This window comes from Polaribacter sp., from assembly GCF_051251875.1.
Taxonomy (GTDB): Bacteria; Bacteroidota; Bacteroidia; order Flavobacteriales; family Flavobacteriaceae; genus Polaribacter.
Genome location: NZ_JBPOGL010000008.1, coordinates 1 through 57671 on the forward strand (window position 1 = coordinate 1; position 57671 = coordinate 57671).

Genomic DNA, 57671 nt, shown 5'->3' on the forward strand with positions numbered 1-57671 from the left:
GATCCAATGTCTTTTTTTATCACAAAGATCTAATTATTTTTACGCTTCACACACAACTTTTGAGATTGATCCATTTTGTCCTTTAAATATATTCATAAAAAGAATGTATTCATTGACTTAAAAAATATGATTTTGATTACTGACATGTAAAAATTTATATTCTATTTTCAAACATAGATTTATGTAACAAAAACATAATTAAAAGAATATAAGAAACTTACACTTCTTTTTTAGATAATCTAGTGTTAGTAACAGGTAATATTTAGCAAGAATTAACTGAACTTATACTTTAATTTTATAATCAGAAATAACTAATAAATTAATTACCATAAACCTTTTATTATGAAAAAAAAATACGTTAAAATTTTATTGATGGCTGTTGTACTTTTTACAGCAGTAGCTATGTCCGCTCAACAAGGGCCAACACTTTACCAGTTTACCGCAGATGCAGAGTCTTGGGTTAAAGGTTATGGAAATGGAACTGTTGGTTGGGATGATGGAACTTCTACACCTGCTTCTGATGGTGCACTAACACTTGACAGAACAGACCCTACTAATGGCACAAACAACAATGCCAATATTAGAAGAGGACAAGGTGGCGTAGATAGTTTTATTGTTTTAGATGCAGATGTTTACAACTATATTAAAGTTAGAGTTTTTAACCAAACTGAAGCCGTAAATATTCAAGTTCAAGGCCAATCTAGACCCGCAGGAACTACAGATACACCTGTTAGTTTTGACGCTCAAAATAACAATGGTGTCTTAATAGCAAAAGAACCTGGAGGATTTCAAACCGCTTATCTTGATATATCTGCACTTACAGGAGAAATAACGCGTTTGGATTTGTTGTTTAAAGCGAACAGTGCTTTAACAGACCCAACAGGAGCTAAAGTATTTATTGATGAAATTGAATTTTTAACAGATGTACCTGCATCTACTTATTCAGAATTTATTAAAAACCCTAGTTTTGATGACGCTGTAGGAAGTTATACTTTTAAAGGGAATACAAATCAATTAGGAAGAGAATTAACTTTTGATTTTGCAAAAGATGGAAGCAAAAGTTTTAAAAGTACTTTTGCAAAAGATCAAGATGCTCAATTTTGGTATTTTAATGATTACTCAAAGGCTTATGATGCTGGAGTTATAACGGATACTAAACAAGCTAAAGTTACCATGTGGGTAAGATCTGCTAGAACAGAACCAATAGGAATTATCGTAAGATTAAAAACTACAAACGCAGCCGGAGATAACCTTCAAATAGCTGGTTTTCCATCTAAATTTGTTAACACAAGTGGTACCCCAAATGTGTGGGAAGAATTAACTTTTGAAATTCCACTTCCTTTTGATCATACAGATGTTGCAACGGAAGTACGAAACATTGAAATGTGGCTTGGTTATGATTTTGATGCAGAAAATGCTGCTTTAAATGGCGCTAATGGAGATGTAATATACTTTGATCAAATGACCGCAGTTATTGAAGATGCACCCACTGCAAAAGTTAATTCACAACAATTAGAAGATGTAAAAATGTATCCAAATCCTGTAGAAAATCAATTATTTTTTAACGCGAAAGAAACTCTAAATAAAGTTGAAATCTTTAATTTATTAGGTAAAAAAGTACTTTCTACTACCAATACAAATTCAATAGATGTTTCTTCTTTAAGCAAATCTGTTTATTTAGTAAAAATATCTTCAGACAAAGGAACCTCTACAAAGAAATTAGTCAAAAACTAAATGTAATTACACCAAAAATTACCAATTTTATAAAAGCTAGCAATTAAAGATTGCTAGCTTTTTTTTGTTTATCAATGAACAGAAGAAACCAAATAGTAGCACTCATATTGTATTTTTTTTTCTTATTTGGTTTCTACTAAAAAAGGTATAAGTTACAGTTTTATTGTCCATATATTTTTCTCTTTATAAACAAAAAGAGAAATTACAAGGAGTATTAATTATATTCTACTATCACTTTTACTTGACTTCCATTCCCTAAAGCATATAGATTTCAATTGCGAATAACCTTTCAACTAGAGTAATTATATTAAATATTATAAACTTAATCTGATTCATTAATTTGAAAGCAAAAGAAAACCCTGTAACTTTTCAGTTGCAGGGTTTTCTAATTTCTAATATGTTTTACTTAACTTTTCAGTTGCGCTGTAATATCTTTAAAAGTATTCATTATTAAACCAACATCTACTGCATAAGAAATATATTGTACTCCAATATCTTTCCACATTTTTGCTTTTTCTGCAGATTCTGTAAAAGTACCTACAAACTTACCGTATTTTTTTGCAGTTGCTACAGCTCCTTTCATAGCATCTACTACTTTAGGGTTGTTAACATCACCCGGAACTCCACAAGATTGAGATAAATCATAAGGACCTAAAAAGATTACATCAATACCATCTACTTGTACAATTTCTTCTAAGTTATTAATACCTTCCATTCCTTCTATATGAATAATGGTAGTAATATCATTATTAGCTTTACCAAAATGATTTACGGCACTAATATTAGTATACTCTGCTGCTCTTACGTAACGGCACATACCTCTTTCTCCCTTCGGATAAAACTTGGTAGACTTTACCAGTCTATCTGCGTCTGCTTTTGTACATATTTGAGGAACCTGAATACATTTTGCACCAATATCTAAAGTTCTTAAAATTAAAGTTTCAGAATTTTCGGTAACTCTAACAACTGGTGTAATACCTCTAGCTTCTGCAGCCCTAATCATATTCTGAAGAGACTCTATGCTATAAGGACCATGTTCCATATCTATAATAACAAAATCAAAACCACTTAAGGCCGCAATTTCAACAATTGCTGGATCTTGTATTTTACAAAAAGGACCATATAACGTTTCTCCTTCTTTTAAACTATTTTGCAATAAATTTTTTGTCATAACTATAATGCTGATGTTATACGTTTTTTAACTAAATAATCATGTAACGCAAGGTGAGAACAATCGTGACCTATTCCACTATTCTTAAATCCACCATGTGGCAAATATATAGCATATTTTACACCATTTATCTGAATTTCTCCAAAATCTAGGTCTTCTGTAAATCTTTCTATTCTTTTGTTATTATTTGTAAAAATGTAAGAAGCTAATCCAAATTCTGTATCATTTGCTAATTCTAAAACTTCATCATCTGTATCAAAAGACATAATACCTGCTACCGGACCAAAAGTTTCTTCTCTAAACAATTTCATCTCTGTTGTAATCCCAGAAACAACTGTTGGTTGCATCCAATATCCACCTTCCGGAAAACCTTCAGGAATTTTACCTCCATATTCTAAAGTTGCTCCTTTGCTAACAGCATCTTCTATTAACTCAAACATTCTGTCTCTAGATTCACTAGAAGCCAAAGGTCCCATAAAAACATCTTCGTTTTCTTTAATTCCAAAACCTATTTTTAGTTCTGAAGCTCTTTTTACATAAGCCTTTAAAAATTTATCATAAATATTTTTGTGCACAAATATTCTATTAGCTGCTACACAAATTTGACCTGTATTATGGAATCTTAAGATGATTGCTAAATTTAAAGCTGTTTCAAAATCAGCATCTTCAAAAACAATAAATGGCGCGTTTCCGCCCAATTCCATTCCTAATTTTTTGATAGAAGTTGTACTGTCTGCAATTATTCTTTGACCTGTTTGTGTAGAGCCAATCATTGTAATAACAGCAGGAATTTTACTTGTAGTCATTGGTGTTGCCACCTCTCTACTAGAACCTGCTAAAATATTTACAACGCCTGCAGGAAAATTAATACTGTGTAAAATTTCACCAACCATATACGTTGATAATGGTGATAATGTTGATGGTTTAATGATTAAAGAACAACCAGATGCCAATGCTGGCCCTATCTTATAACCAACATTTAATAATGGAAAATTCCATGCTAAGTACGCAATTGCCACTCCTGCTGGTTTAGAAATCATTTTATGAGTATGTGTACCCTCATAATCTGGAATTTGTTCTTCTCTTAAATTTTTCATGGCATTAGGATACCACTCTAACGCTTCTGTAAGTCTATCTATGTCTTCTTGCGAACCAGCATAGGTTTTCCCCATTTCATGCACCATTGCATTTCTTAATTCGTCTTCTTTTTCTAAAATAGCCAAACGCAATTTATTCATCCAAACGGTTCTTTCTTCTAAAGAAAGTTTAGACCAATATTTAAATCCTTTTTGTGATGATATTAAAGCTTTTTCTGCATCTGCTTTACCCGCTTTTGCAACCTGAGCAATTACTTCTCCGGTTGCCGGACAAATAACATCTTCTCTCTCTCCACTATCTGCATCGACTAATTTACCGTCGATGTATAACTTTTTGTATCCGAAGTTTTTAGTCTTCATATATTTTTTTATTTATTTAATAATTTTTCAACTCTTTTTTCAGTAGAAATATTGTTCACAGAATACTTACGTAACATATCCTCATCTACATCTATACCTAAACCAGGTCTGACTGGTACTTCTAACATACCGTTTTTCATTTCTAATTTTGGGAATGTTAAATTGTCTCTAAGTCCGTTTTCTGTTTGATCAAATTCCATTAAGTAATTTGCTTGATACATTCTACCAGGAATTGCTTCTAAATTTGAAATAAAATGTAAGCCAACATGTAAACCAATAGATGTTCCCCAAGTATGCGGTATTAAATCGATACCATTTGTACTTGCCAACGCTGCAATTCTTTTTGCTTCTGTTAAACCACCACTTGCACAAATATCTGGTTGCAAAATATCTACAGATTTATTTTTGATCAATTCATTAAAACCAAATCGTAAATACTCACATTCTCCACCTGCAATAGGAATGGTTGTTTTTTCTCTTAATTCGCTATATTGTTCATAAAACTCTGGTGAAATAGGTTCTTCAAACCAACCAATATCATATTTTTCAATTTTTTTACAAAGCTCAACTGCTTCTCTAAACGTATAAGCGTGGTTAGAATCTACCATTAAAGCAATATCTGGCCCAATAGTTTCTCTAATTAATTTTACATTGGCAACATCTTCTTTGATACCTAAACCAACTTTCATTTTCATGGCTTTGAAACCCTGAGAAACATACAATTTTGCTTCTTCTACAAATCCATCTGAAAAATTATTATGATTTGTAAAATACAAACCTGTTGCATAGGGTTGAATTTGTTTTCTATGTGCGCCACCTAATAAAGTAGATACGGGTAATCCTAATATTTTACCTTTTAAATCCCAAATAGCAATATCTATTGCACTAACAGAAGCCATATAAACACCTCTTCTAGAAAAGTCTAAAGTCTTTCGATACATTTTGTTCCAAATCACTTCATTTTCTAAAGGGTTTTCACCTATAACAGTTGATTCTAATAATTTAATACCTGCTTCTACCATTGTAGCAGGTCCATAAGCTTCTCCCCAACCATGTTGTCCGTTAGATGCTGTTATTTTAACTACACATATACAACGTTCTGCATATTCCCATTGCGAAAAGAAAAAACTTTTTGATAAAGTATCTTTAAGAACGAAGGCTTCTATTTTTTCAATTGTCATTGTTTTGATATTTAGTTGACTTAATAGCATTTACAATTTACTGAAGTCTAATTTTGCTAAAGCATAAAAATAATTAATAGGTAGTCTTTTGTCGTCTCCATTTTTATCTAAAACAAAGCGAATATTACCTTTAAATTATTTTAATTTTGATAAAAATGATTTAAAAAAAATACTGCTGTCATACATTTTTATTAAAAATGGAAGTTCGTTTTAAAAATATTTAAAAAGTATCAACAGAATATAACTCCCTTATAATTAAAATGTAATATAATATTAAAAAGTTAAAATAGATTGAAAACAAAAAAAGGACTGCGAGTAAATGCAATCCTTTTTTTAATTTAAAATTACTACTAATTAATTATACACTTCTTCTTCAGAAACTTTCACGTTAAAAACAGCTGAACCATCAATGGTAAGTGTTCCTTGGCCTGTAGTTTTATCCGCAGATAAAACAAAATTTATAGTAGCATTATTTTCTAATTTATTTACAGTTACTTCATAATTTGTATCTGTAGAAGCATCTATAAAACCAGAAGAAGCATAACTATCTAAATTAAATTTGGTAGTATATACAGTTATTATATTTTTTTGCTTGTATATATTTACTTTAAAAGGTGCATCTGTTCCTGTAATATCTGTAATTGAATACACTGCTGTTAAAGCAATATCTGAATCCTTAAAATTACTATCTTCTTCGCAAGATGCAAAAGCAAATACAATTGCGAATACAGCAATATATTTTATTATATTTTTCATCATTATTTCTAGTTTTAATTTTAACGCTTATATTCTTTCTTCAATTACTACTAATTGAAAATCATCAACCCAAAGTAATTGAGCTCCTGATACACCCACATTTTCTAAATGATGAGGTCTAAACGTATGTCTTACACTTGTTGGTATTTCTTTGGTTGAAAAAGTATTGGTTATTTTAACCCATTTTCCTTTTTCAACATTTTCTATATCCCATACTTGTCTAGTAAAATCTGGTTTGTTCCATTCGGTTCTAAATGTTTTTAAAGTAGTACTTGGGTCTATCCAAATCATATAAGACATTCTGTAAGTTCCTTCAGGAATTGGGTCTACTGCCATACCAAAACTCCATAAATTTGCATTTGGTAAAGGGTCAGAAGCTAGTGTGCTATATTTCATACTTGCTGAACCACCATCACTTGGAGAAAATTTAGATGTAATTCTTTCATACACTAAACCTCCATCTGATTTATTATTGTTAGCTCCAACAAAATAACTTTGAGCATAGGCGTTATTAGAAGAAGGATTAGCTTCTTCATAACTTGCATGCCCTTTAGCAGGTAAAACACTATTACCATAATGCATTTGAACTATCTTGTCTGTAAATGATTCTAAAACTCTTTCATCGGCAGATTTTAAATTTCCAGAACTGTTATAAGATATACTAACTACATCAGAATTATAAATAGGTGCACTTAATTGTAAGTTTATAAATGTAGCATCTGTAGGATTTATAGAGGCAGAAGCAACTGATATTGTTGTTGGTCCAAAGCCTGCTGCCGTATTTGTTACATTTACTGTAAAATTTGCTGCTTCTCCTGCAATTTCACTTACTTCTCCATTTACTCTAAAAGAAATAACCTCTTCCTCATTTTCTGTTAAAGCACCATCATAAACAAATGGCTGTGAAGATTTTACAACTTTTACTTTTAAAGGTATTAGTTTATCTATGGTTTCTCTAGGTAATTCATTTAACCTTAAAGATCTAAAACTCCCTACATTAAAAGTACCTAATTTATAAAATTTAATATTTGCTATTAGACCGCCTGTTTGACTTGGCACACCATCTTCTGCAAACCAAGACCTTCCGTTTGGTCTACCAATTGTTGTTAAATCTTCGAATGTTAAGGCCGTAGCTGCTTCTATTTCTACCACTGGCCAGGTGCTTTCATCAGCAATATTTGGCATGTCTGTAGCGGCAACATTTAAAACTTCATCGGTTCCTTTTAAAACTCTAAAAGCGGGTTGAAGGTGCGCATAAACATCAAAAATAAATGTGGTATCAATAACGTAAAACTCTCCTTCTTTTACAGAGGTTTTAATCCCTGTACTAGATCTATACGTTACAGGTGCATTAAACTTGTTTAAAAGTCTTACTTTGTTAATTCCGCTATTTGCGAATAACACATGTGCTTTTGCTTTATCTATTGATAAACCTGCACTTTCATTAATAAATTTAAATAATGAGTCTCCTTTAGGACTAAACCCTTCTTTTAAAAAGTTGTTTCCTTGTTCTATGCTCCATTCATGACTTGTTGTTCCTTGAGATAAATCGAAAAAAGACAAACTAGTATCTTGATTTAACCATGTTTTATTTTGAGCAAATTGATCAAAACTAATAAGCCAAGAAACATCTGACAATTCGTTTGGGGCAGTATAATCTTTGTACTGGTCATCATTACAACTCCATAGAAGTATAAGACCAAAAAAGAATGCTATAAATTTTATGTTTTTCATTTTAAGAATATTTTTAGTTTATGTATGGATTTGCATTCACCTCGTTAAAAGGTATAGGATAATACCCATTTTTTTCTTCAGAATAATTTAAATATGGAATATCATATTCATAATCTACTACAATATAATTACCTGACGGTTGGGAATACTCTAGCGTTGGATAGTTGTTTTTAGTTTTTGTTTCACCTAAAGCATTTACATAACTATAACTTATAGGAGCATAATATTCTTCATTTGACAACTCTTCTAACCTTTCTTTAAAACCATAATTATCAGATTTTTTCCATCTTTGGAAATCTAAAAAACGAATAGAATGACCTTCTGCACCTAATTCTAAAGGTTTTTCTACCTTCATTAAACGTTGCATTAACTCATCTGCTGTATATTCTGGATCTGTTTGATCTCTATCATACGTATGTGAAATGTCTCCATTTGGTCTTCCTAAAAGCACCAAGCCCCATCTTTGTCTAATATCATTTATAAGTTTTAAAGCTCCGTCTATATCACCCGTTTTAATCATGCATTCTGCTTGCATTAAATATACTTCTGATAATCTGTTTAAAGTAACATTTTTACTAGAGAAAACAGCACCACCAGGTAATTCACTTTCGTTAGAAACAATATCGTGGTTTTGAAATTTTTTCCACCATGCAAATCCCCAAGTTTTACCTTGAAATCTTCCGTAATCGCTTGTAGTTCCTTCTAAATAATACGTAGTTTGGTTATCTTCAACAATCGCAATCATTGCAGAAGCTCTTAAGGGTACATTTCTTCTAGTTTTCTGATTATTGTTATTCACATCTTCATAAAAGTTTCTAGGATCTTTTGCATCCATAGGTTCAGATTTATAGGCTAATGCTATCCACGCTGGCCCAACGGCACCTCTTGTGTTTGATGTTTGTTGATTTAACCAATTGGTACCTGAAGAACCATCCCATTGAGATAAATCAAATTGAATGTTGTCATTTGAAAAGTTAATTTCAAAAATAGATTCACTATTAAACTCTCCATTTGCAGAAGTAAACATTTTTGTTAAATCATCTTCTAATTCGTATCCTTGATTTTTAATAACATCATTAAAATATGGCATTGCTGTTGCGTAATCTAATTCTTGAAGATATGTTGTTCCTAGAATTGTTCCTGCTGCGCCTGCTGTAACTTTACTGATATCACCATCTGGATATTCTCCTTTTTTATATAAGTTTTTATAGGCATACTCTAAATCTTCTCTAATAAATTTAATTACATCTGTAGCAGAAGATAGTGGTTGTCCGTAATCTGCTGCTTCCTTAGGTACAAAATCTCTTATAATAATACTCCCTTCATTAAAGCTTGTATATAGATAATAGTGAAACAAACCTCTAAAAAATCTAGCTTGCGCCATTTGTGAAGTCCATTTTTCTAAATCTTCTGCTTCTGTAGTGGCTTGTATTCCTTCTAAAGCTTCTATTACTTGATTTGCTCTAAATATTCCTTGATAATTTGTTTCCCATTTTAATACAATTTCCTCTGTACTACCATTATAAGTATGTAAGTAAAACTCTTCGGTATTTTGAGGAATTGGTCTTCCATACCCGGGATAGCCCATATCTGAACGCAACATTTCACCAATTTTATTGATAACTCCTGGTTTGTGCAATGTTTGATATACAGCATTTAAGCCTAATTGCGTTTCGCTAAGATTTCTCCAAAATTGGTCTCTAGCTATTTCATTCGGATTTTTGATCTCGAAATAATCATCACTCACACAAGAGTATGCAACACCAAGTGTAAGAATTAATATACAAATTTTTAAAATTCTTTGTTTCATAATATTTATGTTTTTCTAAGTGTTCTATTAAAAGTTAAAGTTTACCCCTAGCATCCATTGAGAAGAAATTGGGCCAGTATCTTTATCAAGACCTCTTGCAGAAATACCTCCTCCAACTTCTGGGTTATAGCCAGAATATTTAGTAAAAGTTAATGGGTTTTGTGCTCTTACATAGAATCTTAATCTATTTAAACCCCATTTCTCAACTGTTTTTTTAGGAATACTATATCCTAAAGATATTTGTCTTAATCTTAAGTAAGAGCCATCTTCTAACCATAAATCACTATATCCTAAATAGTTAACATGTCTTCTTACATCATTTCTATAAGCAGGTATTGTGGATGTTTGATTTACTTCTGACCATTGATAAATAAGATCTTTATGTCTACCAAAACCATACGCCCATGCATCAAAACCATTCATAATTTCTTGTCCTATGGCAGCATACCAGTTCATAGAAAAGTCAAAGTTTTTATAATTTGCGTTAAAGGTATACCCAATTTCAAATGCAGGTAAACCACTACCACTATAAACCCTATCGCTATCGTCTAATACGTTATCACCATTTTGGTCAATAAACTTAGTGTCTCCCATTCTAGCATTGTTATCTATTTTCTGATATTGAGCTAGTTTCTCTTCTGTATCTATAATTCCATCTGTTCTCCAAAGGAAAAATGATGACACCTCTCTACCAACGGCTAAAGCTGTAACTCTAGATTGATCTGGAGCTCTACCCACTAAACCAAAATCATTGGTTAGTAAAAAATTAGTGTCGTTGTTAATTTTTGTTATCTCGTTTGTATTGGTAGAAAAAGTACCATTCATTCTCCAACCAACATTACCTGTTCTTCCTCTATAACCTATTGCAAGCTCTGCACCAGAGTTTACCATGTTTCCCACATTTAAAACTACTTGTGCATTGTTACCTCCACCGGCAGATGGTGGTAAAAATATTGGAAATAACATATCTTCTTTATCCGCATGATAATACTCTGCAGAAATAGTTAATTTATTTTTAAACATTGCTAGATCTACACCAAAATTAGTTCCTGTAGTTGTTTCCCAACCTAAAAGCTCATTTGCATAATCTTCTTGAATAGTTCCTAAACTTATTGTTTCTCCTCCTGAAGCATTGTTTCCATAATAATTAATGCTTTGCACAAGACCTGGTAAGTATGAGTATGGCGTTGTTCTATCTACCCCTGTTTGCCCAAAAGATGCTCTAGCTCTAAAGCTAGATACCGTATTTTTAAGAGAAGCCCAAAAAGGTTCTTCAGAAACGTTCCAAGCAAAAGCCGCTGAAGGAAAAGTACCTGAATTAAATTCTACAGGAAAATTTGATGATCTATCTCTACGTATACTTGAGCTAAAGATATATTTGTCTTTATAGTTGTATTGAAATCTACCAATAAGACCTAACCTTTTTTCTTCATAATCAAAACCAGAAGTTACACTTTGTTCTCCAGTAGCAATGTCTAAAGTAGATCCTCCGGCATAGGTTAACCCTCTTCTTCTTGCAGAAAAAGCTTCACTATCATTGTCTTCTAAAGTAGCAAAGAATGTAAATGTTAGGTTATGATCTTCTTGTATTTTTCTTTCATAAGTAGCTCCAAATTCTCCTAAAAAATTAGTTGTAAAACGGGTTCTCATATCTACATAACTATTTGCTGGCTGACTTTGAAGTAATCCTTGAGTGTTAAATATTTCTCTATAAGGTCTTATAATTTTTCCTATTAAGTTATCCTTGGTTAAACCAACATTTGCTGTTAATTTTAAGTTTTCCAGTAAATCATAATTTAAATTTACAGCCATATTTGATCTTGTTCTTTTCTGAACATTGGTAGTTTGTAAACTTTCTATCACCCAACCTAGTCTGTTTACATCATCTCCACCTTGTGTTAAATCATCTAGTTCTCCTATTTCTAAACCAGACTGTGTTGGTCTATAAACAATTGCTTGAGATAATAAATTTCCTTGAGGAATATCTCTTTCATCAGTAACTACTGCAACACTAGTTTGAACTCTTAACTTATTCTTTTCATAAACCGTATTTGCACGAATATTAAAACGATTATAGTTAGAGTTTATCTGCAATCCTTCTTGATCAAATAAACCCAATGAAACGTTATAAGTAATATCTTCTGTACCACCAGAAATATTTAAATCATAATTTTGAGTGGGCACATTATTAGAAAAGATTAAATCATTTAAATCCGTTTCATTTTGAAATAATTGCGTGTTTTGTAAAATTTGTAAGTTTACATCCTCATCAAAAGAACCATTTACATTTCTACTAGTTACAATATCAAAATACGTTTGTTCTACAGAGTTCATTAATGGTATAGCCGCATTTCTGTGTTGTACAGCATAACTTGCATTTAATCTTACTTGCAAAGAGCCTGGCGCACCTTGTTTTGTAGTAATTAATATTACACCTGCAGCACCACGTACACCATAAATAGCTGTAGATGCAGCATCTTTTAAAATATTAATAGCCTCTATGTCTGAAGGTGGAATTCTTGGGTCTCCACTTTGTACAATTCCATCTACCACGTACAAAGGATCATTGTTTGTTAAGGAAGTAATCCCTCTAATTAATATTTCTGAATCTCCCCCAGGACTTGCAGATGATATAACATTTACACCTGCTGCTTGTCCTTGCAATGCAGACCCTAAATCTGAACTTACAATAGCAGCTAAATCTTCTGCTTTTACTTGAGTAACAGCACCTGTAATTTCCTTCTTTTTCACAGTACCATACCCTATTACAACAATCTCTTCTAAACTTTCTACTGATGGGTCTAAAACAACATTCATGGTTGCATTTTTAACCATTAAAGATTTTGGTATCATACCTATGTAACTAAATTCTAAAACATCACCAACATTGGCATTAATAGAAAAAAGTCCATCAAAATCCGTTGAAACGCCATTTTTTGTATCTTTTATAACAACGCTAACACCGGGTATTGGACCTTGATCTTCTGAACTAGTTACAGTTCCAGATACTTTAATTGATTGTGCACTGGAACTAAAATGGCACAACAGTCCGAAGAGTAAAAGCAAGAAACTTCCTGCTTTGGCTTTCCTCATTAATAAATTTAAAATTTTCATGTATTTAATTTTAATTTTTAAACTTGATTGAACTTGATTGATTTGATAAACGTTTAATCAAAAAATAACAACACTATAGCAATCCTTATTTTTTAACATAAATTTACACTTACAAAGTAACAGTATAATCGTAATTATGTATATATGGCATTTATCTTATCATTACTGTATTTTATCCTTATTGTATGTTATATTAATACATAAAAGATAATTTAAGACTGATAAATATGTACTTAGTAGATGATTATTAGAATGTATCTAAAACATGGTTTACTGATTTAGAATCTTTTACAATTAAGGAAATCGATTTTACCGGTTTTAAAGTAGCAATTTTCTGATGAAGTTTTAATTCTTTTAAGGGATGTACGTTTTCTAAAACAATTTCAGAGAATACTTTTCCTTGATCATCTTTTATTGATAAAATAGCTGTCCCTTCTATAAAAACACCATAAGCACCTTCAACTGTTTTTGTATCTTTATGATACTGTAATTTTTTAGTGATGATTCCTGTTTGGTTTACATCTAAAACGGGTGCGCTTTCAATTTTTGCTGCCCCATGAATTTCTTTATAACTAAAACTCTCTTTTGGCTGAAGTGTATACAAAGGTGTTTTTACTTCTGTTTCTATATATCCTGTTTCTAAGCCGCTACAAAAAATTGCCATATTTATTCCGTGGTCATATTCTTTAGTATAATCATAAGGTTCCATAATTTTTACAAAAGCTGTATTTGTAATTTTATTTACATAGCAAATCCAAGATTTGGACGAAATAATATGCAAACCTGCCATTGCATTGTAATCATACTCTACTTCATAAATTCCTGGAGCAACTTCTCCTTTCCAATTTGTACCTTTATTGAAGTATTTTTTTACATGTTCTGGATTGTTTTTATCTAACTTAAAACGATTTCTATCGATGTAATTCCAACGTTGTTGTGGTGTTGCAGTAATTTCAAACTGTTCTCCACTAGGTAATTTTAAGCTTTTCGAAAAAGGGATAAAAGCACTAAAATTATGTCCGTCTTGCAGTTTTGAATCACTCCAAGAAACATGCTGACTAGAAATCATCAACCCTTTTTTAATTGCTTTATCTCCCACATTTTTTAAGGTATGATTGATAAAAACCAAACTAGAATTGGGTTCTATATACAAACTTCTAGCATATGTAATTTTTTCATCAATTTTATCAGGATGTATAAATCTATTTTCTTTACCGAAGAAAAAAGGAACGGGTAATTCTTGTACTCCAGATTGAACATCGATTGTTTTTTTTCCATCGGAATTTTCTCCGATAGACACCTTATAAGGAGCATCTCCAATAACAACTGGTGGTGGCCAACGTTTGCTTTTTTCTCCATTTATATTGATGGATGAATTTTCAATTGGTAAAGGTACCAATCGATAACCTCCAAAATTTCTCCACTCATTCATTTTTACTTCGTCGGAAGTACCAAATGATTTACCAATCAACTTCGGGTTTACCCACAAAGACGGAACATCTCCTAAATTGTATTCTAAAATTCTACCTGCCGCATCTGGCACAACTGCCAAACTGATGTATTTGTTTTTGGCAACATAAATCGTATCCCAATTCCAATTATTATAATTTTTTTCTATTGATATTAAGGCAGATTCTTGAGCAAAAGAACCAATACTCATTAATATTAGAAGAAATGTACTTACTTTTTTCATTTTATTTTTTTTTAAAATTTCGATTTATTTTTTTTCTAAAACCTCTACAAAATAAACTTCAAACGGTTTTAATACCGGACTTGAAGTCACCTCAATACCTTTTATAAAATCTTTACAAATGGTTTTGTTTTTTGTGTTTTTAAGTTGAATATTAAGCGCCACATCCCACTTACCAAGATTTACAATAGAAAGTATTTTCTTTCCGTTTTTGTCTGAAATAAATTTCCAAGTACAGTTTTTGCCACCCTCATTATTTAACTCTTTTATAGTTATATTTGGAAGTTGATTTTTATCAGCTATAATGGACAATGCGTTTTCTTTAATCTGATTCCATGTGGTTAAAGAAATTAGCTTTCCATTACTTTCTTTAAGTTTTGGTAATGGTTGTCCATATTCATTTTTAGTTAGACTAATTGCATCAATAATTACAACACCGCCTTTGTCTAAATACGCTTGAACACTCTTTAACTCTTCTTCAGTAACACGTTCCGTTTTATACACCAAAACAACATCCCATTGTGCTTTATCTTGTTTTGATAAAATATTTTTTGTTGCAAAACCTAAAGGGATTCCTTCAAAATTTAAACCTTCGTACAACTCAAAAATAGCATCCATATATTTTATTTTTTGGGTTGCTGCTGTTTGTGAGTAGAAAATCCGAATTGGTTTTCTTTGATTTTGAAGCGCCGTTATTTCTTCAGAAAAAGTATTTAAATCTATTAAAGTACTTTCTAACTCAAAAGTGACTCTTGGTTGCTGGTTGTTAGAACCTCCAAAACTTCCTGTTAAATTTTCTCTTAAAGAACCATCTAACTTTCTAGGCCAATACCAAGTTTGTGTTGCATTTAAACCTAAAGTATGCGCTGCCCAATACGTAGCTCTTGCATATTTAGGATTCATATATAAATCTCTAGAATGTTCTGAACTTAATAAATGACTCTCTGAATTAAAGTTAATTTGATTTGGATTTACTGATTTTAAAAAATCGTAACTCATGTATAATTCTCTCCAATACCAACCATATTTTTTTTGCCAGTCTTGATTTGGATGTCTTCTCTCTGTATAATGAGCGCCCACATCATTTCCATTAATTTCACTTAATTCTGTTAGTCTTTCAAAATCGATTCCACTATCCAAATCATTATCCGTAAAAATAGAAGGCATAATTTTAAGATGCGTTTTTGCATTAGGGTTGTGTTTGCGTAATTCGGCTTTTAAATACACAAACCAATCGGTAACTCGTTCTTTATTAAAAGTGGTCCAATCGTACCATTTTGCAGAACCTACCAAACTAATATCTAAAGGCACAATACCAACAGCTTCTTTAAAATTCTTAAAGTTCGTTTCCCAAATACTATTTAATTTCACTATAGTTTGATGTCTGTTTTCTAACCATTTTTCAAATTTTTGAAGGGTATAATTAGAAACATCTGCTCTAAACCAATCATCTTTTTTACTGTTTTTATAATTAGTAAAACGTGGTTCATTGGTTAACATATAACCTAGTTGTGTTCCTTTTTTCCCTACCGTAAGCGGAATCGTTTTTTCAAACAGCATGGATATCATTTTACGAGCTCCAGGATTATCTATGTCGTAGTTTGTAAATGGTTTTCCTTTAATTTTATTAAATTCTGCTCCGTATTCTTCTGCAGTCCAATTTGGTGCTTTTTGATGTGATATAAATACAAATCCTGCTGTTTTAGAACCTTGATTTTCGATTTGATTTAAAATTCTTGGGTTCATATCTCCCTTTTTATTCTCAAGAAAAGTTGGAACAATAAAGAAACCATCTAATTGACCAAAATACTCATCCAACCTTTTACTACTCGGTTTCCATGTATAGTCTGATAAAAAAACAGGTTTATCATCATTCAGTAAAGAACTATTACTAATTTTAATGTTTTCCCAATCTGGTCTTGTGTAAGGTTTTCTGTAAATTTTATTATTTAATAATTGATTTGCTCTTTCTATAGATTCATCAAGTAAAAGGATCACCTCTTTTCTTTCGAATACGGGTAATTCTTCTGCCATTTTAAGAGCCTCTTTTTTATAAAACTTTACTTTTTTGAACAATTCAGAATTTACAGCCTTGTTATTCTCATCCCATTTTGCAAATTCTAAAAAAATTTCAGCTGTATTTACAGCTAATTTTTCTTTGTAAGCATCAATTTTCTGTTTCTCTAATTTTACAATTAATTTAGCAAGGCTTTTGATTTTTTTATCAGCAACTTCATCAAAATTTTGCCCATAATTATAACCACTAATTAAAAAAAATATAAGGATTGTTATTTTTCGTTTCATCATTATTTTTGTTAAAAAAAATGCTTCAAAAGAATGAAGCATTTCATTAATATTTAATAAAGTTTTTTAAATTTTCGCTAAATTCCCTTTCCATCCTTTGTTAAATTGCACTAGTAATTGTTTTACAATTTCAGGATTTTGGTCTGCTATATTTTTTGTTTCTGTAGGATCATTTGTATGATCATATAATTCAATAAACAACGGCTCACTCTCTGGTTTTGTATAATCTTTCCAAACAATTAATCTATAATTTGCTGTTCTCATTCCATAGCCCATTAAGTTATTTTCAAACATTTCTCTGTCCCATTTAGAACCTTGTTGCTTTTTAATTTTAGCTTCTTGTTCTTCAATTAAAGGACCAAAATAGGTTTCTCTCATTCCTTTAGACAACGGATTTGCAGCCCATTCTCTTAAAGCAGGATTCGGAAATTGACTAAACACGGCAGATTTCCACTCTTTTTTAGGATTCGATAATAAAGGCACAAAACTTTGTCCTTCTAAATGTGTTGGAATTTCTAAACCAGCCAATTCTGATAATGTAGGATACATATCTACCAATTCTACCAAAGCATCTGAACTAGTACCTCTCACCTCCTTTTTCATATCTGGAGTCCAAATAATTAAAGGAACTCTTGTTCCTATTTCATAATTGGTTGCTTTCCCCCAAATTCCCATTTCACCTAAATGCCATCCGTGATCAGACCAAACAATAATAATGGTATTATCTCTTAAACCTGCATCGTCTACAGCTTTTATCATTTTACCTATTTGTGCATCTATATAACTTACACAAGCCAAATACGCATGTTTTAAAATTTTTGCTTGTTCATCACTAATAGGACCTTTTTTTGGTATTCCGTATCTAGCGCGTAACTCAAAAGAAGGATGTAAACCCATTGCAGCACCACCTTCTGGCGCATGTGTTTGATCAGTTAATTTAATATCATCCTCATTGTATAAATCCCAATATTTTTTAGGTGCTAACCAATCTAAATGTGGTTTTTTCATTCCCATTCCTAAGAAAAAAGGCTTGTCAGGGTTTTTCTCTAACATATCTTTCATTGTTACTATTGCCAATTCTGCATTGTAACCATCTTCATAAAAAGTATCTGGTACATCAGCATTTTCATAAGCAGGTCCTTTTCCTAAACCATTTCTGGGTGCATCTTTTCCATACTTGGCAATCATATCTGCCTGATTCTTTTTAAACATTGCCTGGCTTTCTTTATTTGCAAAACCACCTGGAGTGTTACTTTTTTTAATCGTCATTTTGTCATAAGCAGGTTCTCTACTCCAAGACAAACCTAAATCTGCAAATGCTGTTTTATGGTAAATTTTACCTGTATATGTGGTTTCATAACCATTATTTTTAAAATGCTGCGGAATTGTAATAATATCTGGATTTGCATCTCTAAAATAGGTGAAGTTCTCTATTACTTTTATAGTTTCTGGTCTTGCTCCAGTCATTAAACTTGCTCTAGAAGGGCTGCAAATTGCTTGCTGACAATAGGCTTTATTAAATAACAAGCCATTTCCTGCCAACGCATCTAGATTTGGTGTAATTGCAATTTCCGATCCGTAAACACCCAATTCTGGACGTAAATCATCAATAGCAATAAAAAGAATGTTCGGTTTCTTTTTAACGGTTTGTTTTTCTTCTGTTTTAGATTTGCAACCAAATACAATAGACAACACTAAAAATAGCTGAAGGAATTTCATTTCTTAAATTTTTTGATTTATCAATTAATAATGTACTGCAAATTACAGTACTATTTTGAAAGGAAATTGCTGTATTGTATCTTTTAATATATCAAAATTACCATACTTCTAAAAAATGAATAAATAAATTTAGATTACAAAGAAGATTTGTTTTTTATCTTAAAAATGTTTAAAGTTTCATTTTGTTCTGCTGATAAATTCTGACTTTTTAAAAACCAATATGCTCTTCTTGCTTTTATAAAACCCGATTGTAATAAAGGAAAAACGTTTTCTACAACTTTCTTAGAATTCGCATTTTTAGATTGCATTAAATCTAGAAAAAAGGAAACTTCCTGAAAAGAACTTAACTTGAGAACTTCATTGCTTAATGTATCTAAATATGAATTTGGAATAGTCTGTTGTATCGATTGTAAAGATCTAATAACAGCTAATTTTTGTGCTTTTTCACCTTTTACAAACAGGTCTTCCAAAGCGGAAAAATAAGTACTAGAAGGCGCTTTTTCTAAATAATTAAATGTTGATTTTAATACAGATTCCTCCTCTAAAACTCTTTTTGTAATCCTCTTGATAAAAGGTGCTGTATAATTCTTTCTTCGCTCTAAATCTTTTAAAGCAATAAAAAAATAAGTAGTATTCTTTTCAACTAAAAAATCTTGTAATTGACTATTTGTAACGGACTTTCCTGTAATTTCTTTAATTGCTTTAACAACCTCTCCATTTGCCCAATGCCATAAAGTGTAACAAGTTAATGCCGCACCAGCAACGGTATCTTTTTCATCTAACTCTAAAGCTGTTGCTCCAGAAACGGCATCAGACTCATCGTCATGTTCATCAACAACCGTTAAAATTTCATCAATATATACTTCTTTAAAAGGCGATTCTTTATTAGACAAAATACCCTGCAACTTCACATAATCTTCAGAATCAAAAAGCGCATCTTCATATTTTTCTAAAGTCGCTCCTTTTTCTAATTCATATTTTTGATACTCACCAATATTATTCCAAAAAATGCGAACCGGAATCACTTTACAAACTTGTTCTAAACAAATTACTGATTGAACATCCATATAATAAGACATTGGAAGCCCGTTTTCATCTACTACTTGATTCAGAATAATAGTTACAGATTCCTTTTCTCCAGGATGATGAACTATCATCTTATGCTGAATTGTTTTAGTAGAATACAAATTGACATCAGAACCACTCATAAAAAAAAGTGGAACCAGAATAAAGAGATATGTTTTTATAAAATGTATCATATATTTTGATGAATCGATAATCCTGTCTAAATTAACTTCTTAATTAAATCTATTTGTAATGTACCGTCAACTAAAAGTAGTTTTCAGTAAATTACATCAACTACGCATAACAACGGATTTCAAAAAGTTTTACATTTTTAGCGCCATAGGTTTCGGTCATTTTCACTCTAATAGCAGTAGTTTTAACGTTATTAAATTTCATTTTTATCAAACGAGTTCTGTTGTCTGTAATTTTTCCTAAAGACACCCAACTTCCATTTACTCGTGCTTCAAAACTCAATGCTTTCAGCATTTCTTTAGGAACTCCATTGCCATATAACTCGTCATTTCTACTGTCTTTACGCATCATAATATTACGATTTACATTGGTATCGCACTTTATTTCTATGGATGACAATGCAACAGGAGCTTCCCATTCTAATTGTAAACTTGCATTGAAACCATCTGATTGCCAATGATTAATTTTACCATCAATATCTCTAGACATTCCGTTTACTAAATTCTTTGCATCACCAGAAGACGTAGAAGAGCCAAAAATTAAATTGGCTTTTTTAGCCAAATCTTTAGCATCATTTGCAGGTCTTTTTGGAATAAAAACATCGTCTCTTAACAATTGTTCTTGCAGTTCTTTTATGTATGTTTTACCAACTTCTCTTGGCAATATATTTCTTTGACTACAAATAGATGCAGCAGTACCAACAGCTTGACCTTGCAAAGCACAAGTTGCCATAATTCTAGAAGAAGACAACGCAATATGCGTCTGACTTACATTTCTACCTGCAAATAGTAAGTTAGATACATTTTTAGAATACAAACTTCTAAATGGAAATTGGTATACACTCTTAAAATGGTAATGAAAATAACTTGGTGGTTCAGTAATATTTTCTATTCCTCCAGGATTGTGTTCATCTAAAGACCAACCTCCAAAAGCAACAGCATCATAAAAATATTTATGTCCTGTCATGTCTTTTTCAGACAAAATATAATCACCAATAAAACGTCTAGATTCTCTTCTACAAGGCAAAGAACCTACCCAATCTAAAGCTAAATTTTCTGCTTCTGGGAAATTTCCAGAGTTTTTAATATAATCCCAAACTCCATGTAAATACCCCATTAATTTATGTCTATTCACTTCAAAATCTGCAATAATATCATCATCACTACCAACTTCTATCCACCAAATTCCATCTTGAAAACCAGCAAATTTCCGTCTTTTATTAGCGCCCTCGTGGGTGTATTTTATAGCATAAGAAGGTGGCGAATATTTCATTGGTTTCCCCATGTCTTTAGAAGACATTAATAAAGTTGCGCCCATTTGCCAACCGTCAGCAACTTTTGGCGCATATTTTTCGTTAAATTCAGAAGATGCTTCTCTTCCTGTTCTGTATTCTGCTCCAGAAGTTGCGGCTAAAAGTCCATCTCCTGAACAATCAATAAAAACAGGTGCATTAATTGTGTACAAAGACTCTGTAGTTGATTGCCAACATAAGGCTGATTTTATTTTATCCCCATCCATGACCGCTTCAATAGCTTGTGTGTTTAACATCAGCGTTAAATTGGGTTCTCTCACCACAAAATCATACAAAACATGATCGAAAACAGGAAAAGATTCTTGCTCATTTTCAAACCTATTGTGCAATAATATTTCTTCGATAATACCAGTTTCTCTTTCTGCTTTTCCTTTAATATTATTTACACCGTTTAAATGAACACGCATTTCGCTAGAAGCATTTCCTCCTAAAACAGGTCTGTCTTGAATTAAAACTGTTTTAGCTCCATTTCTTGCAGCCGCAACTGCAGCACAAATACCTGCAGCTCCTCCACCAATTACAGCAACTTCATAACCTAAGGTCTTTTTTCTACTTGGCATTCCAGATTTTCCAGTTCCTAAATGATACCATTTATCTTTTGTTTTATCGTAAATAATATCATTTGTACTTGCACAAGAGGTGGCTAATAATGGTATTGCTCCTGCAGCAATTGCTGCTGTTGTTCCTTTTCTTAAAAAATCTCTTCTTTTCATTTTGATGTTGTTTTAACTATATTTTATATTGTTTTTTTAGCCGAATTTCCTTGCCAACCTTTGTTAAATTGAATCATTAATTCCGCTACCAATTCAGGATTTTGACTCGCAATATTTGTAGTTTCTAACGGATCTACATGATGGTCATACAATTCTATAAAAACGGGAGCTTTTTTAGGATTTTCTCTGTCTTTCCACACTATAAATCGATATTGTTGTGTTCTCATTGCATACCCCATTAACGTATTTTCAAATAATTCTCTATTCCACTTTTCTTTTTGTTGATGGATGATTCTATCTTCAACTTTTTCTATTAATAAACCAAAATACGTTTCTCTCATAGCTTGTCTTAAAGGATACGCACCCCATTCTCTTAACGCTGGCGTAGGAAATTGGCTAAACACAGCAGATTTCCATTTCAATTCTGGGTTTTTAAGTAAGGGTTTAAAGCTAGTTCCTTCTGCATGTTTAGGGGTTTCTATGCCAGCTAAATCACACAAAGTCGGATAAAGATCTACCAGTTCTACTAAAGCATTTGTTTTTTTACCTCTATTCTCGTTTGCCATATTTGGTGTCCAAATCATTAACGGAACTCTTGTTGCAATCTCATAATTTGTTGCCTTTCCCCAAATTCCCATATCACCTAAATGCCAACCATGATCACTCCAAACAACAATTATTGTATTGTCTCTAACGCCAGCTTCTTCCAACGCTTCAAGCATTCTTCCAACTTGAGCATCTACATAACTAACACAAGCTAAATAGGCATGTTTTAAAGTTTTTGCTAATTCTTTGTCAATTTTTCCTTCTTTTGGTATTCCTTCTCTTACACGTAATTCAAATGAAGGATGCAAACCCATTTCTGCACCATTTTCAGGACCATTCGTTTGTGATATTAAAGCTATTTTATCTCTATCGTATAAATCCCAATATTTTTTTGGAGACGTCCAATTTAAATGAGGTTTGTTAAAACCAAGTCCCAAGAAAAAAGGTTTGTTACTTTTTTCCGCAACCATTTCTTTTAATGTTTCAATTGCCAATTCCGTATTATAACCATCTATATAGCCACTATCAGGCACATCTGCTCCTTCATAAGCAGGACCGCTTGCCAAACCAAACTTGGCAACGTTACCATATTTGGCAACCATTTTTTTTCTTTGCTCATTTCTACGTTCAATATTTTCTTTTAATGCGAAACCTCCAGGAACTTTAATTCCCTTCGCAATCATACGATCTATTGCGGGTTGTCTGTTCCACGATAATTGATCATCTTTATCTCCGTGATGAAATATTTTACCTGTATAAACAGCATCATAACCATTTTTAATAAATTGCTGAGGAATGGTAACCACATCTGGATTTACTTCTCTAAATTTTATATAATTATGAAAAACTCCACTTGTTTCAGGACGAATTCCTGTTAGTAAACTTGCCCTTGAAGGTCCACAAATTGCTTGCTGACAATAGGCATTTTCAAACAGTAATCCTTTACTTGCGAGTTTGTCTAAATTAGGACTAATTGCGATTTCTGATCCATAACAACCTAATTCTGGACGTAAGTCATCAATTGCAATAAAAAGGATGTTTGGTTTTCTGTTTATTTTCTCAGGCACTTCTTTTTTTAACGAAGAATTACAGCCTAAAAAAAACAAACTAAAAAAAGCTAGAAAAAATATTTTCATCATTTTAAAATTATAGATTCGTGCCGCAAGATAGAAATCCATTTTAGTTTAATCAGAATTATACAGATTACAAAAACTTAACATTGATAAAATTTTTACTATATTTAACTTAACTTTTGTTTTATTGAAATGCATTAAAAATTACCATAAAAAACTAAAAATCAATTTATTAATGAAAAAAATATTTGCTTTTACTTTTATAATTTTACTTAATTTATGCTATTTATCAAAATTACATAGTCAGCAATTCAAGTTTTTTAATTTTAACGACTTTAAGTATGAAAATCAGAATTATGATTCTATAAGTTCTATCCTTAATAAAAATTATAGCAATGCTATTGCACATAAAGACACACTACAAACGATAAAAACATTACTTACTTTAAGTCGCTTTAACAGGATGAATTTAAAATATGGAGATGCCTTTAATACTGTTGGAAAAGCGTTGTTTTTTGCTGAAGAATATAAGGACACACTTTTAATGGCTGAATCTTTTGAAGAATATGGAGTCTTAAATTATTTATACAAACAAGATAATGAAGCAGGAATTGGCTTTAAAAAAGCACATCAACATTATAAAAATTTAACCTTAAAAAATAAGATGAATCAGGCTAATTTGTATCAGTCTTATTATAATTTAGCGATGTATTATCAGCGCACAAACGATGCTATTCTAGAAAAATATATTGATTCTTTAAACTTATTATCACAACACATTGACAAAGAATATCTTTCAAAAATTTACCTACTTGAAAAAAAATCAAGTATTATAGAACGACAAGGCAAGGTTCAACAATCTTTAGACTTATTATTAGAAGCAGAAAGTTCTTTTGAAACAAAAAACAAATTGCTGAAACTTTCTGACATTAAAAAAAGCTACTTGATTATATTATATGGTAGAATTGGAAATGTATATATGAAGTTACATAAACTCGATTTAGCTAAAGTTTATTTTGAAAAATCAATTTCTATTAAAGACGCCTCTGGAGAAAACATTTTTTACAAATCTTATATTTATTCACTGTATTCAGCGCTTTTGTCTCAACAAGGAAATTACAAACTAGCTTACGAAAATCAAACCAAGTCTACCGAAATTAACAATACCTATTTAAACCCGAGAAATGATGAGAACCAAGGTTTTTTAACCATTAAAAACTACTACCAAGATCAACTAATTAAAAAAAACAGGTTAATCAATTCTAAAAACCGTGAATTAGCAGATAAAACAGAAAATTTATTACGATTTAGAATATTTTTTGTGATTGTTTTATTTGTAGTTATTATCATCGGTTTAATTATTAGAAGTAGAATCCGGTTTTTAAAACACCAAAAGCTAGAACAGAATTCTAAAGAGTTGTTAGATGTTAAGAACAAAGAACTCACCACAAACACGCTGCAATTAATAGAAAAAGAACAAGTAATTAAACAATTAAGTGATTTTATTAAAGAAGTAAACCCAGGAAATAAATCAAAAATAATTTTAAAAACGATAGAAAGAAGCTCTACTAGTTTATGGGACTCTTTTAACAGAAGGTTTAACGAGCTAAATAAAGGTTTTTATGAACGATTACAAGAAAAAGTACCAGATTTAAGTAGAAGTGATCGGAAATTATGCGCACTGATAAAACTTAATTTTTCGGGTAAAGAAATGGCATATTTACTAGGTATTTCTTTGGGAAGTGTACACGTTGCCAGACACAGATTGCGTAAAAAAATGAAACTGGAAAGACATCAAAATCTAACCAGTTTCATTACTTCTATTTAAGTAAACTATTTTTTAGTAGGCAAATCAGTTAACATATCCACTTCAAAAGTTTCATTGTATTGTGGCATTCTACCATCTTTCCATAATTCCTCATCTTTTGCAGAATAATACCATAAAGGTTGTGCAAATCCTTCCGTCCATTTTTTTGTTTCAGCCACCATTTTTTTAAGACGTTCAGGATATTTACCTGCCATATTTTTCTTTTCGCCAATATCTTGTGTAATATTTGTCAATCTCCAAGGTTCATTTCCAACTCTTGTAATTTTCCAATCGCCTAATCTGGCACCAACATCACTAAATCCATGACGGTATCTTAAACAGTAAATCATGTCGTCTTTATGGGGTTCTGTATTCTGTTTTACAGCTTCAAAAATATCTTTACCATCTATTTTTTTGTCTTTTGGTATTTTAGCATTGGCTAATTTTGCAAACGTAGGATATAAATCTAGTGAAGAAACTGGAAAATCAAATTTCAATCCTTTTCCTAATTTGTTTGGATAATGGAAAAACATAGGAACACGATAACCGCCTTCCCAAGCATCTCCTTTTGTTCCCTTTAGCGGATAATTATTTGCTCCATGATCAAAATTACCACCATTATCACTTAAAAATACAATTAATGTATTGTCATATTGCTTTGTTTTTTTTAATGCCTTTACAATCTTACCAATTCCTCTATCAACCGCATACACCATTGCTGCATACGTTCTTCTATCCTCGTCTTTAATGTTTGCAAAAACCTTTAAATCTTCTTCCTTTGCTTCTAAAGGTACATGAGGAGCATTATACGCTAAATAGATAAAAAAAGGATCTTTTTTTGTAGAAGCTAATTTAATATCATTAATAGCTTCTCTAGATAAAGCATCCGTAATATATTCTGTCTCTTTTACTTCTTTATTATTATGTTCTAGCGGAAGAATATAATCGCGAATTTCTTTATTCCCAGCTTTTAATTGTTTTTGGTAATCCTTCTGATATTTTTCAGGAAAATAATTATGTCCTCCACCAAGAAATCCATAATAATTATCAAATCCTCTTTCATTCGGATGAAATTTTGGAGCACTTCCTAAATGCCATTTTCCAAAAGCACTTGTAGTATAACCAGCATCTTGCAATACCTTAGAAATATAAGTTTCATTTGTTGGAATCCCCATATTATCGGCATCATTCATACTAGAATTGCTATGCAAATTAAAAGCGGTTCCCATTTCATGCGGATAACGTCCTGTTAATATTGATGCCCTACTTGGACCGCAAAAAGGATGCGCCACGTAAGCAGACGTAAACGTAATTCCGTCGTTTGCTAACTTGTCTAATTCTGGTGTAATAATATCTGTAGATCCATTAAAACCAACATCATTATACCCAAGATCATCACACAAAACGAATAAAATATTTGGGCGCTCTTGTTGTGCTGTACATCCCATTATAGACATAAAAGTTCCGAATAACAGTAATTTTATTTGTTTTAAAACCTGTTTCATAATAGTAATTAATTTATAAAATAATATTTAATGTGTTCTTAATTCATCATAAAATAAAATTGTACAAAAAGTTTAGAAACCATAAATATTGCAAATAGTATTCTATCTTTTGGTTTATTCTTAGTGAGCAAAATCAATTATTTTCTAAAAAGAAAACAACACTAAAAATCAATGTTAGATTAAAAAATTAAAGCTGAATCTTCATTTTTTTCTTATTCTTTTTTTCTGAATAGATATTAAAATACTTTTTAGGAGTATCCCCTTCCCCTATTTCTATTGTATAAGAACCTAATTCTAAAACTTTTGGTTGAAAGGTTTCTCCATTGATTCTTAAAGATGAAATAACCTCATTGGTGGTACTCTTTTTTATAGTTACAACTTGATCTTCTTTAGACAATTCTAACGTTGGTAATTGAAAGGTTTTCCTTGGATTAAAATTATCTAATTGAGAAATAGTTATTGGCCAACCTACATATTGTTTTTGATTAGGATCTGTAATGTCTACATTTCTTTGCCAGCAATCAAACTTTATAGTTCTGTTAGGTTTGTTGTAGGTTATCACCCCAAAACCAGCAACTCTAGTAGATAACTTACCACCTTCTTTTTTCTGTTCATCTGATGGATTTCCTACGGCTTCTACCGTTATTTTATTTTGAAATCCATCTAAAAAATCACCTGTATAATAAGGTGCATTTTTTGCTTTATTTTTTCCTGGACTTTTAGGATCCCACCAACGCATCCAATAATTAGCAATTGCTGGAGTTACAAAAGAATAACCAGCATCTCCCCAATCATCAATACCATGTTTTACAAAAGTGGCTAAATGTTGATCTCCACCAATCATTGGCGAAAAACTTTTTCTAATAACTGCTAAAGCCCTATTTCTACCCGTTTGTGGCCATCCATTGGTATCAAAATCTGCAATTATTTCTCTATCGTGTTTTCCTGTATAATTATTTACCATTGCAAAAACAGTTTGTGATAATACCGTTTTCATTTCAGCATTTTCCCAGTCTGTGGTCCAATCTTCTAAAAATTTAATTTGACGATCTCCTAATAACTTTGCCGTTGGAATGTCTAATTTTCTAGTATCAACAGTTGGGTCGAAGATTGCATCTCTAGTTCCGTTTGGAAAAATATCTGGCGCGTATTTTGGCAAATCCATTAATCCAGATTTAAATTTTCTGTCTTCTAAAATGGCAAAACTGATTCCTCCCCATTTTAAATCTGTATAATAAACACCAATTCCTTGTTGTATTGGAGTTGCATCATAAGGATCTGGCAAATGACTTGTTTGTGCTCTTTCTACTTCTTTTACATATTCTACTGGCATATAATATCCCCCAGAAATACCACTTCTAGTTTCTGTTACTTTACCATCTGCACCCCAAATATTTCCTTGGCCAACATCATGATCATCAACAATACAAATTGTAGGTGTATTTCTAATTATTTCTTCAAAATCTTTACCAAACTTTAACCAATATAAATAATGCTGACTATGGTCATACACTTGATCTCCTGAGAAAAACAACAAATCTGGTTGTAATTTTTTTAAGTTTTCTACAATATCTGTTCTTGGAATATCGCCGCCATGTTGAGGATAAATAGAATTACACGTTAAGGCTGCTAAAACAAAATTATCTTTATGCGTAGGGTTTTTACGAATAATACCTTCATAAAAAGCTTTATTGTTATGTACAACTCTGTATTTTGCTTCTTTGGTATCATCCCAATTTTCTATTCTTAAAAGTGCTGTATAACCAGGATATTGAATTTTAGCTTCTGCTCTTTTTACCCATTTTCCGTTTTCTTCTATTTCTAGAGTAGCTCTAAAAGGTTCAAAGTTTTTTATGGGATAAAATTGTGCATTTAATTTTACGATATTTTCATGTACAGTATACATGGCAAATGCAATTCTGTCTTCTGGATTTACAAATTTTGGTAGTGCTAAATTTTGAGCTTTAACACCAATCATCAAGAAAAAAAACAAATTAAATAGTAAGATTCTTGCTTTCATAGTTACAGGATTTATTAAATTATTTATTTAATTTCAAGTAACAACACACCATTGCTTTTTAGACTAAATTCTGAACCTAACTCTTGACCATTCATCATATTAATAGCATTCACTTTTTTACTATTTTTAAAAGAAAGATTTAATTTCGCATCGTTTTTACCAACATTTAAAATGTTCACAATAAAGTTCCCTTCTTTGTTTTTGGCAACTCTCCAAACACAACCTTTATGATGCGAACCATTGTCTTCTTTTAAAATGATTTCTTGTGAACTTACTGTAATATTCTCTAAAGAAATTTTTTGAATTTCTTCTACTGAAGCATTACCTCCAACAACAATTAAGTTTCCTTTTCCTTTTGATAAAAGTTTACTTCTTTTTTGTCCGTATTCATTTTGAGACAAACTATTTTTACTATCAATAATTACAGTTCCACCTTGATTTAAATAACTTTGTAAGGCATCAAATTCTCCATCAGTAGCATAAGGTGTTTTATAAACCACAATAGCATCCCAAGTTGAGTTATCTTGTTTTTTGATGATATTTTCAGTAGCATACCCTATAGGAAAACCTTCAAAATACAAGGCTTCATATAATGAAAATTGCTCTGTCATGTGAAACTTTTTATTGATCGCAGAAGTCTCTGAATGAAATAATCTGATAGGTCTTCTCTGTTTTCTTAATGCAAAAATTTCTTCAGAAAACGAATTCAAATCCATCATTACTTGCGTATATTCATTAGCAACATGAGGTTGTTGATTTACAGAACCTGCTATAGAACCTGCCAATGCTGGGTCAAAGAAATTCAATTCACCTTCTAATCTATCTTCCGGAGAACCATCAGGATCTCTTGCCCAAAACCACGCCAATTGTGCATCCATTCCGTGCAATGTTGCCAACCAAGTTGTGCTTCTCACATAATCTGCAGGCGTGTTTAACTTTCTCCACCAAGAGGCTGATAAAAAGTGAGATTCTGAATTAAAGTGAATTTTTTCTGGAGAAACTGATTCCATAAAGTCGTAAGCAACACTCATTTCTTCCCAGAAATACGAATATCTTTCTTCCCATTCTTCTGGTTTTTTGCTTCTTACATCACGCTCTCTCATTTTGGCATCATTACCAATCATAGATGTTAAATCTGTTAATGCTTCTGTATCAATTCCGTGAGATCGTGCATTTTCAGTAAACATATTTGGCATAATCTTGATGCTTGTATCTGCATCTGGATTTGTTTTGTGCAACTCGCCTTGTAAATAAGCAAACCAATCGATACTTCTGTCCATATTATATCTACACCAGTCGTACCAAATTGGCGTTCCTCTTTTTGCTTTATCAATGGGCACTTCTATTGTTACAGATGCGAAATTTTTAAAAGAAGATTCCCAATTTTTATTCAATTCTTTAATGTTTCCTTTGTACCTAACTTTTAACCAATTTCTTAATTTAGTAAGCGAATGAGAAGACATCTCTGTCATTTCATTAAAACGAGCTGTCCAGTGATTTTTTTCTGAATACCAGTGAGGTTCATTCGATAAAATGTACCCCATTTGCGTTACTTTTTTACCTTTGGTTAATGCACCTGCTTTTTGAATTACATCACTCCAAACTTTTCTTGCTGTAGGATTATCGATATCAAAACCTGTGAATAATGAACGTCCTTTTTCTAACTCTGGAGCTTGTTTGTGTACCCAATCTGGCATTCCCATATTCCAAAGTATTAAAAAACCAACATTGGTATCAGGAATTTCAGTAATAAGCTCTATTTTTTCATTAAATGTTCCATCTTCATTTAAGATAAATGGATTTATTGCACGATCCATATTCACATCATACAGTCTTTGACCTCCGTGATAAATATTACCTAAATGATCGTTATAAACACTTTTGTTTGTGAGTTGTTTACCAACTGTTTTTGAGAAATAATCATATAAAAAAACAGGTTTTCCATGACTTAAAAACATATCTTTTGCAACTTCTATATTTTCCCAATCAACTTTAGAAACAGGTCTTCTTGTTCTTTTTCCTGCAATTAATTGCTCTAAATCATTAATCCCTTTGTCTACAATTTCAATAACTTTTTTTCTTTCAAAATCTGGTAAATCTTCTGCGTATTTTGTTTTATCCTCCTTAAAAGGCTCATAGTATCCAAAAAGTTTTTCAACATCTTCTTGATGAACTTCATCCCAATTTGCAAATTTTAAGAACTCATTGGCAAACCATAAAGTTGTTTCTTCTCTAGTTACATCAATAGATTTATCTTTAGCTTTATCCATTAAAGCTTCTAACTTGCTTATTTTATTTAGAGCTTCTTCTTCAAGTGCATTTTTTTCTCCACAAGAGATCATCGCAATTAAAGAAAATGCAAGAAATAGAATCCTTATAATTGTTGATTGTTTTTTAGTCGCCATTTTTACTTCAATTTTAAAGTTGATAAATGCTTATCTGTTAAACCATTGTTGTTACCTTTAGTCAATTTTTATTGACCTACAACTAGGGTTTTATCAGTTGCTTTGATTGATTTTTCGTACGTTTCACCGTTAGAATACCTAACTTTTACTTTTACTGTTTTACTACAATTTTCTAATCCGAAATGCACAAAAGTATTGTGACTTAAAGAATATTGAGAAGCAGAAGTACCCACTCTTTGAATTTGTGAATTACCACAAGATTGAAGTGTTACAATTGCTCCTAAAGGAGAAATATTACCTTTTTTAGAATTCTTTACTTCTACTGTTAAAGACTTGTTGCTAGTTGCATCTGCTAATTCATTTTTAAATAAATGCCATTTTCCTCTTTCATCACCAATTACAACATCAACTTTTCCATCTTTATCATAATCTATACTTTCTATAGCCATACCAATTCCACCTAGATCTTTTGTAATAATATTGTGTCCTTGTTTCACTTTAAAACCAGCTTTTCCTTGATTTAAGTATAAAATAGATTCATTTTCGTACACCAACTCCCCTCTTTTTACCACTAAAAAATCTTTATAACCGTTGTTATCATAATCTGCAACTGTTACAGCCATGGTATGTTCTTCTAAGAATACGTTTGCCTTTTTGGTAACATCTGAAAATTTTCCTTTTTTATTTTCTAATAAAACATCACTCAATCCTTTAGGATGCTTTGATTCTGTATAATTTTTTACGTTGTGAATAACGCCTGTTGCTGGTGCCCAAAGAAATCCTGATACTCTCCATTTTTGATTTCCAACATAACCTATATACCATCCTTTTTTCTCTTGATAATTAAGTTTATCTGGAAAACCTAAAGCATCACTCATATTTAAACTGATGTCTTTTCCTGAATGTGTTTCTCCTTTAAATTCATAATCATAAGAAGCTTCTCCTATGTAATAAGTATCGTTATTTGGCCATTGAGATTGAAAGTTTTCTAATTCTAAAATTTCACCAGAAACAAAATCTTCTAATTCAAGAACGCCTCTTTTTGAGAAAAAGCCTAAATCTTTGGTTTCTTTATTGTAAAATGTTTCTCCTTTTTCAAATTCTAATCCTCTTGTAAAATAAAGATCCATATCTCCATCATTATCATAATCAATTTCTGCAATTGTAGTTACTTCATCAATTTCAAAAGGAAGTACTTTTTTGGTAACATCTGTAAAGGTTAAATCTCCATTTCCTTGATATGCAATTACATTTCCATGACCATAAACAATCATATCCATAATAGTATCATTATTAAAATCTGTTGTTAATGTTTTTTGTCCATTAGCCTTACTTGCTGCAACTGTACCGTGTAAAATTAATTCTCCAGCACCATTATTTTCGTAAATATAATTTTCACTAGCACCTTTTTTTGTTTCATCAGGAAATGCAAAATTTAATAAATCTAAATCTCCATCATTGTCTAAATCTACAAATTTTAAGGTTCTACCTCTCATTAATGCTAAAGGTTCTGTAAAATCTGCCATTGGAACAAATTCTCTTCCTTTTACCTTATAAATTTTAGAATTTCTAGCATTACCTCCAGATCCTCCTCCTCTAGACATAATTATTTCTAGATAACCATCATTATCAAAATCTCCCACAGAAAGTCCGTGTAAATCTCCCATAATAATATCAAAAGGTTTTGCAAATTTCCCTTTATTATTCCATTGAACTTGAATACCAAAACCGTGATCGTTAATTAATAAATCATTATAACCATCTTTGTCTAAATCTGCAATAACAGGAGAATCCCATTTTCTCAGATTTTTATTTTGTCTTGGAAATTCTTTAAAAACTTCTTTAAATGAATCATTTTGAGCATTTGTAGATTTTACATTGATAAAAGATACGATAGCTACAAGTATCCAAAGAGATTTGAAATTAAATATATTCATAGTTTTATGTTTACTGTTATTTTTAAAATTTTATGTTTCCTCCGTATTTAAAGTTCTTATTTTCAGTACTTGACTCCTTAAATAATTTTTTAAATTTTTTGATTTTTTCAGGATAACTTTTGGAAATATCTGTCAATTCTTTTGTATCAATACTTAAGTCATAAAGTTCAATTTCTGAATTTACTCCATAACGAATTGCCTTATAATTCCCTTGACGAATTGCTTGTCTGAAACCTTTATCTATTCCGTTTTTATTCATTAAATTTAAATGAAGCTCCCAATACAAATAATTATGTATCTGTTGTTTTTTATTTCCTAAAAGTGTTGGTAATATTGAAATTCCATCACTTTGAATTGGTGTTTTTACATCTGCAATTTCAGACAACGTAGGCATAAAATCTTGAAATGAACCTATGTGATTATTTGTAGTTCCTTCCTTTATTTTGCCTTTCCAAACTACAAATGTTGGTACTTTTAATCCTCCTTCGTATAAATCGCGTTTAGCACCTTTATATACCCCATTACTTTTGAAGAATTGTTCATTATGCCCTTTTTCTTTATGACCACCATTATCGCTTGTAAAAATTATGATTGTATTTTCTAATTTACCTGTTAATTCTAAATACCTTAATAAACGTCCAACTTGCTCATCTAACATTGTAATTCTTGCAGCATGTTTACGTTCTACTTCTGGCCAATTATTTTTACTATAGATAGATTGATTTCTTATGTTAATTTCATGTCCGTGTGGAATTCTGTAGGACATAAATAAAAAAAATGGTTTTTTAGTTTCTCTTTTTTCAAAATAATCTATGGCTTGTGTTGTTCTAAATTCATCCATACAACTATATTTTGTGAAGTCATATTTTTTAACATCAGACATACCATTAATAAAGTCGAAATCTGAATCTATCACAAAATTTCCTTTTCTTCTTTTCCATTGTCCTTGAACAGCATAATCAAAACCACGGTTTGCTGCCCAAGTCTCTAAATGATAAGGGTCAGCCAAATGCCATTTTCCAAAATAAATTGTTTCGTAACCAGCTGGTTGTAACATTTCTCCTAAAGTAGTTTCATTTGGTTTTATAGAAACTCTATCTAATTGTTTTCTATCTTCATGAAAACCGATATTTCCACGAATAGAACTTTTTCCTGAACTGATACCTGTCATAAGTACCGCTCTTGAAGGCGAACAAAGTGCATTCCCTGCATAAAAATCTGTGAAAATCATTCCTTCTTTTGCAAGCTGATCTAAAAAAGGTGTTTTTATTTTTTTTTGACCAAAAGAACCTAATTCGCCATAACCTAAATCATCAGCAAGTAAAAAAACAATGTTTGGTTTTTCTTGAGCATAATTAAAACAAACGACTTCGATTACTAATAGAAAAAAAAGAGTCCATTTTGTGTTAAGTTGTATATGATTTGTCTTATTCATATGTAATCATTTATCCGTGTATTTTGAAACCTCAAGAACTGAAAATAAACGAATATATAATTACTTAATTGTACCTTATCATATATCAATTTTACCTTAATAAATTGTTCAAAATAAGAAACAGCCTAATCAAAAGCTATTGATTAGGCTATTTTTAATTTAAATGAGTAATGTCTATTTACCAAATAACTGGAATAAAGACTGTCATTTCTGCTTAACCTCTATTACTCCATGCAAAATAAGGGAGTAGTTTTATTTTATATGTTTTAAAAACTGGTTTAGTAGTTACTTGATACATAATATCTGTCTTACCTTTTCTTAATAAAAGTTCTGTTACTATAACTGTAATACCTTCTAAGAAATTTGGTGTTTCTATTTTAGAGACAACTAAACCTATCGTTTATTTTTATGCAAAACCCTATTTAGCTTCCCAATAATATCAACTTTAAAAACCAAAGCGACATCGTTAGGCAAATTACTTGGTAACTGAATTTGTAAATTTTCTTTTGTTCTGTTAAACCCAACTTTTCCATAACCAACTAATTGAATTTCTTTAATATCTTTAATTGAACTTGGAATATTATCAAAACCCAAAGACTTTATTGTTGTAATTCCGTTTTTAGGAATTGCCAATTGAATCGCATAAAGTGTATTGTTTTGTGTTGTAAAGCGAATATCTGTTTCATCAAAAATAGATACATTTGGTTTTGCCCATCTTTGCATATTTCTATTCCATTGAAAACGTAGTTCATCTTCTTGCAGATGTCCTTCTCCTTGAATTTCCCATGGTCTTGAACCATGAATTGCTTCTTCATTTTGTTTTAACCATTTACCAATACCTTTTAACATTAATACCATTTCAGGGTCAAAAGAACCATCTGGTCTTGGGTTTAAAGAAAGTAATAACCCTCCATTGTTAGCTACTAAATGACATAACCTTAAAATTAAATCGTTTGATTTTTTATAGGTAATTCCATGCCACCAACACCAACTACCACTATTTGAAGCTGTAGTATCATCTTCCCAAGGCCAAGGAATAAACTCTGGTCTTTTATATCCTCTTTCAAAAGAATACAACCCTATTTTCTTACCAAATTGACTATCTTTATTATGTACAGAAACTTCTTTTTTAGCATCAATACCCATATTAAAAAAGGTTGATAACGTTTCTTCTTGCGTTTCTTTTACTCCTCCAGAATCAAACCAAATACAGTCTGGTTTATATTTTTGAATAAACTCTTTTGTAATTTCGAAACGTTTTTGGGAAAATGTATTTTTATCTAAAAACCAATAATATTTTTCATTTTCTTTTTGTAATAAATCTACATTTTTATATTCTGGTTTTTCCTTTAAAACAGGTATCCATTTGTTGTACATTTCTAAACTTCTGGCGTGATGAAAAGTTGCCATCGTTTTAATATTACGTTTTTTAAATTCAGTAAATAATTCTTGAGTAACATCTCTTTTAGGCCCCATATTACCCGCGTTAAAAAGAGTCTGCTTACTATCCCACATTAAAAACCCATCATGATGTACTACTGCTAAACCAGCATATTTTGCTCCAGATTCTTGCACTAAATCTGCCCAAACAATAGGATCAAATTTACTGGCAGTAAAATTTTCTGCTAAAGTTTTATAACCAAAACCATCTTTTACAGCACCATATCGTTTTTCGAAAGCAACTCTTCTAGGGTCGGGTTTTCTCCCCAATTTATACAAACCTCTATAACCTACTGTATGATAGTTTCCAGATTTTGGGTAAGTAGCATCATCTGGCCAATCTCCTGTCATAGTATAAGGCCCCCAATGTGCATAAATTCCGAATTTAGCATCTAATGCCCAATCTGGAATTTCATGTGTATTTAAAGATTCGTAGTTTGGGCTATAATATTCTTCGTTTATTTGATCTTGTTTTGGTGTCTTTTTACAACTTGTTAACAAGATACAAATCAATAAAAAACCGATCTTTAATTTATTCATAATTATGTTTTTAATTTAGAATTTAAGTGATTCCATCAAGCTACAATATCATAAAAAAGAAATCATTTTATTACTAGATAATACCTCAAAACAATACATTATTACCTATATTTAAAATGTAAAACCCTGTGTATAAACAACAAAAAAGGACAAATTTTAAAATTTGTCCTTTTTTATATATTAACTTATATTTTTTACCAAACAACTGGCATAAATACCGTCATTTCTGCTTGACCTCTATTACTCCAAGCAAAATAAGGAACTAATTGCGTTTTATATGTTTTAAAAACAGGTTTAGTAGTTACTTGATACATGTCATCTGTTTTTCCCTCTCTTAATAAAAGTTCTGTTTCTATTACTGTTACTCCTCCTAAGAAATCTGGTTTATGAACTGCATTTAAAGAAGCATCTCCTTTTATATAAACATCTAAAATTGGAGTATCTTTTGGTAAATCTGGAGTTTCAATTGTATACACAATTGGCCCTCTTTTTACTGCTAATTGATTTCTCACTTCTTCAATTCTATTATGCCCTTCAATAAAGGTTGGTTCCATTGGCATATCTAAAACAATAACATCTCCTGCTTTCCAAGTCCTATTAATGTTTGCAAAATTACCTGGGTTTATTTCAACACCAGCATCTTCACCATTTACTTTTAAAGTACTTCCTACCGCCCATTTAGGAATTCTAACTTGAATATCAAAAGCTGTATCTTTACATTCATCAACAGTTATTTTCACCAATCCTTTCCACGGATATTCTGTGTCTTGAGATAATTTTAAAGGAGAACCATCTAGCATTTTTGTATCTAAATTATTTCCACCAAATAAAACAACAGAAACCCCATTTTCTGATAAATTATACGCCCATCCAGAACTTTTACAAATGGTTCTTACCAAGTTTGGAGGACAACAAAAACATTCTAAATAAGGCTGCCTAACAGGACTTTCTGTTACATCATCATGCGAATCGTAGTTTCTAGAATTGTTAACCATTCTTAATGGGTTTGAGTAGAAATAATCTTTTCCTTCAATACTAATTCCTGATAAACCACTATTATACAATACCAATTCAATGATATCTGCATATCTCGATTCACCATTAATACCCATCATTCTATGACTAAACATCGCATTACATAAGTTTGCGCATGTTTCGTTATAAGCCGTCATATTTGGCATCATATAAGCATCAATAAAACCTTCTTCAATCATGTCTAAATTAGTAGACGCACCATAATGTGCCTGACCAACTGCTCCTGTTACATACATTTTTTTGCCTGTAACGTTTTCCCATAATTTATCTAAAGAAGTTAACAATGCTTTTTCACCAGTTTCAGCATACACATCTGCAGCTCCTGCATAATAATACAATGCTAAAACAGCATGACCAACCGCTTCTTCAGATTCTCTAAAAGGTGTTCTTTCTTGCACCATGTCTCCGATAGGATATCCAATTGTAGTATCATCATGCTTTATTTCATAAGTCCCTCTTCTGTTGATAAACTTTTCTGCTAATTTTAAATACTTTTTATCTCTTGTAGTTCTGTACAATTCTACCAATCCCATAATTTGAGTTTGATTGAAACCAAAACGTTGATAATGCTTGGTATCTGGCATAAAATAAGCATGTAATAAATCTGCCATTTTAACAGCAATATCTAAGAAATTACGTTGACCTGTAATTCTATAATGAACAGAACCTGCAATAAATAAGTGTCCGAAATTATACATTTCGTGGTATTTTCTATTCTCAAATCTGTCTACACCTTCTGTAATTTGAACGTGGGTATGAATATATCCATCTTCTTCTTGTGCTCTTCCAATTACCGCAATATACTCGTCTAATTCTTTTAAAATTGATTCGTTTTTAGTTAATCCATAGACATACATTTTTGCTTCCATAAATTTAAAGAAGTCTCCATCATGCCAGTAAAAACCTTTGTGCTCACCTTCTTTTTCTCCGGCAGCAATTTTAAAATTATTTAATCCATGACCTATATCACCACACAAAAGATCTCCCATATAAGGCAACATCTTATCTTCTGCATTTTTAACTTTTTCTGACCAAAAGCCAGCATTCCATTTACAATCACCAAAATTGATGCTCTTTAACTTTACAAACGGACTTTCTGAAGTGTTTGTAATTGCGTTTTTATGAAGGTTTGAATTAGTACTCATTATTTGAAATTTTATGTTTTTATTTTATCTTTTTAAGGATATAAACCTTGAAAGATCTTATAATTTATGATTTTAATTTTTCTTGATTATAATATCGTCAATATAAAGTTTTGCCGCTCTTGTTTTAGGCACATCTTTTTTTCTTATTTCAATTGCCATTGCATCTTTTTCTCCCGAGGCAACTGTTCTTGAAATTGTAGATTCTACAGTAATCCATTCTCGTCTTGGTAATTTTCTAAGATTTGCAAAAATTACTTCTAATTCAGGATCTTGTAAAACAACGTAAATTTTGTCTGCTATAACTCCTTGGTCTAACCAAACCTTTGCAGAAATTGTAAAGTTTCCTGCTGCTAATTTTAAAGATCCTTCAGGTGCCATTGCCACTGCTTTTTCTACTTCTAAACTTTCTGTTTTACTAAATCCAGAAAATTCTAAGCTATTTACACCTTTATAGTAATCGCCATAAGCAATTGATAAATATTTTTCTGAACCACCATCAATTGTCCAAAATTTCTGATAATCATCTGGCACAGAACTTTCTGGTAATAAGGTTAATGGTCTTCCATTTTCTTCAAATAAAATTGGACCTTCAAAACCATAAAAAGCGGCATCTTCTGCTAACAAATTATCTGTTGGTTTTTGCCAAACTCTCATATATTCAATTTCAAAATCTACAGGTAATTCTTCTTTGTGAGGCAAACCTAACCAGTAGAAAATCTCTGAATCTAACCATACTTCCATTGGGTTATTCAACACAAAAGAAGTCCCTAATTCATCCTGAGTAAAATGACGAATCATTTTTCCATCAATAAATAACTTTAAATAATCTACTCCCCATTCTGCTCCATACACATGAAAATCATCCGCAGTTCTAAAGTCTAAATTTTCATTATGATTAAATATTTTTGTGGGTCTTTGTGCTGGCGGACTCCAATCGTGTGCAGTTGCTAAATAAGAATCTGCTCTAATATTTCCTTTATTTTTAGGATTTCCCATTAACTCATAAACATCTAATTCTTGCTCATGACCAATTGCCCAAAAAGCGCCTGTAATTGCTGCATTACCCACTTTAGATTTTACTTCCATATAACCATACAAAAAACGTTTGTTGGTTAAAACACCTGCAGTGGTAACCGGCATTGATTGTTCGTTTTTAAAGATTCCGTATTTAGAAGCTCCCATATTTCCATCTCCATAAAACTCATCTACAAACTCATAGTCTGGCTCCCAAGCTGTTCTTAGTTTTAACTTGTCATCTTCTACAATTACATTATGAGGTACAAACTGAGCAGGAGCTCTACCTTTCCATATATAATAATGATCATTTAAGCCTTGTACAAACCACTTAACGGTATCTATTTCTGTTCCTTTAAACTCATCACTTAAATTTTCATTTAACACCCAACCACCTTCATTTTTTTGATCAGAAAAAGGCATTGGAGTAGTTATTTCTGTTTGTATAGTTTTTTCAGTCTTGCCTTGAGCACAACTTACATTTATCAATGATGCAAATCCAAAAATGATTATAAAAGTATATCTAATTAATTGTATCATTTTTTAGTTTGATTTTTTAATTTCAATATCATCAATATATAATTTAGCAGCTTTTGTTTCTGGCAAATCTTCTTTTCTAATTTCTAAAATTAAGCCATCATTACTGGCTGATGCCTCTTGTCTAGATACTTTGGTTTTTATAGTTACCCATTCTTTTCTTGGAAGTTTCTTTAAACCAGAAAAAGTTAATTCAGATTTTGGGTTGGTAAGTGTTACATGAATTGAATCTGTAATTCTACCTTGATCTAGCCAAACCTTCATAGATAAATTAAACTCTCCTACTGGAAGTTTTAAAGAACCTTCTGGGGTTATTGCTTGTACTTTTTTTACATCTAAAGAATCGTTTTTTCCATATCCAAAGAATTGTAAAGCTTCTACACCACTGGCGTAATGACCTTCTGTAATTTTTAAATATCTATCTGATCCTTCACTAAATAGCCAGAATTTTTGATACTCATTTGCAGTAGCATCTTCTGGAACCATTTTTAAAGGTCTTGGGTTTTCTTCAAATAAAATAGGCCCTTCAAAACCATAAAAAGCTCTGTCTTTTGCTAATAAATTAATCGATGGTTTTTGCCAAACTCTCACATATTCAGCTTCAAAAGTTGCCGGTAATTCTTCTTTATGAGGAACACCCAACCATTTAAAAATTTCTGAGTCTACCCAAATTTCCATTGGGTTATTTAACACCCAATCTGTGCCTAATTCATCTTGGGTAAAACCTTTAATAAATTTTCCATCTCTATAAATTTTAAGATAATCTTCTCCCCATTCTACTCCATACACATGAAAATCATCCGAAGTTATATAAGGCAACATTTCATCGTAACCAAAAGCTTTTGTTGGTCTGGTTGAAGGCGGGCTCCAATCGTGAATAGCAGTTCTATTGGTATGATTATCTATAGAACCTTCTTTAGCAATTTTTGGCACTGCTAATTGCTCGTACATATCCAACTCTTGCTCAAAACCAATTGCCCAAAATGCCGCTGTCATTGCAGCATGAGGTGCTTTAGATTTTATTTCCATATAACCGTTTAAAAATCTCTTTTTACTAACAATAGCTGCTGTAGTTACAGGCAAAGGTTTCCCTTCATGAACACCATACGTATCTTTATTAGCGCCATCTGCATAACTTTCTTTTGCGAAATTAAAATCTGGTTCCCATTGGGTTTTCAATACTAGTTTTCCGTCTTTAACAACAACATTATGAGCTGCATATTGAGAAGGTGCTCTACCTTTCCAGATATAATAATCTCCGTTTTGACCTTCTACAAACCATTTTGTAGTATCTATTTCTGTGCCCTCAAACTCATCACTTATTTCCTCATTTAAAACCCATCCTTCCTTATTATTAAGGTCTGATGCAGGGTAATATTTTGATGTAGGAATTTCAATTCCTTCTTTTTTAGAATCTACTGTTGATGTATTTGTACAATTATATCCGAAGACTAAAATTGATAAGAGAAGTATTTTATATATAAATTTCATTTAAGTAATTTTAAAGCTGTTATTTTTGATATTTTTCCATTTCCTTTTTCACTAACTCAGGAGTTCTATATTGATCCATTCTATCAATATCATATTTTTCAAAACGCTGTTGCAACATCCACAAAGGACGTTCTTGGGTCAGTTCCCATTCAAACAACTTTTTAAACATTTCTTTCGTACGCTCTGGTTCTTGAAATGCCAAATTGTTCTGCTCCGTAATATCTTTAGAAAGGTCATACAATTCTGCAGGTCTATCAGCAAAACGAATTAATTTCCAATCGTTATCTCTACAAACTGCACGTGCTTCTTTTTTCCAGAATAAATATTTGTGAGGTCTTGCTTCATTAGATCCATTTACAAAAGGAATAATATTTACACCATCAACTTCCTCTAAATCTTTAACATCACCACCTCCAGCAGCATAAAATGTAGGCAGTAAATCCATAGTACTTACAGGATACTTATATACTTTACCTGCTTTTAATTTTTTAGGCCATTTCATTAAAAAAGGAACTCTTAAACCTCCTTCTAAATGATTCGATTTTGTTCCGCTCAAAGGCAAGTTTAGTGATGCATTTTTATCAGTTGGACCTCCATTATCATTTGAAAACACAATAATAGTATTCTCATCTAAACCTAATTCTTTTAATTTATCCATCACTTTTCCACAAGCTCTATCTAACGCTAATGTCATAGCTGCTACTTGTTGCCTTTTCCCTTTTAAATTCGGGAATTTTGCCAAATCTTCTGCTGTAGCTTCCATTGGTGTATGTACCGCATTAAAAGCTAAGTAAATAAAGAAAGGATTGTTTTTGTTCTTTTCTATAAATGATATTGCTTCATCTGCAAAAACATCTGTTGCATACCCATTTGGTTCTTCAAAATTTTCGAAATTACGTTCCATTTTATTATCATGGTGAATTCCTTTAAAGTTCTTGATAGGAAAAAAACTTCTTGCGCCACCTCTAAAACCATAAAACTCATCAAATCCTCTTTTTAAAGGATGAAAACGATCTGCATTTCCTAAATGCCATTTTCCATAAACGGCACTTTTATACCCTAATTTTTTTAAATAATCTGCAATAGTTTTCTGATCTAAAGGCAAGCCCATATCATCTCCAAGATACTTAGAGTTTTTGCTCATATAATTTGGAACATTAATTTCTTGATATCCAAATTTCTGTTGATATTTTCCTGTAATTAATCCTGCTCTAGAAGGACCACAAGTTGCATCTGTTACATAACCTTGCGTAAATTTTACACCTTCTTTAGACAATTTATCTAAATTAGGAGTTATCATCACTTTACTACCTTGAAAACCAAAATCGGCATACCCTGCGTCATCACAGAATAAGAAAATAATATTTGGTTTTTTTTGAGCACAATTTGTTAACGAAAAGCTTAAAACAAATAGTATTATTATTTTTTTCATTTTTTATTTTTTTTGCAATTTTACTTGAATTTCTTCCAAAGAAAGCCCTTTAGTTTCTACTAGGTATTTGTATAAAATAATTACCCCCACAAGTACAATACCTGCGTAAATTATAAAAGTTGTGGCAGCTCCAAATAATTCCATTTCTAATGGGAATAGGTATTGTACCAACGCACTTACTGTACTAGAAATTAGCGCAAACAATGGTATGGCTACACCACGGTTAGAAATTGGGAAAATTTCTGAGAGTAACACCCACATAATAGGACCTATTGAAAAATTAAATGCTGCAATAAAAGTTAAAATACTCAGTAATATTAAGATGGCATTCATGTGTGCTGTTTCTTTAAATATAACACCAGAATTATCACGAGCAGATTCTACTCCTAAAATATCACTTAAAAAATTCTTAAACTCAATGTCACTAGTAAATTCTTTTCCAACAATAGTGTTTAACTTTTCTATGTTTGGAATATCTTTCATTTTAACAATAGCATCTTGCGTTACCTGATAGGTTGCTTGTTTAAACCCATAAGAAACCGTTGAGATACTTATTATAATTAAAATTAAACCACCCAAAACTAATGGTCTACGACCGAATTTATCAATTAAAGACAAGGACACTAAAGTAGATATCAAACCAATTACACCAATCCAGATGGTACTAGAAAAAGCAGCATCTGTACCCAAACCTAATTGTTCAAACATCGTTGGAGCATAGATCATAACCGCATTCATTCCTGTAAATTGTTGCACAACGGCCAATGTTAAAGCTAAAATTAAGACGATTCTTGCTTTGCTACTAAATATTTCTTTTAATTGACTACCTGTTGATCTATTCCCTTCTGCACTATCAACACTTTCTACCATTTGTTGAATTTGTATATCAACTTGATCATCTGGATAAACCTTTGCCAACGATTTTTTTGCCTCTTCAATTTTACCTTTATATACTAACCAAGCTGGACTTTTTGGGATTAAAAACAATAACAAAAACCAAATAACAGCGGGCACTATTTCTATACCAAGCATCCAACGCCAACCTGTTTCGGCTAAATGTAAATCTTTTACCCATTGTAAATCAGATCCCATTTGTTGTAAAATCCAATAATTTATTAAATAGGCAGCTGTAAAACCAATTCCCATGTTTATTTGTAGCGTAGAAACCAATTTACCTCTTTGCTCTGCAGGTGCAATTTCACCAATATACATAGAAGCTAAAGTAACAGAGCTAAAAGCTAATCCGCCTAAAAATCGAAACCAAAATAATGACAAAAACGATGGTGCAAAAGCAGAACCAACCGCAGAGACAATATAAAATATTGCAATAATTTGTAGTGTAAACTTTCTTCCAAACTTGTTTGCTGAAAATGCTGTTAGTGGTAATGCTATTAAAACCCCAATACCTGGTGCAGAACCAATTAAACCAACTTGTGAAGCTGTTAAATTAAATTCTTGTGTAATAAATTTAAACCCTCCGGAAATTAATACAGCATCTAAACCAAAGACAAACGATCCGATAGCTACTATGATAGCATATAAGAAAGCATTTTTTGTGTGTTTACTCATTATTATTGTTATTTAGTTAGTCATTATTTTACAGCTAATTATTAGTACTCTGAAAATGAAAGCAATTAGTTGGCTAACAAAGAAAATAAAATTTAGACGTTTACTGTTGATTAAATTTACCAACTCTTAACCCTATTTTACCTTACAGCTAATTTGTCTTAAATTAAAAGTCCAAACGAACAACATCTACAAAATGAGGACCAATAGGTAATCTATGCGCTTTAAGATAGGCATGAAAATTCCCTTCTCCTTCAGGTAATTTTACATTATTGAAAGTTACTCTTTTTTGGTTTTTTTCTACCTTTTTTGTTAAATGAACTTTACCATATTTTAAATGTGCAACTCCGCCATTCTCCAGAATTGGTAAATCATAAGAGATTTTGTACAAACCTTCTTCTGTTTTTACTTGCCAATACCCTAATTGATTGTCCTCAATAACTCTAGGTCCGCCATAGTCGAAACGAGAAATTACACGAGGACCTCCCCAATCGAAACGAGATAAATTAACATGAGGTTGCATTTTATTTCCTAAATAAATTTTTTGAATTCCTCTTGTATCTCTTTCCTCTGTAACCTCATCAAACCAATTTTCATAACGTTCTAACATTTCGTTTACAATTTCTGGATGTTCGTTTGCTATATTTATACGTTCGCTTGGGTCTTTTTCAACATCAAACAACTCTAAATTCTTAACCACATTTTTTAATTCAAAATCTGTTGGTTGATGAACTATTCCGTGAGGAAAATCATGTGGACTTACCAATTTATATTTTGGTGTTCTTAAAGAAAAATGCATGTATTTAAAAGGCGTTGGGCCATAATGCATTTGTACAAAGAAGTCTCGTTCTTTAAGATTTTCTGAATCATTGTTTGTCCAAAGTGGTAATAAAGATTCACCATCAATTTTTATGTTTTTTGGCGATTTTATTTTAGCTGCATCCAACAAAGTTGGAAACAAATCTACAATTGCTCCCATTGTTGATGATTGATCTCTAGGTTTAATACTTTTTGGCCATTTTACATAAAAAGGCACACGAATACCTGCATCATACACACTTGTTTTTGTTCCTCTTAAATTTGCCACCCATCTTCCTGGATAATGATCGTTTTTAGATCTTCTTGTTCTAGGCCCATTATCCGATAAAAATATTACAATTGTATTGTCTTCAATGCCTAATTCTTTCAACTTCTTTAGAACTCTACCAACATTATAATCTATGTTATCAATCATTCCATAAGTAAGCGCATTGTCTTCGTGTAAACCCATTTTTCTAAATGGTTCTGCTCTTTTATCTGGAACTTGTAATGGAAAATGAGGCAAGTTGGTAGCCAAATATGTAAAAAATGGTTTTCCGTCTTTTTTACTCATAAAATCTAAAGCGGCATTTGTAAAAATATCATCACAATATCCTTTGTACTTTTTTGATACATTGTTATGCTCTAATACGGGATCGAAATACGTATTTCCTGCAGGACCAGCGGCTTGCCCAATTCCTCCTCCTTTATGAACCAAAGCTTCTTGAAAACCTTGATCTGTAGGTCTCATTGGTGCATTATCACCCAAATGCCACTTTCCAAAAATTCCTGTTTTGTAGCCGTTATTCCCCAAAACTTCAGCAATGGTAGTTTCCGTAGTATGCATAAAATGGTCTACTTGCGTAACTGCTGTAACACCTGTTCTATAAGGATATCTTCCTGTTAATAATGCTGCTCTTGATGCAGAACAGTTTGGATAAGAGAAAAAATGCGTCATTTCAATTCCATCTTTTCCTATTTTTTCCATATTTGGTGTTTTTAAATACGGATTTCCGTGTGCACCAATATCTCCATAACCTTGATCATCACTCATCATAATAATGATGTTTGGTTTTTTTTGTGCTGATATTTTATCCACAGAAATAAATGCGATGAGTATCAGTATTAAAATTAATTTATTATTCATTTTTTGATTTTTTATGATAATATATTGATAAAAATTATTAGTATTTTAAAACAAAAGTTCTCGATACAAAATTTCTGAAAAAAGAAATTTCACTCGAACTGACAGCAAGAATTATCATTATAAATTAACACAATGTCACAACGAGTGATTTTGCTTTTTCGCAAAATTGTATCGAGATATTTTAGCATTTTACCAATTTGTAAAAGAACCATCTTCCTTTTTTAAACGAGGTGCTTCTACCATTTTAAAACCTTCTTTTACGGCAAGTTCTTCATTAAAATCTACTCCTAAACCAGGCGCGTCAGATAATTTATAGCGAGTTCCTTCTAGTTTTGGTTGCAAAGGGTAATAATTTGCATCATCTAAACCAGGGTTTTCAACATGGGTATTCATCTCTTCTAACCAACTAAAATTAGGACTTGCAGCTGCAACGTGTAAAGTGGCGGCAGTACAAATTGGCCCAAGAGGGTTGTGTGGCATTAAATCTATATAATGAGATTCTGCCATAGAAGCTACTTTCATGGCCTCCGTAATTCCTCCAACATTACAAACATCAATTCTAGCAAACTGAGTAATGCCTCTTTCTATATAGGGTAGAAACTGCCATTTACTTGCAAATTCTTCTCCAATTGCAAAAGGAACATTGGTCATTTTTCTAAGAGTTTCATAAGCTTCAGGAGTTTCATCACGAATAGGTTCTTCTATAAAATCGATGGTTCCAACAGGCATTCTTTGTAAAAAAGAAATGGTTTCTGCAACGGTTAATCGATGATGATAATCGATACCAATAACTGGTGTTGTACCTACTTCTTTTCTTAACTCTGTTAACCATTCTGCAATGATTGCAATAGAATCTCGAGGCTCAAAAACAGAGGCAAATTTTCCCTCTTCATATTCTGCAGGTGCTAAACGCAACATTTTCCACCCTTCTTTTAGTAAAATTTTTGCTCTAGAAATTAATTCTTCTTTACTGCTAAATCTTAATGATGCAAAACACTCAACATAATCTCGTTGTTTACCACCTAATAATTCATAAACAGGAACTCCAAGTGCCTTCCCTTTTATATCATACAACGCAATATCTAAAGCAGAAATAGCAGCTGTTAAAACTCTACCTCCTTCAAAATATTGACCTCTGTATAGGTCTTGCCAAATTGCTCCAATATTACGAGCATCTTGTCCTATTAACAAAGGTCTAAAATGATCTATTGCACCTATAACGGCTAATTCTCTTCCTGTTAAACCAGAAGCTCCCCAACCATAGATTCCGGAAGCTGTTTCAATTTTTATATTTAGTTGACTTCTGCCAGCAATATTTACTGGAAACGATTTAATTTTTGTTATTTTCATACATCCATATTTTTATTTTTGCTCTTTTAATTCTATTCTCTTCACTTTTCCTACCACAAATAAGAAGGATAAAAAACCTAGCACTGTTAATCCTCCTATAAAAAATAAAGCTGAACTAAAATCGCCATCTTGTACTAAAAAACCAATTACTGATGGAACAATTACTGCTGATAAACCTCCTATTAAATTAAAAACCCCACCTACCAAACCAATAATTCTTTTTGGGGCAATTAGCGAAACAAATATCCAAGTAATAGATGCCAATCCATTTCCAAAAAAAGCTATTGTTAGGAATAAAATGATAAAAAATGTACTGTCTGTAAAATTTGCTCCAATAATACAGGTTGATAAAGACAAGCCTATTAATACGGGTACTTTTCTTGCGAATTCTGGTGATTTTCCTTTTTTGATTAAATAATCTGATGAAAAACCTGCTAATAAAACACCACAAAAAGCGGCTAAAAATGGTATGGATGCTAAAAATCCGGCTTTGATAAAATCTAAACCTCTATATTCTACTAAATAGGTTGGAAACCAAGTTAAAAAGAAAATTGACATTGAGCCCATACAAAACTGGCCAATATAAATTCCCCATAATTTTTTATGCTTGAATGCTTCGTAAAAATCATCCCAATTAAATTTTTCTTTGGTTTCAGCAACATTTTTCTTTTTAGAAAAACCGCCTCCATCTTCAATTAATTTTAATTCAGCTTCATTGACTGTTTTATGTTGATCTGGATCTCTATAAAAAATGTACCAAATAACAGACCATAAAATTCCAATAATTCCAGAAATAATTAGTAGACCTCTCCAACCAACTTTATCTTGAATTAACGTTAAAACAGGAAACAAAAAGGCCAAACCAATAAATTGACCTGATGTATAAATTGCAATTGCAGAAGCGCGTTCTGTTTCTGGAAACCATTTGGTTACAATTGCATTATTTGCAGGATAAGAAGGCGCTTCAAAAACACCGATACTTGCTCTTAATCCTAATAAAAGTTTAAATGAATTTACAAATCCTTGAAATAGCGTTGCAACTGACCACATCAAAAGCATAAATGCATATAAAAATCGTAATCTTACTTTATCTACTATAATTCCTCCAGGAATTTGCAATGCTGCATAAGCAATACCAAAAACAGAGAAAATAAATCCCATTTGAATAGTTGTCAAATCTAACGATTCACTGATTGCTGCAGCTGCAACAGAAATATTTGTTCTATCTAAATAATTAATAACAACAGTCCCAAAAATAAGGGCTAACATGTTGTATCTTTTTTTTGTTGACTTTACCTTTTTTTGCATTGTTTATATTTAATGTTAACTAAGAAATTATTTTTTATTTCATTTAATCAAAAAATGCCAAAGACTAATCCTCAGCATTTTTCACAATTCAAACTCAAACAATTCTACTTTATAATAATCACAATTTTAGTACCCATCATTCTGAAACATTGCTGGTGCTTTTTGTATTTCTTGATTAGGAATTGGTAAATAATATTGCTTATCAAACCAAGGTCTTGTTACAACAGTATATTCTGTATTTGTTAATACTCCACCAGCTCCTTTTTCCCATTTTAAACCTTTTATATCAAAACCTAAATTGGCAGAATTCATCCATCTTCTTTCGTCCCAAAAATTATGTCCTTCAAAAGCCAATTCTATGCGTCTTTCTCTTTTAATAGCTTCTTTTAGAGCAGAACCAGTTAACGTAATTGCCGGCTGTAAAGCTCTAGTAGAAACTTTATTTAAGTAAATTTTAGCATCTCCATCATTTCCTAATTCTGCTTGTGCTTCTGCATAATTTAAATAAATTTCAGCCAAACGGTATAAAATAAATGGACGACCTGCGGAAACATCTGTAGTAGTACCAAGACTTTGATCTTGAAATTTTCTAATATTGTACCCTGTTTTTGAAGAGTGTGCGTCATTACCAGAACCTCCTACTTTAGACCCATTAGGAGAATCTAAACCATCCGTTTGTGTTGCATCCGTAGCCAAGGCATAATCTATTTCTCTACCTCTAAAATTAGCTCCTTGAAAATTTAGATCTGCATAATATCTCATTTCTCTATTAGTATTTGGTAAAGCAGCGTTAAAAGTAGCACCACTTGTTGTAGACCCATCAGCCATATTAAATTCTAAAGCAAAATTATGTGTTGGTGATGATAAACCCCAACCACCATAACCACTAGGCGACTGTGTTTGATCTGGTAATGAATTAACATCTAAACCAAAATCGTATAAAGTTTCACCAAAAGGTCTTGCAAAAAGAATGTCTTGATTTGCTGATAGAAATAATTTTTGATATGCTTCTGCATCCGGAGTTGCAATTAAATCTCTACTACCAACTAAATCTATTACAGCTTTTGCTGCAGCTGCAGCATCTTGCCATTTTGTTGCTTTAGTATAGTCATACAATGGACCGCTTGGTAAGGTTGCTGGATCATGTAATTTACTAGCAGCAAATAATAATGCTCTAGATTTTACTGCTAATGCAGATAACCTTGTAGCTCTTCCAAATTCTGATGCTGGTCTTGTAATTGGTAAAACAGCTGCTGCTTCATCTAATTCTTTAACTATAAAATTCACACATTCTTCGTAAGAATTTCTTGGTAGATTAAATTCTGAACCTAAACCAAATGCCGTTTCAAAAATTGGTAAACCTCCATACATCTTAATCATTTTAGCATAAAGATTAGCTCTTAAAAACTGCATTTCTGCTTTTAAAACACTCACTTTAGCTTCATCAGTTTTCATGGCTTCACTATCATCTACATTGTCTAAGAATTGATTAATTTCATTCATATACAAAAAATAGTCTCTCCATTTATTATTAAAATCACCGGCATTTAGAGCACTCCATCCATTTGATCTTAAACGCAATCTATCTAAATTATTAAAATTGAATTTAGCTTCAAAAGAGCCAACTTCTACATTAAACCTTCTTGACCACCAAATAGATTTATTTAACCCCCAACTTTCTGTACTATTATAAGCAGAATAGACTACTTTTTCTAATTGTACTGGGTCACTAAAAATTAAATCATTAGGGTATGATCCTAAAGAATTAGTATCTAAAACATCTTCACAACTTGTTATCGAGAAAAATCCGATAGCTGCAAATAAGTATATTAATTTTATTTTTTTCATTGTTTCTATTTTTTATATTAAAAAGTAAAATTTAAACCAATTGTGTACATTCTTAAAGAAGGATAGGTAGATCCTCTAAAATTATTATATCCGGCTGCTTCTGGATCTAAACCTAGCTTCTGAATTTCTGAAAACATGGTTAACAAATTAAACCCTCTAGCAAATATTCTAATATCAGAAAATTTTGTTTTTTCTTTTGTGATTGTATAGGCTAACTCAACTTCTTTTAGTCTTAAAAAAGAGGCATCATGTAACCATAAATCTGCTCCAATAAAGTTATCTGGTTGTCCATTTTGAATACCACTATACTCATCATTCAAACCAAAAGCTCTTGGATATCTAGCATCTCTATTCTCTGGAGTCCATCTGTCATTAAAAACATGACTTGGTTTAGCACCATCTTGGTCAAAAAACACCAATGCTTCTGCTTTAGCTTGCCCTTGTAATAAAAAACTAAAACTAAAATCTTTATAATTTAAACCTCCTGTGATACCGTATTGTATTTCTGGAACGTTTGTGCTATTTATTCTAATAAAATCTCCATCATCTATTTTTCCATCTTCATTGGTGTCTAAATAAATAGGTTCTCCTTCTACAGTTCCTGCTTTTTTAACAGCAGTAGCATCTACTTGTGCTTGATCTCTAAAAATACCTGCTGTTGGTGCCACTACATAAGAACCAATTGGCATACCTTCTTGCCTTAAAGCTTCTGGAGTATTTGCTGGTTGTGGTAAATAAATTACTTCATTTTTAGCTTGGGTTAAATTAAAACCTAAATTATAACCAACTTCACCTATTTTGTCTGCCCAACCTAAAGTAACCTCAACACCATAACTATCTACTTTTCCTAAATTTTCATCAGGCAATTGTACACCCGTAAAATCTGGAACTTCACCTCCATTACCAACTAAAATGTCTTTTCTATTTTGATAGAAATAATTAACCTCACCAGTAAATCTACTGTCAAACATTGCAAAACTTACGGCAAAATTTTTCATAACTGCAGTTTCCCAAGTTACATTTGGGTTTGGTGCAACACCAGTTCTATATCCATTGTAAACAACACCATTTTCTCCAAACGCATAATAATTTGGTCTTACATTTGTATTATTATTGGTAAAATCACCTCCATAAGAATATTGAGATAAATACTGAAATCCTGCAATTCTATCATTCCCCATTACCGCATAACTACTTCTTAAATTAAGAGCGTTTAACCAAGAAACATTTTCTAAAAATTTTTCTTTTCCGATAGCCCAAGAACCACCAACACTGTAAAAAGTACCAAACCTGTTGTCTGAACTAAATCTACTAGAACCATCTCTACGTAAAGTTAAATCTAAAAAGTATTTTTTGTCATAATCATAAGACAAAGAACCTAAATAACTTAATGAAGCATCTTCACTTGCGGATCCGTTTGTAAGTTGATTGCTTGGATCTCCTGCAAATAAATAAGGTAATTCTGTTGATGGTAAGTTTCCGCTTTCACCATAAAAACTATTGGTTTCTGATGTTTGTTGCTCATAACCAATAAAACCATTTATAGAATGTACATCATTAATTGTAGTGCTATATCTTATAGTAGCATTGAATAATTTTTCATCAAACTTCCAAAAAGTATCTCTTAAAATATTTTGTTGACCGTCTTGAGAATATCCTATTTCTGAATTATATTCTCCACTAGCTTGGTCTAATCTATATATTGTCCAAGGAGTATAAAATGACTTTTGGTCATAATTCATTTTTCTAACACCAACATAACTGTTAAAACTTAATCCTTTTGTAATTTTATCTAAATTCCAATTTATTGCAAAACGACCTCTTAAATCGTTATTATTTTGCTTCGTAAAACCAGATTGGTTGCTAGACATTACTAACGGATTTGCTCCATTTTCTCCACCCCAAGCTGGCAATCCATTTGGATATACTCCAACCTCTGTTGGTAAGTTTGTATAAATATGCTTGTAAATAAAACTTGCATCAACACCTGGTTGGTTGTTTTCAGAAAAACGACCAGATACATCTACACTTAATTTAATATCATCCGTTAATTTTATATCTAAATTAGAACGCAATTGACTTTGATTAAAATCTAAATCGCCAGAAGCAAACATTCCTTCTCTATTCATTAAATCTCCACTTACAAAGTATTTTACGTTTTCATTACCTCCAGATATAGAAATAGAATTTCTTGTTTCTGGTGCTGAATTTGCAAATGTTAAATCTGCCCAGTTTGTACTAGGATAATTAATTGGGTCATTCCCTGCGGCATATTTATCTATGTCTGCTTGTGCATAAGGCAATGCTATTCCTTTTCTTTCGGCAATTTCATTTTCATAAATTGCATATTGTTCTGAAGACATTAAGTCTGGAAATGCAGAAAATGAAGAAACACTATAAGAGGTAGATAGCTTTACTTTTGGCTTGCCAGATGTTCCTCTCTTAGTAGTAACAATAATAACACCATTTGCCGCTCTATTACCATATATTGCTGCTGCGCCATCTTTTAACACACTTAAATTAGCAATATCTTGTGGTGCTAATTGATTAAATGTACCAACACCTGTTTGTACACCATCAATTAAAATTAAAGGCGCATTATTATTTAGTGTAGATTGCCCTCTTATTAATAAGGATACATCACTGTTAGAACCAGGATAACCACCTCTATCTGAAACAATAATACCTGTAACTTTACCAGAAAGAGATTTGGCAACCTCTCTATTGGAAGTATTTTCTATCTCTTCTGCTTTTAAAGTACTTACAGAACCTGTTAATTCTCCACGTTTTTTAGAGGTATAACCAACAATTACAACTTCATCTAAATTTGCTACATCTGCTTCTAAAGTAACTACTAATGGGGCATTACTAGTTACAGTTACTTCTTTTGTTTTGTAACCAATATAAGAAAATACTAAAATGGCATTTGCTTCTTTTACTTCAACTGAAAAATTTCCATCAAAATCTGTTACAGTACCTTTAGTACTTCCTTTTACTTGAACACTTACTCCTGGTATAGGTCCTGTTTCATCAGAAACCGTTCCTGTTATTTGTTGTTGAATATTAGCTTCATTTATACTGTTTTTAATCTCCGCTATTCCACTTGAATTTGCAAGTATGGGATAAGAGATCAAACAACATAAAAATAATCCTGTTAACCTTATTTTTTTAAAAAAGAGCAAATAAGAACTATTGCTAAAAAATAGTTTTTTTTTCATAATTAAATGGGTTTAGTTAATTGTTTAAAATTGCATAATCCATAAAAGAAGGATTGCACATTTCAAATTTCGTTAAAAATTGAACCATTTATTTAATAAATATTACCCTATCATTACACTAAGTTATCTTATAAAAAAACGAGTTTTTTATTTAGTATAATTTCATTTTTACAGTTTTAGAAACACCCCAATAATAAACTGGTTAAATTTTGTTTTGTTCCGTAAAACTTCTAATTTTAAATAGCACTTTTACTATTTGCAAATAATATGTTTGCTGCATATTATTGACCATAATTAAAAAAAATTAGCACAAAAAAAAATCGTCTAAAATAAATTTAGACGATTTTTAACTATTGATTATTTTTTCTTTAAAAATCTAAACCTGGTGCTGCTGGACTTGAAGCTTGTGCTTTTTGTGGATTTAAAATTAAATATGTACCCAATGCAGTTAATGCGGCATATTTACCGTAATTACCAATTTTTTTTAGAGCATCTTTTCTAGAAATACTGTTAATCTCAATTTCTTGCTTGTTCATATTATTCTAGCTTTTTTTAACTGCCTGCTTTTAGCAGGCAGTATTTAGTTTTATTTATTCTAAAATTATTTTTTTATTTATTGTTCCTGTAGCAGATTTTAATTGTACAAGATATACACCCAATGCTAATTTTGGCAATGCAATTTCTTTAACTCCGTTAGAATTGAAAGAAGTATTTACTACTTGTTTTCCAAGAATTGTAAACATTTTTAAACTTGCTTCTCCCTGTTCTAATCCAACTATTTTTAAAGTTGATGAGTTAGACGCATAGATGCTTATGTTTGTTGCATCTACCTTAGTTACACCTAAAGCACTATTAGAAGTATGTAAATAAAATCTACCTATTCCGTTTGCTGCTTCTGTTAACGTAACTTTATATGAAGCATTTATTTCATTTAAACTCGTAAAAACACCTTCTTGTCTGTCTTCTAAAAATACATGTACTCCATCAGGAATGTTTAAAGCATCTGCAGTAAAAGTAAGTTCTTCATTTGCTTTTGCTAATAAACCTAAAGGAACAATTGTAGTTTCTAAATCTGATTTTGGTACAGATTGTACAGCCAAGTCCTTACCTTGATTGTTTTCTACCAATTGTGTGTAAATAGCTAATTTATAATTATTAGCACCAAAAACAGAACCATCATAACCATTGTCAAATCCTTTAGTAACACCTTCTAAATAATAAACTTTAGTCTTGTTTTCTAAATCTCCTTGAGCAACATTAATACTTACTTCTGTTCTACTACTTCTTAAAAAAGTTTTGGTCACTTGATGACTTTGATTTGCAGAACTAAACGTTACTTTATTAGCAGATGCTGTTCCTGCAGTTACAAAAAATGCTTGTCCTGGTGCAATCTCAAAAGAAGCATCTGTACCAGATAATTTTGGCACATACATTTCCGTAGAAGGATCCCAAATATATAAAGTTTGTTCAGCTAATCTATTTGCAGCAGTATTATCTGAGAAGAAATTTCCAACATTTACATAAGATGTAAAAGGATTTCCCACCAAATTATAGTGATCTCCTGCACCCTGTGCTATTGTAAAGTTTTTAGTTCCTGATCTATATGTTCCTGTAAATGAAACATCTCCTGCCGCAGCTAATTTTACAACATATCCTTTGGTATCAAAAGAATCTGCTCCTGAATATCCATCTTGATAATAATTCCAAGCTGGCGTTGCATTGTTATAAGTAGCAATTCCTCTGTTTGCACTAGTTGCAGAACCAGATGCTAAAGTATGATCAGCCATAAAATTTGCAACTGTTTGCCCCTTAACTGGTGAAGAAACTGAATGCCATGCTTTTAATGGTGATGCGTCTCCTGTTAAAGATAATTTTGCTGTAATTTTTCCAGTAGAAATTCCCGTTACAATTAAACTTGAACCTGATTCTAACACTACCGAACCGGTTACACCTGTATGCAACTCTTCTGTAGTTAATGAAGGTGTGTGATTTTTAAATGTAAGTGTTTTACCATCTTGAACAAATATTTCTTTAGCTTCTTCACCTGCTAAAAATATATTAACGTCATTTTTTATAAATACAATATCTGTACTTGTAGGTTCTGCACCTTTAGACCAAGTTCCTGTATTTGCCCAAGCATTATTAGTACCTGTAGAGCTAATATAATCACTAGCAGGTATTGCCTCAAGACCATCAAAATAAATTACAATATTATTGGTATCAGAATCTGCAGCTTCATTAACTTTAAGTGTCATTTTTACACCTTCAGAAACTACTGCATCTGCATCTTGATCTAAATTTTGAAAAGTTACTTCTTGTGCTAATCTATGCCATTTACCTTTTTCTAAACCTGTAATATCCCAATTTATTGTTTTAAATGCTGATGTTGAACTTGCGTCAAAATTTGTTTGCATTTGAGTAGCATTACCTGACTCAACAAATACATTAATCACAATTAAATGTTTACCAGCTTCTGTTGTCGTAAATTTAGACCCAGCAGGATTACCTGCTCCAGAACCTAGAAAACCAGTAGATGGATTGCCCGTACCTGCGGTTGTTATAGTTGTTTTAATACTATAATCTCCTTCAAATACTTGCTCATCTGAAAATGAACCTGTTCTACTTCCTCCTCCAGGAAAAAACCATCCTGTAACATTTGAAAAACCATTTGCATTAGGCTCTATGGTACCAGGAGCTCCTTCATCTGCGCCTTCAGCACCTGAAAAATCTGCATATGTACTTGCTGCCTCAATATGTACAAACTCAATTTTATCTACAAAAATTTGTTTACCTGCATCTTCAACACCAGGTGTTGTAGCGTCATCTACATAACCTCCTCTAAATAATAAGAAAACAGTTTCTGTTGCTTCTCCCCAAAATGTTGGAGATGGTGGTTGATTTGCTGCTTGACCACTTTGCGCCCATTCTCCACCTCCGATAGTTTCTGGTCCATCTAATTTAATATAGTAGGTTTTAAAAACATTAGAATTAGCATCTATAGTTTGTGTTAACCATATTGTAGTTGTGCCACCGCTTCCATTATCTTCTTGCACGGCAAAACGTATAGAAGTTGCTTCAGAATTATTTTTTACTCTTATCTTTAAAAAATTGTTTACGGTACC

The 57671-nt window shown here is 31.6% G+C and carries 33 protein-coding genes (1 of these 33 running past the window's edge); 2 read left to right on the forward strand and 31 right to left on the reverse strand.

Features of this window, described 5'->3' with window-relative positions; translation table 11 throughout:
- Positions 1–342: 342 nt before the first annotated feature.
- Positions 343–1734 (forward strand): T9SS type A sorting domain-containing protein, encoded by a 1392-nt coding sequence (locus ACSHW5_RS05580; protein ID WP_435675124.1) that lies wholly within the window; start codon positions 343–345, stop codon positions 1732–1734.
- A 406-nt stretch (positions 1735–2140) separates the two neighbouring features.
- On the opposite strand, the gene ACSHW5_RS05585 is transcribed toward ACSHW5_RS05580, so the two are convergent.
- From ACSHW5_RS05585 to ACSHW5_RS05645, 13 genes are all read right to left on the reverse strand, one after another.
- Complete coding sequence (locus tag ACSHW5_RS05585) at positions 2141–2905, reverse strand: HpcH/HpaI aldolase family protein (protein WP_435675125.1); 765 nt, start codon at positions 2903–2905, stop codon at positions 2141–2143.
- A gap of 2 nt (positions 2906–2907) precedes the next feature.
- Positions 2908–4362, reverse strand: a complete 1455-nt coding sequence (locus ACSHW5_RS05590; RefSeq protein ID WP_435675126.1) for an NAD-dependent succinate-semialdehyde dehydrogenase — start codon at positions 4360–4362, stop codon at positions 2908–2910.
- Positions 4363–4370: 8 nt separating this feature from the next.
- Positions 4371–5543, reverse strand: a complete 1173-nt coding sequence (locus tag ACSHW5_RS05595) for a mandelate racemase/muconate lactonizing enzyme family protein (RefSeq protein ID WP_435675127.1) — start codon at positions 5541–5543, stop codon at positions 4371–4373.
- Between the two features lie 354 nt (positions 5544–5897).
- Entirely contained in the window at positions 5898–6302 is a 405-nt protein-coding gene (locus tag ACSHW5_RS05600) for a hypothetical protein (RefSeq protein ID WP_435675128.1), read from the reverse strand.
- A gap of 24 nt (positions 6303–6326) precedes the next feature.
- Entirely contained in the window at positions 6327–8033 is a 1707-nt protein-coding gene (locus ACSHW5_RS05605) for a hypothetical protein (RefSeq protein WP_435675129.1), read from the reverse strand.
- Positions 8034–8046: 13 nt separating this feature from the next.
- Positions 8047–9843 (reverse strand): RagB/SusD family nutrient uptake outer membrane protein, encoded by a 1797-nt coding sequence (locus tag ACSHW5_RS05610; protein WP_435675130.1) that lies wholly within the window; start codon positions 9841–9843, stop codon positions 8047–8049.
- Positions 9844–9870: 27 nt separating this feature from the next.
- On the reverse strand, positions 9871–12957 hold the full coding sequence (locus tag ACSHW5_RS05615; protein ID WP_435675131.1) for a SusC/RagA family TonB-linked outer membrane protein: 3087 nt from the start codon (positions 12955–12957) through the stop codon (positions 9871–9873).
- Positions 12958–13204: 247 nt separating this feature from the next.
- A complete protein-coding gene (locus tag ACSHW5_RS05620; protein ID WP_435675132.1) occupies positions 13205–14650 on the reverse strand; it encodes a hypothetical protein in 1446 nt (481 codons plus the stop codon).
- A 24-nt stretch (positions 14651–14674) separates the two neighbouring features.
- Complete coding sequence (locus ACSHW5_RS05625; protein WP_435675133.1) at positions 14675–16951, reverse strand: alpha-amylase family protein; 2277 nt, start codon at positions 16949–16951, stop codon at positions 14675–14677.
- Between the two features lie 66 nt (positions 16952–17017).
- A complete protein-coding gene (locus ACSHW5_RS05630) occupies positions 17018–18670 on the reverse strand; it encodes a sulfatase (RefSeq protein WP_435675134.1) in 1653 nt (550 codons plus the stop codon).
- 134 nt (positions 18671–18804) lie between these two features.
- Positions 18805–19929, reverse strand: a complete 1125-nt coding sequence (locus ACSHW5_RS05635) for a hypothetical protein (RefSeq protein ID WP_435675135.1) — start codon at positions 19927–19929, stop codon at positions 18805–18807.
- A gap of 100 nt (positions 19930–20029) precedes the next feature.
- Entirely contained in the window at positions 20030–21952 is a 1923-nt protein-coding gene (locus tag ACSHW5_RS05640) for an FAD-dependent oxidoreductase (RefSeq protein ID WP_435675136.1), read from the reverse strand.
- A 23-nt stretch (positions 21953–21975) separates the two neighbouring features.
- Positions 21976–23637, reverse strand: coding sequence for a sulfatase (locus tag ACSHW5_RS05645; protein WP_435675137.1), 1662 nt, complete (start codon positions 23635–23637; stop codon positions 21976–21978).
- A 169-nt stretch (positions 23638–23806) separates the two neighbouring features.
- On the opposite strand from ACSHW5_RS05645, the gene ACSHW5_RS05650 reads away from it, so the two are divergent.
- Complete coding sequence (locus ACSHW5_RS05650) at positions 23807–25399, forward strand: helix-turn-helix transcriptional regulator (protein ID WP_435675138.1); 1593 nt, start codon at positions 23807–23809, stop codon at positions 25397–25399.
- Between the two features lie 5 nt (positions 25400–25404).
- On the opposite strand, the gene ACSHW5_RS05655 is transcribed toward ACSHW5_RS05650, so the two are convergent.
- The 18 genes from ACSHW5_RS05655 to ACSHW5_RS05740 all read right to left on the reverse strand — a co-directional run.
- A complete protein-coding gene (locus ACSHW5_RS05655; protein WP_435675139.1) occupies positions 25405–26883 on the reverse strand; it encodes a sulfatase-like hydrolase/transferase in 1479 nt (492 codons plus the stop codon).
- A 187-nt stretch (positions 26884–27070) separates the two neighbouring features.
- On the reverse strand, positions 27071–28903 hold the full coding sequence (locus ACSHW5_RS05660) for a metallophosphoesterase family protein (protein WP_435675140.1): 1833 nt from the start codon (positions 28901–28903) through the stop codon (positions 27071–27073).
- 23 nt (positions 28904–28926) lie between these two features.
- On the reverse strand, positions 28927–31308 hold the full coding sequence (locus ACSHW5_RS05665; protein WP_435675141.1) for a hypothetical protein: 2382 nt from the start codon (positions 31306–31308) through the stop codon (positions 28927–28929).
- A 68-nt stretch (positions 31309–31376) separates the two neighbouring features.
- Positions 31377–33245 (reverse strand): FG-GAP repeat domain-containing protein, encoded by a 1869-nt coding sequence (locus ACSHW5_RS05670; protein ID WP_435675142.1) that lies wholly within the window; start codon positions 33243–33245, stop codon positions 31377–31379.
- 22 nt (positions 33246–33267) lie between these two features.
- Positions 33268–34680 carry a sulfatase-like hydrolase/transferase gene (locus tag ACSHW5_RS05675; protein ID WP_435675143.1) on the reverse strand — a complete coding sequence of 471 codons (1413 nt, stop codon included), beginning with the start codon at positions 34678–34680 and terminating at the stop codon, positions 33268–33270.
- A gap of 393 nt (positions 34681–35073) precedes the next feature.
- Entirely contained in the window at positions 35074–36660 is a 1587-nt protein-coding gene (locus ACSHW5_RS05680) for an alpha-L-fucosidase (protein WP_435675144.1), read from the reverse strand.
- 194 nt (positions 36661–36854) lie between these two features.
- A complete protein-coding gene (locus ACSHW5_RS05685; RefSeq protein ID WP_435675145.1) occupies positions 36855–38840 on the reverse strand; it encodes a glycoside hydrolase family 127 protein in 1986 nt (661 codons plus the stop codon).
- A 72-nt stretch (positions 38841–38912) separates the two neighbouring features.
- Positions 38913–40394, reverse strand: coding sequence for a family 16 glycosylhydrolase (locus ACSHW5_RS05690; protein ID WP_435675146.1), 1482 nt, complete (start codon positions 40392–40394; stop codon positions 38913–38915).
- A 3-nt stretch (positions 40395–40397) separates the two neighbouring features.
- Positions 40398–41882 (reverse strand): family 16 glycosylhydrolase, encoded by a 1485-nt coding sequence (locus ACSHW5_RS05695; protein WP_435675147.1) that lies wholly within the window; start codon positions 41880–41882, stop codon positions 40398–40400.
- A gap of 19 nt (positions 41883–41901) precedes the next feature.
- Positions 41902–43314: a sulfatase-like hydrolase/transferase gene (locus tag ACSHW5_RS05700; RefSeq protein WP_435675148.1), complete on the reverse strand. Its 1413-nt coding sequence runs from the start codon at positions 43312–43314 to the stop codon at positions 41902–41904.
- 3 nt (positions 43315–43317) lie between these two features.
- On the reverse strand, positions 43318–44883 hold the full coding sequence (locus ACSHW5_RS05705) for an MFS transporter (RefSeq protein WP_435675149.1): 1566 nt from the start codon (positions 44881–44883) through the stop codon (positions 43318–43320).
- Positions 44884–45046: 163 nt separating this feature from the next.
- The gene (locus tag ACSHW5_RS05710; RefSeq protein ID WP_435675150.1) at positions 45047–46825 is read right to left on the reverse strand and encodes an arylsulfatase; all 1779 of its coding nucleotides are present in this window, start codon (positions 46823–46825) and stop codon (positions 45047–45049) included.
- Positions 46826–47014: 189 nt separating this feature from the next.
- Entirely contained in the window at positions 47015–48175 is a 1161-nt protein-coding gene (locus tag ACSHW5_RS05715; protein WP_435675151.1) for a mandelate racemase/muconate lactonizing enzyme family protein, read from the reverse strand.
- A 12-nt stretch (positions 48176–48187) separates the two neighbouring features.
- Entirely contained in the window at positions 48188–49444 is a 1257-nt protein-coding gene (locus tag ACSHW5_RS05720; protein ID WP_435675152.1) for an MFS transporter, read from the reverse strand.
- A 165-nt stretch (positions 49445–49609) separates the two neighbouring features.
- On the reverse strand, positions 49610–51331 hold the full coding sequence (locus ACSHW5_RS05725) for a RagB/SusD family nutrient uptake outer membrane protein (protein WP_435675153.1): 1722 nt from the start codon (positions 51329–51331) through the stop codon (positions 49610–49612).
- Positions 51332–51348: 17 nt separating this feature from the next.
- Complete coding sequence (locus ACSHW5_RS05730; RefSeq protein WP_435675154.1) at positions 51349–54549, reverse strand: SusC/RagA family TonB-linked outer membrane protein; 3201 nt, start codon at positions 54547–54549, stop codon at positions 51349–51351.
- Between the two features lie 368 nt (positions 54550–54917).
- Positions 54918–55085: a hypothetical protein gene (locus ACSHW5_RS05735; RefSeq protein ID WP_435675155.1), complete on the reverse strand. Its 168-nt coding sequence runs from the start codon at positions 55083–55085 to the stop codon at positions 54918–54920.
- 54 nt (positions 55086–55139) lie between these two features.
- Positions 55140–57671, reverse strand: the 3' portion of a protein-coding gene (locus tag ACSHW5_RS05740) for a T9SS type A sorting domain-containing protein (RefSeq protein ID WP_435675156.1). Its footprint extends 240 nt past the window's final position; the window shows 2532 of its 2772 coding nt (coding positions 241–2772); the start codon falls outside the window, past its right edge; it ends in the stop codon at positions 55140–55142.

Bases quoted from the DNA above. Each gene is read 5' to 3' on its own strand.
- ACSHW5_RS05720 (WP_435675152.1), bottom strand. From the start codon at position 49,444: ATGTTAGCCCTTATTTTTGGGACTGTTGTTATTAATTATTTAGATAGA.
- ACSHW5_RS05580 (WP_435675124.1), top strand. From the start codon at position 343: ATGAAAAAAAAATACGTTAAAATTTTATTGATGGCTGTTGTACTTTTT.
- ACSHW5_RS05735 (WP_435675155.1), bottom strand. From the start codon at position 55,085: ATGAACAAGCAAGAAATTGAGATTAACAGTATTTCTAGAAAAGATGCT.
- ACSHW5_RS05715 (WP_435675151.1), bottom strand. From the start codon at position 48,175: ATGAAAATAACAAAAATTAAATCGTTTCCAGTAAATATTGCTGGCAGA.
- ACSHW5_RS05670 (WP_435675142.1), bottom strand. From the start codon at position 33,245: ATGAATATATTTAATTTCAAATCTCTTTGGATACTTGTAGCTATCGTA.
- ACSHW5_RS05665 (WP_435675141.1), bottom strand. From the start codon at position 31,308: ATGGCGACTAAAAAACAATCAACAATTATAAGGATTCTATTTCTTGCA.
- ACSHW5_RS05725 (WP_435675153.1), bottom strand. From the start codon at position 51,331: ATGAAAAAAATAAAATTAATATACTTATTTGCAGCTATCGGATTTTTC.
- ACSHW5_RS05645 (WP_435675137.1), bottom strand. From the start codon at position 23,637: ATGATGAAAATATTTTTTCTAGCTTTTTTTAGTTTGTTTTTTTTAGGC.
- ACSHW5_RS05585 (WP_435675125.1), bottom strand. From the start codon at position 2,905: ATGACAAAAAATTTATTGCAAAATAGTTTAAAAGAAGGAGAAACGTTA.
- ACSHW5_RS05595 (WP_435675127.1), bottom strand. From the start codon at position 5,543: ATGACAATTGAAAAAATAGAAGCCTTCGTTCTTAAAGATACTTTATCA.
- ACSHW5_RS05695 (WP_435675147.1), bottom strand. From the start codon at position 41,882: ATGAAATTTATATATAAAATACTTCTCTTATCAATTTTAGTCTTCGGA.
- ACSHW5_RS05630 (WP_435675134.1), bottom strand. From the start codon at position 18,670: ATGAAATTCCTTCAGCTATTTTTAGTGTTGTCTATTGTATTTGGTTGC.
- ACSHW5_RS05730 (WP_435675154.1), bottom strand. From the start codon at position 54,549: ATGAAAAAAAAACTATTTTTTAGCAATAGTTCTTATTTGCTCTTTTTT.
- ACSHW5_RS05700 (WP_435675148.1), bottom strand. From the start codon at position 43,314: ATGAAAAAAATAATAATACTATTTGTTTTAAGCTTTTCGTTAACAAAT.
- ACSHW5_RS05675 (WP_435675143.1), bottom strand. From the start codon at position 34,680: ATGAATAAGACAAATCATATACAACTTAACACAAAATGGACTCTTTTT.
- ACSHW5_RS05635 (WP_435675135.1), bottom strand. From the start codon at position 19,929: ATGATACATTTTATAAAAACATATCTCTTTATTCTGGTTCCACTTTTT.
- ACSHW5_RS05710 (WP_435675150.1), bottom strand. From the start codon at position 46,825: ATGAATAATAAATTAATTTTAATACTGATACTCATCGCATTTATTTCT.
- ACSHW5_RS05650 (WP_435675138.1), top strand. From the start codon at position 23,807: ATGAAAAAAATATTTGCTTTTACTTTTATAATTTTACTTAATTTATGC.
- ACSHW5_RS05685 (WP_435675145.1), bottom strand. From the start codon at position 38,840: ATGAGTACTAATTCAAACCTTCATAAAAACGCAATTACAAACACTTCA.
- ACSHW5_RS05625 (WP_435675133.1), bottom strand. From the start codon at position 16,951: ATGAAACGAAAAATAACAATCCTTATATTTTTTTTAATTAGTGGTTAT.
- ACSHW5_RS05705 (WP_435675149.1), bottom strand. From the start codon at position 44,883: ATGAGTAAACACACAAAAAATGCTTTCTTATATGCTATCATAGTAGCT.
- ACSHW5_RS05620 (WP_435675132.1), bottom strand. From the start codon at position 14,650: ATGAAAAAAGTAAGTACATTTCTTCTAATATTAATGAGTATTGGTTCT.
- ACSHW5_RS05605 (WP_435675129.1), bottom strand. From the start codon at position 8,033: ATGAAAAACATAAAATTTATAGCATTCTTTTTTGGTCTTATACTTCTA.
- ACSHW5_RS05660 (WP_435675140.1), bottom strand. From the start codon at position 28,903: ATGAAAGCAAGAATCTTACTATTTAATTTGTTTTTTTTCTTGATGATT.
- ACSHW5_RS05655 (WP_435675139.1), bottom strand. From the start codon at position 26,883: ATGAAACAGGTTTTAAAACAAATAAAATTACTGTTATTCGGAACTTTT.
- ACSHW5_RS05600 (WP_435675128.1), bottom strand. From the start codon at position 6,302: ATGATGAAAAATATAATAAAATATATTGCTGTATTCGCAATTGTATTT.
- ACSHW5_RS05610 (WP_435675130.1), bottom strand. From the start codon at position 9,843: ATGAAACAAAGAATTTTAAAAATTTGTATATTAATTCTTACACTTGGT.
- ACSHW5_RS05590 (WP_435675126.1), bottom strand. From the start codon at position 4,362: ATGAAGACTAAAAACTTCGGATACAAAAAGTTATACATCGACGGTAAA.
- ACSHW5_RS05690 (WP_435675146.1), bottom strand. From the start codon at position 40,394: ATGATACAATTAATTAGATATACTTTTATAATCATTTTTGGATTTGCA.
- ACSHW5_RS05615 (WP_435675131.1), bottom strand. From the start codon at position 12,957: ATGAAAATTTTAAATTTATTAATGAGGAAAGCCAAAGCAGGAAGTTTC.
- ACSHW5_RS05640 (WP_435675136.1), bottom strand. From the start codon at position 21,952: ATGAAAAGAAGAGATTTTTTAAGAAAAGGAACAACAGCAGCAATTGCT.
- ACSHW5_RS05680 (WP_435675144.1), bottom strand. From the start codon at position 36,660: ATGAATAAATTAAAGATCGGTTTTTTATTGATTTGTATCTTGTTAACA.